Origin of the sequence: Paenibacillus ihbetae, assembly GCF_002741055.1 — a bacterium.
Taxonomy (GTDB): Bacteria; Bacillota; Bacilli; order Paenibacillales; family Paenibacillaceae; genus Paenibacillus_AQ; species Paenibacillus_AQ ihbetae.
This window is the reverse complement of the sequence record NZ_CP016809.1, coordinates 6,545,671-6,593,819: the sequence shown is the minus strand read 5'-3', so window position 1 is coordinate 6,593,819 and position 48,149 is coordinate 6,545,671. Positions and strand designations below refer to the sequence as shown.

The 48,149-nt window shown below is 44.4% G+C and carries 40 protein-coding genes, 1 rRNA gene and 6 pseudogenes (1 of these 47 running past the window's edge); 15 read left to right on the top strand and 32 right to left on the bottom strand.

The genetic code is table 11. The features are described from left to right. Nucleotides 1–27 precede the first annotated feature (27 nt). A pseudogene (locus BBD41_RS30525) lies at nt 28–291 on the bottom strand (beta-galactosidase); the annotation flags it as partial. A 122-nt stretch (nt 292–413) separates the two neighbouring features. Between BBD41_RS30525 and BBD41_RS30755 the strand changes: the two are divergent. Then, nucleotides 414–1,274, top strand: a complete 861-nt coding sequence (locus BBD41_RS30755; RefSeq protein ID WP_099476300.1) for a helix-turn-helix transcriptional regulator — start codon at nt 414–416, stop codon at nt 1,272–1,274. Between the two features lie 311 nt (nt 1,275–1,585). On the opposite strand, the gene BBD41_RS29680 is transcribed toward BBD41_RS30755, so the two are convergent. The 3 genes from BBD41_RS29680 to BBD41_RS29665 all read right to left on the bottom strand — a co-directional run bounded on the left by BBD41_RS29680 (nt 1,586) and on the right by BBD41_RS29665 (nt 5,017). After that, nucleotides 1,586–2,344: a hydroxypyruvate isomerase family protein gene (locus BBD41_RS29680; protein WP_099476299.1), complete on the bottom strand. Its 759-nt coding sequence runs from the start codon at nt 2,342–2,344 to the stop codon at nt 1,586–1,588. Nucleotides 2,345–3,366: 1,022 nt separating this feature from the next. After that, the gene (locus tag BBD41_RS30750) at nt 3,367–3,579 is read right to left on the bottom strand and encodes an NUDIX hydrolase (RefSeq protein WP_418304240.1); all 213 of its coding nucleotides are present in this window, start codon (nt 3,577–3,579) and stop codon (nt 3,367–3,369) included. 361 nt (nt 3,580–3,940) lie between these two features. Beyond that, entirely contained in the window at nt 3,941–5,017 is a 1,077-nt protein-coding gene (locus BBD41_RS29665) for a phosphotransferase family protein (protein WP_099476296.1), read from the bottom strand. Between the two features lie 360 nt (nt 5,018–5,377). Between BBD41_RS29665 and BBD41_RS30590 the strand changes: the two are divergent. Then, a pseudogene (locus BBD41_RS30590) lies at nt 5,378–5,589 on the top strand (group II intron reverse transcriptase/maturase); the annotation flags it as partial. 34 nt (nt 5,590–5,623) lie between these two features. On the opposite strand, the gene BBD41_RS29655 reads toward BBD41_RS30590, so the two are convergent. After that, complete coding sequence (locus tag BBD41_RS29655) at nt 5,624–6,496, bottom strand: aminoglycoside phosphotransferase family protein (protein ID WP_099476295.1); 873 nt, start codon at nt 6,494–6,496, stop codon at nt 5,624–5,626. Between the two features lie 320 nt (nt 6,497–6,816). Continuing rightward, on the bottom strand, nt 6,817–7,266 hold the full coding sequence (locus BBD41_RS29650) for a MerR family transcriptional regulator (RefSeq protein WP_077566332.1): 450 nt from the start codon (nt 7,264–7,266) through the stop codon (nt 6,817–6,819). A gap of 174 nt (nt 7,267–7,440) precedes the next feature. On the opposite strand from BBD41_RS29650, the gene BBD41_RS29645 reads away from it, so the two are divergent. Further along, a complete protein-coding gene (locus BBD41_RS29645; RefSeq protein WP_077566333.1) occupies nt 7,441–8,292 on the top strand; it encodes an aldo/keto reductase in 852 nt (283 codons plus the stop codon). Between the two features lie 351 nt (nt 8,293–8,643). On the opposite strand, the gene BBD41_RS29640 is transcribed toward BBD41_RS29645, so the two are convergent. Genes BBD41_RS29640 through BBD41_RS29635 form a run of 3 tightly spaced genes read right to left on the bottom strand, consistent with a single transcriptional unit; the run spans nt 8,644 to nt 10,813 of the window. Then, a complete protein-coding gene (locus tag BBD41_RS29640; protein WP_237086977.1) occupies nt 8,644–9,234 on the bottom strand; it encodes a sigma factor-like helix-turn-helix DNA-binding protein in 591 nt (196 codons plus the stop codon). A 45-nt stretch (nt 9,235–9,279) separates the two neighbouring features. After that, the gene (locus tag BBD41_RS30435) at nt 9,280–9,456 is read right to left on the bottom strand and encodes a sigma factor (protein WP_237086976.1); all 177 of its coding nucleotides are present in this window, start codon (nt 9,454–9,456) and stop codon (nt 9,280–9,282) included. A 40-nt stretch (nt 9,457–9,496) separates the two neighbouring features. Next, nucleotides 9,497–10,813, bottom strand: coding sequence for a phytoene desaturase family protein (locus BBD41_RS29635; protein WP_099480367.1), 1,317 nt, complete (start codon nt 10,811–10,813; stop codon nt 9,497–9,499). A gap of 569 nt (nt 10,814–11,382) precedes the next feature. Between BBD41_RS29635 and BBD41_RS30430 the strand changes: the two genes are divergently transcribed. Further along, nucleotides 11,383–11,739, top strand: a complete 357-nt coding sequence (locus BBD41_RS30430; protein WP_237086975.1) for a helix-turn-helix transcriptional regulator — start codon at nt 11,383–11,385, stop codon at nt 11,737–11,739. A 535-nt stretch (nt 11,740–12,274) separates the two neighbouring features. Here the strand turns inward: BBD41_RS30430 and BBD41_RS29625 are convergent. Next, on the bottom strand, nt 12,275–12,934 hold the full coding sequence (locus BBD41_RS29625; protein ID WP_077566338.1) for a hypothetical protein: 660 nt from the start codon (nt 12,932–12,934) through the stop codon (nt 12,275–12,277). A 371-nt stretch (nt 12,935–13,305) separates the two neighbouring features. After that, a pseudogene (locus BBD41_RS29620) lies at nt 13,306–13,704 on the bottom strand (carbohydrate ABC transporter permease); the annotation flags it as partial. A gap of 303 nt (nt 13,705–14,007) precedes the next feature. Here BBD41_RS29620 and BBD41_RS29615 point away from each other — a divergent pair. Together BBD41_RS29615 and BBD41_RS29610 are read left to right on the top strand one after the other, a co-directional pair. Then, nucleotides 14,008–15,504, top strand: coding sequence for an NAD(P)/FAD-dependent oxidoreductase (locus BBD41_RS29615; protein ID WP_206098278.1), 1,497 nt, complete (start codon nt 14,008–14,010; stop codon nt 15,502–15,504). Between the two features lie 19 nt (nt 15,505–15,523). Beyond that, the gene (locus tag BBD41_RS29610) at nt 15,524–16,138 is read left to right on the top strand and encodes a TetR/AcrR family transcriptional regulator (RefSeq protein ID WP_099480365.1); all 615 of its coding nucleotides are present in this window, start codon (nt 15,524–15,526) and stop codon (nt 16,136–16,138) included. A 372-nt stretch (nt 16,139–16,510) separates the two neighbouring features. Here the strand turns inward: BBD41_RS29610 and BBD41_RS29605 are convergent. The 4 genes and pseudogenes from BBD41_RS29605 to BBD41_RS29590 form a co-directional block, all read right to left on the bottom strand. Continuing rightward, nucleotides 16,511–16,783, bottom strand: a pseudogene (locus BBD41_RS29605) (histidine kinase); the annotation flags it as partial. Between the two features lie 500 nt (nt 16,784–17,283). Then, a complete protein-coding gene (locus BBD41_RS29600; protein WP_237087138.1) occupies nt 17,284–18,597 on the bottom strand; it encodes an alkaline phosphatase in 1,314 nt (437 codons plus the stop codon). 489 nt (nt 18,598–19,086) lie between these two features. After that, a pseudogene (locus BBD41_RS29595) lies at nt 19,087–19,649 on the bottom strand (GNAT family N-acetyltransferase). A 386-nt stretch (nt 19,650–20,035) separates the two neighbouring features. Beyond that, the gene (locus BBD41_RS29590; RefSeq protein WP_099480363.1) at nt 20,036–20,647 is read right to left on the bottom strand and encodes a class I SAM-dependent methyltransferase; all 612 of its coding nucleotides are present in this window, start codon (nt 20,645–20,647) and stop codon (nt 20,036–20,038) included. A 118-nt stretch (nt 20,648–20,765) separates the two neighbouring features. On the opposite strand from BBD41_RS29590, the pseudogene BBD41_RS30425 reads away from it, so the two are divergent. Then, nucleotides 20,766–20,911 (top strand): annotated as a pseudogene (locus tag BBD41_RS30425) (IS3 family transposase); the annotation flags it as partial. A 190-nt stretch (nt 20,912–21,101) separates the two neighbouring features. Here BBD41_RS30425 and BBD41_RS29585 read toward each other — a convergent pair. Continuing rightward, the gene (locus tag BBD41_RS29585; protein WP_077566343.1) at nt 21,102–21,773 is read right to left on the bottom strand and encodes an O-methyltransferase; all 672 of its coding nucleotides are present in this window, start codon (nt 21,771–21,773) and stop codon (nt 21,102–21,104) included. Nucleotides 21,774–21,900: 127 nt separating this feature from the next. Between BBD41_RS29585 and BBD41_RS29580 the strand changes: the two genes are divergently transcribed. After that, entirely contained in the window at nt 21,901–22,809 is a 909-nt protein-coding gene (locus BBD41_RS29580) for a LysR family transcriptional regulator (protein ID WP_099480361.1), read from the top strand. Between the two features lie 270 nt (nt 22,810–23,079). Here the strand turns inward: BBD41_RS29580 and BBD41_RS29575 are convergent, their stop codons facing one another. The 7 genes from BBD41_RS29575 to ilvB form a co-directional block, all read right to left on the bottom strand. Continuing rightward, nucleotides 23,080–24,237 carry an epoxide hydrolase family protein gene (locus BBD41_RS29575; RefSeq protein WP_099480359.1) on the bottom strand — a complete coding sequence of 386 codons (1,158 nt, stop codon included), beginning with the start codon at nt 24,235–24,237 and terminating at the stop codon, nt 23,080–23,082. 234 nt (nt 24,238–24,471) lie between these two features. After that, nucleotides 24,472–24,792, bottom strand: coding sequence for a luciferase domain-containing protein (locus BBD41_RS29570; RefSeq protein ID WP_099480357.1), 321 nt, complete (start codon nt 24,790–24,792; stop codon nt 24,472–24,474). Between the two features lie 279 nt (nt 24,793–25,071). After that, the gene (locus tag BBD41_RS29565; protein ID WP_189636019.1) at nt 25,072–25,656 is read right to left on the bottom strand and encodes a TetR/AcrR family transcriptional regulator; all 585 of its coding nucleotides are present in this window, start codon (nt 25,654–25,656) and stop codon (nt 25,072–25,074) included. A 704-nt stretch (nt 25,657–26,360) separates the two neighbouring features. Beyond that, on the bottom strand, nt 26,361–26,858 hold the full coding sequence (locus BBD41_RS29555) for an arsinothricin resistance N-acetyltransferase ArsN1 family A (RefSeq protein ID WP_099480863.1): 498 nt from the start codon (nt 26,856–26,858) through the stop codon (nt 26,361–26,363). Nucleotides 26,859–26,938: 80 nt separating this feature from the next. After that, nucleotides 26,939–27,334: a DNA glycosylase AlkZ-like family protein gene (locus BBD41_RS30745; RefSeq protein ID WP_099480353.1), complete on the bottom strand. Its 396-nt coding sequence runs from the start codon at nt 27,332–27,334 to the stop codon at nt 26,939–26,941. Nucleotides 27,335–27,390: 56 nt separating this feature from the next. Further along, nucleotides 27,391–27,780: a tautomerase family protein gene (locus BBD41_RS29545; RefSeq protein ID WP_077566350.1), complete on the bottom strand. Its 390-nt coding sequence runs from the start codon at nt 27,778–27,780 to the stop codon at nt 27,391–27,393. Nucleotides 27,781–28,303: 523 nt separating this feature from the next. Beyond that, nucleotides 28,304–30,034, bottom strand: coding sequence for a biosynthetic-type acetolactate synthase large subunit (gene ilvB / locus BBD41_RS29535; RefSeq protein ID WP_099480349.1), 1,731 nt, complete (start codon nt 30,032–30,034; stop codon nt 28,304–28,306). 1,065 nt (nt 30,035–31,099) lie between these two features. Between ilvB and BBD41_RS29530 the strand changes: the two genes are divergently transcribed. The 4 genes from BBD41_RS29530 (at nt 31,100) to BBD41_RS29515 (ending at nt 37,015) form a co-directional block, all read left to right on the top strand. Next, the gene (locus BBD41_RS29530; RefSeq protein ID WP_099480347.1) at nt 31,100–32,068 is read left to right on the top strand and encodes an ABC transporter permease; all 969 of its coding nucleotides are present in this window, start codon (nt 31,100–31,102) and stop codon (nt 32,066–32,068) included. Continuing rightward, nucleotides 32,062–32,946, top strand: a complete 885-nt coding sequence (locus tag BBD41_RS29525) for a carbohydrate ABC transporter permease (RefSeq protein WP_099480345.1) — start codon at nt 32,062–32,064, stop codon at nt 32,944–32,946. The genes BBD41_RS29530 and BBD41_RS29525 overlap by 7 nt, the downstream gene beginning before the upstream one ends. A 30-nt stretch (nt 32,947–32,976) precedes the next feature. Beyond that, nucleotides 32,977–34,614, top strand: a complete 1,638-nt coding sequence (locus BBD41_RS29520; protein ID WP_099480343.1) for an extracellular solute-binding protein — start codon at nt 32,977–32,979, stop codon at nt 34,612–34,614. A gap of 88 nt (nt 34,615–34,702) precedes the next feature. Next, entirely contained in the window at nt 34,703–37,015 is a 2,313-nt protein-coding gene (locus BBD41_RS29515; RefSeq protein WP_162292797.1) for a helix-turn-helix domain-containing protein, read from the top strand. A 90-nt stretch (nt 37,016–37,105) separates the two neighbouring features. On the opposite strand, the gene rrf is transcribed toward BBD41_RS29515, so the two are convergent. From rrf to gap, 4 genes are all read right to left on the bottom strand, one after another. Continuing rightward, a 5S ribosomal RNA gene (rrf, locus tag BBD41_RS29510) occupies nt 37,106–37,207 on the bottom strand. Between the two features lie 49 nt (nt 37,208–37,256). Continuing rightward, the gene (locus tag BBD41_RS29505) at nt 37,257–37,607 is read right to left on the bottom strand and encodes a dihydrofolate reductase family protein (RefSeq protein WP_223260462.1); all 351 of its coding nucleotides are present in this window, start codon (nt 37,605–37,607) and stop codon (nt 37,257–37,259) included. Nucleotides 37,608–37,655: 48 nt separating this feature from the next. After that, complete coding sequence (locus BBD41_RS29500; protein ID WP_077566354.1) at nt 37,656–39,677, bottom strand: 5'-nucleotidase C-terminal domain-containing protein; 2,022 nt, start codon at nt 39,675–39,677, stop codon at nt 37,656–37,658. A 447-nt stretch (nt 39,678–40,124) separates the two neighbouring features. After that, complete coding sequence (gene gap, locus BBD41_RS29495) at nt 40,125–41,126, bottom strand: type I glyceraldehyde-3-phosphate dehydrogenase (RefSeq protein ID WP_099480339.1); 1,002 nt, start codon at nt 41,124–41,126, stop codon at nt 40,125–40,127. Nucleotides 41,127–41,232: 106 nt separating this feature from the next. On the opposite strand from gap, the gene BBD41_RS29490 reads away from it, so the two are divergent. After that, the gene (locus BBD41_RS29490; RefSeq protein WP_099480337.1) at nt 41,233–42,087 is read left to right on the top strand and encodes a helix-turn-helix domain-containing protein; all 855 of its coding nucleotides are present in this window, start codon (nt 41,233–41,235) and stop codon (nt 42,085–42,087) included. A 227-nt stretch (nt 42,088–42,314) separates the two neighbouring features. Here the strand turns inward: BBD41_RS29490 and BBD41_RS29485 are convergent, their stop codons facing one another. Further along, nucleotides 42,315–42,758, bottom strand: coding sequence for a GNAT family N-acetyltransferase (locus BBD41_RS29485; RefSeq protein ID WP_099480861.1), 444 nt, complete (start codon nt 42,756–42,758; stop codon nt 42,315–42,317). Between the two features lie 728 nt (nt 42,759–43,486). Here BBD41_RS29485 and BBD41_RS29480 point away from each other — a divergent pair. Beyond that, nucleotides 43,487–43,873 carry a VOC family protein gene (locus BBD41_RS29480; RefSeq protein ID WP_007131465.1) on the top strand — a complete coding sequence of 129 codons (387 nt, stop codon included), beginning with the start codon at nt 43,487–43,489 and terminating at the stop codon, nt 43,871–43,873. An 11-nt stretch (nt 43,874–43,884) separates the two neighbouring features. Beyond that, on the top strand, nt 43,885–44,544 hold the full coding sequence (locus BBD41_RS29475; RefSeq protein WP_099480335.1) for an AlkZ-related protein: 660 nt from the start codon (nt 43,885–43,887) through the stop codon (nt 44,542–44,544). A gap of 39 nt (nt 44,545–44,583) precedes the next feature. Here the strand turns inward: BBD41_RS29475 and BBD41_RS29470 are convergent, their stop codons facing one another. The 4 genes from BBD41_RS29470 to BBD41_RS29455 form a co-directional block, all read right to left on the bottom strand. Further along, on the bottom strand, nt 44,584–45,522 hold the full coding sequence (locus tag BBD41_RS29470; protein WP_099480333.1) for a phosphotransferase: 939 nt from the start codon (nt 45,520–45,522) through the stop codon (nt 44,584–44,586). A 272-nt stretch (nt 45,523–45,794) separates the two neighbouring features. Next, the gene (locus BBD41_RS29465) at nt 45,795–47,240 is read right to left on the bottom strand and encodes an erythromycin esterase family protein (protein WP_099480331.1); all 1,446 of its coding nucleotides are present in this window, start codon (nt 47,238–47,240) and stop codon (nt 45,795–45,797) included. Nucleotides 47,241–47,532: 292 nt separating this feature from the next. Continuing rightward, the gene (locus BBD41_RS29460) at nt 47,533–47,805 is read right to left on the bottom strand and encodes a DUF2277 domain-containing protein (protein ID WP_007131469.1); all 273 of its coding nucleotides are present in this window, start codon (nt 47,803–47,805) and stop codon (nt 47,533–47,535) included. 93 nt (nt 47,806–47,898) lie between these two features. After that, nucleotides 47,899–48,149 carry the 3' portion of a hypothetical protein gene (locus BBD41_RS29455; RefSeq protein ID WP_189636021.1) on the bottom strand. 175 nt of this gene lie beyond the right edge of the window, so only the last 251 of its 426 coding nucleotides appear in the window; its start codon lies beyond the right edge, outside the window; its stop codon occupies nt 47,899–47,901.

Here is a 48,149-nt window from a genome sequence, read left to right as displayed (position 1 = left end):
ATAACGTGGATGCAGCTTTTCGTCTTGTGGTAGCACATCGGGATACGCATTCACGAGCCAATTCGGCGGCGTGCAGGTCGGCGTTCCGATGACCACTTGGATACCATGTGTTGCAAACGTATCTATTGCATCATCAAGCCAAGTGAAATCATAGTTGCCTTCAGTCGGTTCAAGTCGTGACCAGGCGAATTCGGCTACCCGAATCAAACTTACGCCTGTCTCTTGCATGAGCTTAGCATCTTCTTCCCACATAGAGCGGTCCCAATGCTCCGGATAGTAATCCACACCCATTCTCATATTTCGATCCTCCACTTTATGTATTATTATTTTGCTTGCGTTTATAACAACAAAATAATTATATTATTTAAAAATGGAGTGATAAATCATTCATTTTTGCTCGGTATATCAAAATTATGCTATTCGGGGTGACATTATTGCGGATAAATCACTTTGTTCCGAACCCGCGATTCGAACGCTTTCTCTGTTATCCAGAATCATTCGGTCACTATATCGATGAGACAGAACACCATGAGAATAGACCCAACGGATTAACAACCTATAACTGGCATCTCGTTCGCGCAGGCAAGGGATACGTGTGGACCGGAGAGGAATTCGTGGAACTTCGAAGCGGCTCTGGGTTTCTTTATGGGCCCGGCGTTCCGCAACGATATTACGCTGACCGTATCGACCCATGGGATATCAGATGGATTCATTTTACAGGGCGCGGACTAGGCTCACTTCTCCAGGGGCGTGGGGAGCGAGACGTTTGGATCTTCTCGTGGGAAGGTGTTGCGCGACTTGACCAGCTTTGGTCAGAATTGCTAGACTGCAGCATGCCACCGTTTCAAGAGGGATCAGCGAGATTATCAGCCATCACTTATGAGATGGTCGCCTTACTCGTCCAGCATGCAGAAGCTATCAAGGGCATCCCTAAACCAGGGATGCGAGACAGGCTAGCCGAGGCGGCGGAGTGGATACTCTCCCACTGCCATGAGTCGCTCACGCTAGAGCAGATGGCGTCGCAGGCGAATTGTAGTCCTTCACATTTCAGCAGACAGTTCCGCCGCTTAAATGGAAAGACTCCGATTGAGTATTTAACAGAATGTCGTATTCTCAAATCCAAAGCCCTACTGGTATCTTCAAATATGACAGTGAAGCAAATTGCGGAGTACAGCGGTTTTTCAAACAGCACGTACTTCATACAGTGCTTCCGAAAGTCTGAGGGGATGACTCCTGAACAATTCAGAATAATGCGAGGTATAGGCAGCAACTAACAACATAAGGCGATTATCATGTTAAATACAACCTCTTCCTCGTCTCCCTCTCGAAGTGGATAGACCAGATAGCCGACTACTCGGTGGTCAGAACTGGTGGCGAGCTCAGCTGCAATGCCTGCGTATCGCAATTAGCTTTCTTGATCACTCGTAGACTGGATGCTGTGCCGACTCAACAAGGTATAGTCGATACGCATACGCTATCGAAATTTTCAATGACGAGCTCCGGATACTTGTCAGCACTTATCTTGTAAATTCAATAAACATGGCCGGGTAGCTAACAGCGCCCGGCCACTATTCTTCTGTCCTTACTATGAATCCATCAAACTCTTGGCGAAGACTAATCCTTGTGCAGGATCAACGGAAGGAAAAAACTCTAAACCGAAATAGTTCGAATACCCCGCACTGCGCAATGCTTGAATTACGTTAGCATAATGGACTTCACCAAATTGCAACTCATTGCGCCCCGGGCAACCGGCAGCATGTAAATGGCCAATACTTTGAAGATTGCCCAGCATAGAACTGATTATATTCCCTTCTGTGATCTGTTGGTGATAAATATCGAACAACACTTTCACATGATCGCTACTGACTTGTTCGATAATGTCGAATGCCTCGCTAGAACTGGTTAAGAGATATCCAGGATGATCCACTGCCGTGTTGAGAGGCTCTAAAAGAAGTGTAATTCCAGCTTCCTCTGCTATCGGAGCTGCCAATCGTAACCCCATTACTACGGATTCGATTTGACGTTCACGCGGAATACCCGTCCGTTCATTGCCAGTTTGGGTTATCAACGTGCTGCAGCCAAGTTTCTTAGCCACACTAATTGATTCCTTGAGACCTTGCAAGAAATCCTTATGCGATTCCCGATCGACCAAGGTGCCGCCATCCGTACAAAAAGTTGAGACCGAAAGATCTAGTCTTTTCATTACGTTCGCCATCAGATTTATGTCTTTTTGTCTCCAATTCCAAAACTCGAATGCGTCAAAACCCGAAGATTTTACGAGTGACAGTGCCTCTTGCATGTCCATATCCCGAAATACGGAATCAATGCAAACTGAGAACTTCATAAGTTTACCGCGTCCTTTATATTCTTATTGTTCAAAGCGGAACCCTTTAAAGTCGAATTGGTTCCCAGCTAGGAAGATGAACGCCACTATCCTTCAAGTCTGTTATCCTCTCTAACTCAAATACTTGTTCTTCATAGCCATCAGTTTTCATGAATTCTACAATTTGTCTGTTCTCACCATTCTCATTACTGAATTGGATGTGATTCGTGTTCTTATCAATAGGTGATCTTCCGCAGATGACCAACCTCGTTGTACCTTCACTTGTAAAATCCATTTGTGAAAATTCAAGCGTGACATACACTCGTTTCCCCTAGGATAATGTTCCAGCCCTTTTGCTCTCAAACGCTAAAAACTTTCTAGCCGATTAATCCTCCTAATCCAATTCATGGCCAATATTGCAGTTGCTCCTTAATAACCCGTTTCCGCAATTTTTTCACAGTTGTAGACCAATCAATCGTACCGTCAAAGGTAACCCGTGTTGGGCATAACTTCAGTTATTATTATATAAATGTGGCACCATCAACCAGGAACCCGTACATGGGCATCACCTGGATAATCGCGATAGGGATGTTCCGTCCTCCTAAGTATCAAACCCGATAATAGGTATTCTATGATGGCATTGAGCAATCCTGCCCGCTAGCTTAATGAAATTGCACGGAAACATAGTTAGAAACTTATCTAATAGGTTATCGGCTCTTGTTCTTGTCCTCGACTAGGGACAAGAACTTGTATCGAAAATATCCTCTTTTAGAATGTGTGGTTGTGCTTCCTATCACCCCTACCGCTTTCCCCACACGTTATCCGTTGACCTCCCTTGATGAATACGTTTCAGTGGTTGGAAAGTTGTTTTATTGTTTTCCGATCGTTTAATCATATATAACGCACTAATTCAATTAACTTCCTATCTATTTCGGCGATATCCCAATCTCTGATGTACCATCCCAAAGGATGATTGAGGAAGCTTCGTCGTTTTCAACAAAATCATCAAGTTGATACAGTTCACCCATAAACAGAGCCCCATATTATGTTCGTTCAGCTCCATGAAAACTTGGCTGAAGTCTAAACTTCATTAGTCCCTTGAACTCAACCGAATCAATATTTAGATTGGTTTCTTCAAATAATTCTCTAATTACACATTGTTGAGCATTCTCTCCCGGTTCAATAATACCTCCTGGCAGTTCCCAGTTCTTTCTCCACTTATTATGCAAGAAAAGGTACTTTCCTTGGTACTTCACAACAATTAGAGCATGCCTTAATGGAGCATCCAGTCAATATTTGTCTCTTATACGATTCCGAAGGTATGGTAGTTGCGCAAAACACTGCCCTTTAGCGTAACGACGACAGCAGATTTTTCTTGCCGGCTGCCGTCGTTGGTTGTTGAGCTATCGTTCCCAGATAGTTCAATCATATTTAGAGTTATCTAAATGTTTCAGAAGCAAGATTCGTGTTTCCTCGAAGTTCCTATACTCCTGTCCAAATTCTTATAATCGTCAATTTTTCCTCAATAAACTGGGTACTGTGGGAACCAATTCAAGAACGACAGTTGTAATTTTTCAATCTGCCTTAATAACCTAAGCTCCCCCTTCTCAGGGGAACCTACAGCACTTCATGACACTGCCAGTCTTGGTAAAACGCACAGGCGCGTTCTAATTGTGAACTCCATAACCAACGCATGTTTGTGCGTTCTTCCGGATTTATGCACCATGAAGCTGCGATATAGAAGCACTGCAAAGCTGATAACCTGTAATCGGACAATGCCATTTCCCACGTGTAGTCCTTTACTCCAAATTCAATTAGCGAATTGTAATATGCGCTCAGCACGTCATGCTCAAGCATTCGACGGTACTCCGGATCCCACCACAAGACCATCATATAAGACAAATCACTCGGTCCGACCCAGTTTTGTAGCGACCATTTGAATGGCTGTCGATCAATTAAATAAATGCCCTTAGACGAGTCGTCCTTCTGAGATAATATGTTACCGGGATTAACATCGCCATGGATCAATGTGAGTGGTCCGCCAGACGAAAGTCGTCTCGCCATCGCATCGGGATGCCTTTTGAATACGTCCGACACGACATCTCTTTGGGGCGCTGTTCCGCTGTCATCTTGAAGTTCTTCGAGCAAAGGCCTTAACCCTACACTCATATGCTCCAAATATCGTGCCAACTGACTTTGGTCGACGGCGTCATACCCTGCACTTTGGAGGCGGTCTGTACCCCAGTAATAACTGTGAAGTTTTGCCAATGCTCTAGCTGCCGTCTTACCATACGCTAACGTAGGAGTAATGCCCCAATTATTTCTATGGGTGTTCGTCAAGTCTTCCAGTAAGAGATGGTAGGAAGAGTGCTCGTAACAAGCATCATAACAAGTCGGAATTGGGACTCCGCACAATCCTAAGTAGTCTTTCGTGTAATAGTCGACTTCCGAACGACCAAATGCGCCTCCGGTGCACAGCTTCAAGAATAAACTTTCTGGAGAGTCACCAACAGCGTCTTCATATACCAAATGAATCCGATACACCATTGAATTGTCAGCACCGAGCCGTTCCAAGCGGTAGTCGGTCAGAAGTGCTTCACGCTCGAGACTGCCAGCGCGATTTAAGCAGGAAATGATATAATCGAGATTTAATTGCAAAGAATCTGTAGGATCGGTAATTACGCAGTTTGTCATTTTCTCACATGCTCCTGGTTCAGATTGGTAGGGGGAGGCGTTTTTTTATTGCCGACGGACGACTAAGCTTAACGCTAGACTACCTCCAGTTTCTTTTAATTATAAAATAAAAGACAGCAGAGTATTTGGTAAATAACGATTATGATTAAACTATCCTGCCCGTTAGTTTTATGAATAATCGGAGAGATTATGACCAATTAGATATATGTCTAATCGGTAATAGGAACATGTTCTTGTCCCCCGGCATGACCTATTTACTTCGGTAATAAATTTATTATAACAGTATTGCCCGCTAGCTTAATAAGCAGAAATTCCTAACTTATAACATAACTACACAATCAGGCTCATGGGCTGGATATGTCTGCCAAGAACCACTGTGAGAGATTCGACCAGTGGAATCACTGGCGCATGAGAATGTGCTTGTGGAGACAATGGAAACGGGTACGCACCCACCTCCTTGAGCTCCGGGCACTGGGTGTGCCCGAGTGGGCAGCGTCCAGTTGGCCAACTCCTGTAGAGGTGATTGGGAAATGTCCCGCAACACGAATAACGCCCTTCCGAACTTCTATTAGGAAGCGAAAGGGCTGAAAAGTTTATTATCAGGCATCATTCTGACAATACTAGGTCGAGCCAGGATTTCGCCTCATGGTACAGAACTGGATTGTTTTCTGGCGTGTAGTAAGCCAGCACTGCCACCGCCTGCGATACGACCCATCCGCGGGCTCTTGCCCATGTAGCGTCATCCGTAGGAAGATATTTGCGGAACGCGTCACGTGCTGCCGGAGAGTGTAACTTCCATGCGACCATGACATCGCAGGCAGGATCGCCAACGCCCATTGTATCCCAATCAATCACACCGGTGATTCGTTTATTTCGCACAAGCCAGTTACGCATGTCAAGGTCGCCGTGATGCCAAACTGGTGGGCCGCTCCACGGAGGCGCGGCAAGTGCCGATTCCCATACATCAGACACCGCAGCAACATCGCCATCGAACTGTGCCAACCAGTAACGGAACCCCTCATCCCTTTGAGCCAAAGGTATGCCGCGTCCCTGCGGCCCACCCGATGAATCGATTTGTTGCAGCGCTGCAACGAACTCCGCAAGATCACGAGCTGCCTGAATCGCGTCAATCTCCTCTATCGGTACCGTCTCGCCCTCAACCCATGTGTGTATATACCAAAACCACGGATATTCGCTATTCGGGTGCCCTAGAGCGACTGGTACAGGAGCTTCCAGCGGAAGCAATGGAGCAAGCTTAGGCAGCCAAGTAAACTCGGGACTTTCTGGTGTCGTAGGCCCTTCCCGCCGCGCGAGCCGGACTGAATATTCGTTGCCTAGCCGAAAGATGGCGTTCACTGTGCCAGCCGGCTCAATCCGTCGCAGGGATAGATCCGCCCAATGGGGAAACTGGGCAACAAGCAGACGAGAAACGAGCGCTTCATCAAGTTCCTTTTCGTCGACGTGCATTTTCTCAACCATGAATCGCTACCCCCTCGGTGTTACCATCACATATTTAACAGGGTATCAAAGAAATAATGAAATAGACAGATAATACCTAATTATAGTTAAAGTATACCGCTAATCAGCGGTATCATTGGCACGTAAAACAGCTAGTTCTACTACTTGAATCAACGTTATAGAAAACATTATTATGTGAGTGGGGAGCGCAACACCGATCTCCCAATATAATACAAGAAGACATATGACAACGGTCTGTCATACATCTTCATTTCAATCGGGTCAGATGGGCACCTGTCCGTTATACAGTTCCTTCTACTCCATCACCCATTGTATTTCCCTCAAACTTTCCGAACAGATGGCGAATAAAATACGTCACTATGCATATGCAGAATTCTGTCCCAGTTGCCGGGATTCGTTGTGTCTGGAGAGCGTTGTTCTAGAATGTCCTGATATAGGGTTGTTTTTTCCTCCAAATGGGCAACGTGCAGTTTCGCTTCCTCGAGCTTAGCAAGCGCCGCCTCTTTATGCTCCATCATGAGTGTGTAGCGCTGAGGAATGGTCGAATCCCCTTCAAGGCATAAATCGACGTACCTTTTAATGAGTTCAATTGGCATTCCGGATTGCTTGAGGCATTTAATGCCATGCAACCAGTTGATCGATTCTTCATCGAACATCCGGATATTATTCTGATTGCGCTGTACGCTTGGCACCAGACCCTTATCTGTGTAAAAGCGCACGGCATGCTCGGTGAGCCCTGTTATCTGGGCGGCTTCTTTAACTGTATGCATGTGAAATCCTCCTAGAAAAACAATTCTTAAAAAGAAGCTTGACTTCGTGTAACACGAAGGTTCTAAGCTGATTGTAATGCAAATCGGCTATAAACGGAATCTCTGTTCTCAAGTACCGTCCCCGGGATTTGCAGCCATTTGCAGTTATTCATTTGAACAATAGGAGGAATCACAATGCAAACCGTAACGTTGAACAACGGAGTGAAAATGCCGATCATCGGCTTTGGTGTCTACCAGGTTCCTGATGCCGAGGAATGCGAGCGCGCAGTATTTGAAGCACTAATGACCGGTTACCGCCTGATCGACACCGCCGCCGGCTATCTGAACGAGGAAGCGGTCGGACGCGCGATTAAGCGCAGCGGTGTACCGCGTGAGGAGCTGTTCATCACGACCAAACTTTGGGTTCAGGATGCCAGCTACGAGAGTGCCAAGCTGGCGTTTGCTAAATCCCTGAAGAAGCTGCAACTCGACTATCTCGATCTGTACCTTATTCATCAGCCGTTCGGCGATTACTATGGTGCTTGGCGTGCAATGGAGGAACTGTACCGCGAAGGCAAAATTAAAGCTATCGGGGTCAGCAACTTCTTGCCCGACCGTCTGATGGACCTCATCGTGCATAATGAAATCGTGCCCGCCGTCAACCAGATTGAAACGCACCCATTCTACCAGCAGATGGAGACCACCGCTTTTATGAAAGAGCAGAGAGTTCAACACCAGTCGTGGGCGCCGTTCGCTGAAGGACGGGGCAACATGTTCGGCAACGAACTGCTGACCTCAATTGCTGTTAAACACAACAAGTCCGTCGCCCAAGTCGTGTTGCGCTGGCTTGTTCAGCGCGAAGTCGTTGTCATTCCAAAATCGGTACACAAAGAGCGGATCGTAGAAAACTTCGATATTTTCGACTTTGAGTTAAGCACGGACGACATGGAACAAATCTCGACCCTCGATACTCGGGAAAGTCTCTTCTTATCGTACCGCGACCCAGAAGTCGCCAAGATGATGGGCAACTGGAGAGTCGATCTGTAAACCTCCGCTGAAACACAATCATTAGGCGAATATCTCCATCTATTAAGAAAGTATAGGGCTGACGCCCTGTACTTTCTTAGATTATATAACGAATTAGCTCTACTAGTTCAATCAGCGATATAGAACATTTTCATCTCGCCTCTCGTCCAGTAGATCTCTGTGGCTTTTCGGACGTAACGTCCAGGAAGCGATGCCGGAGTATAGACAAGCGGAGGAATGATATGGAATCCGTAATCGCCGTCATCATTAGCAAACGCATGAGATCCAATTGAGTAGAATTATACCTTCGTGTTTTTTTCATTCCCAATCGCCGCACGGATTTTCAACATAAACACTCCTTTTTTGATTTGGTCAAATATCTTTATTAAAATGCGTAAGCTTTTCCGGATTCATCACCACATAAACGTTTGAAAGCTGATTCTGCAAATAATCAAATGTAACCACTGCAAAAGTCATTTCACCTATTACTAGCCGTATTCCAGGCATACCGTTGATTTCACAAGTTACACATCGATATCCAGGCGGAAATTCGGGTGCAACGGCGACAAAAAAACGGATAATTAAGTCTGAACCCTTTATTGGCCGGAGTGCAGCTTTTACTTTGCCGCCTCCATCCTGGTATAGTACAGTTTCCGACGATAAAAGTTCAATAAGCAATTCAATATTTGCGGTCATGAGCGCCTCGGCAAATCGTTCAGCTAGTGCCGCTTTTTTCTCAATGACTTCCGGGCTTCGTTCTGGCAAATTGCCGAGGCTCTTCTTCGCTCGGTGAAAAATTTGACGGCAATTCACCGTACTTTTGTCGACGATCTCGGCTATTTCATCAAAACGGTAATGAAACACTTCATGAAGCAGGAATACAATCCGCTCAGTCGCGGAGAGCTGCTGCAGTAATAACAAGCCGGCTGTTGAAAGGGATTCTTTCCATACGATACTCTCCATTGGATCGTACTCTTGAACATAGGTTGTATCAATGGGCTCGGGCAGTCATGGTCCGACGTACGTTTCCCGGTCTCTACGGGGCGATCGAATATAATCAACACAGCGATTATGAACCATCTTGCACAAATAGGCTTTGGGATCGCGTACTTGATGCGGCGGTTTCTCTTCCCACGAGAGGAACACATCGTGAACAATGTCTTCCGCTTCAGCGATGCTTCCCATCGTATGATATGCTAATGACACAAGCAAAGGTTTCAATTCGTTATATAACGTTCCCCTGTCCAACATTCTCCCCCTTAAACGAATATGGCTTGGTTATGATCGCTTGCGCCGCTCGCTTGGCGCTGGCAAATGCAGCATCAGCTAATAATTCGCCATGTCCCGTCCAATCTCCCGCTACATAAAGTCCTTTTATTCCCTGAACCGAGGGGCCGGGGAAATTGCCACTTTTGTCCACCGTGATAAAATCATGTGCGACGGTCAAGTTAGGTAAAAACTGTCTGGCTATTTCCTCTTTCCGCCAGCCAGGTTGAACGAGATCCATTGCTTTTTCCAACTGCAACAGATCCGTCTCGGGGCGACTTTCATTCATCCCTAGGTGTTTGACCAGATGAATGACGACAGAGCCATCTTCACTGAGCTTTGTTACAGTGGACGGTGAGTTATAGAAGATCGGTTGATCCAGCCAAAATCCTGCAATGAAATTGGGGCCGCCATCAGGAAGTCGGCGCAGGATGAGATCAAGGCATGCTGCGTGAATCGGTTTTATGTTATCTTTCCATTTTCCAAGAGATGTGCTATCCAAGTTTTTGACCAGATCGTATGCTTCTTTCGGACCCGCAGCGATCACGGCATTAGGAGCGTCAATAAGCTCGCCATCTTTAAGGCGGATACGTCGAACCGTTCCGTCATGTACGATTTCGACCGCTTTTTTCTGATTCATTATCGTGACGCCTGCGCGGATAGCCTGATCTCTTAAATCGTCGATTAGCCTGCCCCATCCCCCCTCGATGTAGAAGGCCTTTCCGCTAAACGTTCTTTGAAGCTGCCGTACTGCTGGACCCGCAAGATGAAGCTCTGGGTGAGGAACGAAAGAATTCGCTCGGCTCACCGAATATATAACGTGCCTAAGCATCGGATGGCGAATTTCCCGCTCTGCCCACTCCTTTAAACTGATTCGTTCGATTCGATTGGGGTCGATCTTGCCCAGATTGAGCATGAAACGGGTAAGCTCCATCTTTTCCGAAAATGAAAACAGTTTGGATGCGATCAGTTGAAATGGTTTTGTCGGCAGCGTATAAATCCGGTCATTCCATATCACACCTGCCGAGGCAGGCGGGTTAGCGCCTTTCGGCCTCACGCCCAATTCGCGCAAAATTCCCTCTGCTGCCCCGTCTTGATAAAACGCATGTACACCCAGATTGAGTGATACTCCCTTTTTGTTAATGGACTGCGCACGACCGCCAAGTTGATTTGCCTTATCCAGTACAATGACCGATAGGCCTGCTCTTGCCAAATAAATCGATGCGGTTAATCCGGTAAGTCCGCCGCCGATGATGGCGACGTCGTAATGTCCCATGTTAGCCACCTCACCTCATGTTATTTACGAACAAGACGTTTCCGGAGCGTAAAACGTGACACTTTAACCACTATTGAGAAATAAAAAAAGGCGCCCCCATCGGGTGCCTTTCTTTTTGGTGCATCTTTATTCATTTCTCTTAATTACGTAAAGTTGCAACCTCTTTTTACATACACTATACAAAATAATCCAATTAATTGGAAGTAGACTACGACAGATTTATTATGCGCTAATGCATAACGGATTGCATATGGCTGGATTATATAACTTTCGTAAGAGTCAAGAACTTTAAACCAACACTGGTTGTGCTTCTGAGAGATGGCGCTGCTGGACAATTACCTGGAAAGCGGTCAGCAGGAGACCTTCCGTCAGCCTTTGATTTGTCCGAAACAGTTCGGTAAGAAACTTGTTCGCATAGCTTGGTTTTGAAGAAAAATGGTTGGCAATTCTATACAAATAATGAAGGGCCTCTGTTAACAATTCGCGGATTGCGAATTGCCTTCTAAGCAGTATAATGCGTGTGGTATACTTAGCACAAAAAATTAGAGCGCGTGACGAAGGGAGTTAGTATGAACCATCATCGGATAATAGAGCAAGCATTGATTCATATTGAGGAGAATTTAGAACAGCCTTTATCCGTATCATCCGTTGCTCTTACTTTCAATATGTCTAAATATTATTTTCATAGGCTTTTTTCTGCCATGATGGGCTGTTCGTTAAATCAGTACATCCTATCTAGAAGATTGAATGCCACTTTACCACTCATTTATAACAACAACTTGTCGCTAACCGATATTGCTTATCAGTTATCCTTTGGTACGCAAGCCTCATTCACCCGGGCATTCAAACAACATTACGGCGTAGCTCCAAGTTCGCTAAGAGCAGGATTTAAAAATCTCTCCGACTCCAATACCTACTGTGGTTAAAAGACCATTTAAAAATATAAATGGTGATATCGTCACGGATTTCACACTAACAGAGTTCAAAGAGACCCGAATAAGTGGGATTGCCTTTGAAGTAGACCTAGCCACTGATGATTACAAGAAGAAGATTCACTCTCATTCCAAAATGCTGTTGAATCATATTGATGACAACATAAATGGTTCTTATTTTGTCATTTATTCAAACTGCCAACCCAATTCAACCCGGTTCAAAGTTCTGTTCGGAATCCCAAGTGACATTCAAATTCATAAACCCTTTTATTTCACGGTTGATGTACCAACCATTTTTTGTGCGAGGTTCAACTATTTTGGCGACCTGCTTGATATTGGAGAAGTGCTCAAAACAGACTATGCAAGATTCTTAAAGATTTCCAAGCAAGAGTCTGATCAATCGGATATTGAACTTATCCAGGTTTTTAATGACGTCCACAATCTGGATTCAACCTACCATATCTATGCACCCATCAAGAAACTCCCTGACGATCTGGACATTTAATGTTGCACATCATTAATTCGACGCTTACTTACGTTCCGACCAAATAATATATCCGATCCATATTAGAGCAACTCCCATCGGTATCGCCATTGCCCTATCAAACGGATGGGGGATGATTGCAGCAGCAATGGTCACTACAGAAGCGAATGCCAGCAGAATTGCTGCAAGGCGAGGGAAGACTCTTGCACGTAATGTGGCGATGCCTAGCAACAGACCTCCTAGCATATACAATACTCCCGCGAGAGGTGCTATTATTGGGAAGATCCCCAGATGAACCTCGCTAACCGTTCCTCCAAAGAGTCCAACCATTCCTTCCACAAACTTCTCAGCATCACTTGTCAACAACGGCAAGACGAATGCTTCGATGAAACTAAAAATGATTGAGATTAACCAGAACAGATTGAACAAAAGGAACCCGACCAAGCCAAGCCACCCCGCTTCTTTCGCTTGGCTTATATAGAATCCCGTAATTCCGATCAGGTTAAAGAGCGACATAGCTATAGTCAAGCATGCAACCACTACCCAAGAGTTTGTGTGCACAGAAGAGATATCATCTGTCGGGTGGATAAACTGAATGATGATATATAGAATCCCTGCTATTACTGCCATAAATCCTGACCACCGTTTGAGAACATGTGGTGTTATTATTGATTTACTTACCTCTTTATTGTGCTCTATATTCACGATGATTCCTCCACTTCTAGAAATTAATAACAAGATCGCCAAGTCTTTTCTCGACATGACAGGTTTTCGACTCCAACCATCCATTGAGGTTATTTTGCTACGGCCCCTTCCTTATGTTTGTCGAATATAACTTAACAAATAGTAGCCTGCCCTTACTTTTCAAATCTTGCTGTAATTGGTGAAGAGATCATAAGGAATCTTAAAACGAAAAAAAAAGCACCTCTCTAGAGATGCAAACGAATCTACAATATTTTTCTTTGTGAATGTAATAACAATAGGTGATACCAAAACCAGGCTATAACACCCATGACAAATGGTAATACACCTTTTTTAAATATATAGACAACTCGCACGAATCTTCCCTTCATCTCCTATTCCATGTACTGCCGATGCCGCCGCTTAATCGCAAACAGCACTAGTACAATCAGTAAAATACAGAGAAACATCTGGGTTGCCGCTGCAGTCAGCTTCTGAATGTCGAGTGACACAAACATATTGTTTTATATAATGCTGCATCATATAAATGCTGTCATGGGGTAATCACCTGCGATCAGATCCGTTTCACGGAACAATTTGAATGAATTGATAATGGACATGATCACAACAAAAAACCTCGTGAAAGTCAGATAGACTAGAGTAATACTTCGGAATTGTCGTAAACGACCAGCCCCCTCAATCCGGGCCGTTTCGTAGTAATCCTTCGGAATTTGCTGTAGTCCCGCCAGAAATAAAATGACGTTGTAACCCATGTTCTTCCATAGGTACAAGAACATCAATGCGACTATGTTATTGTCCCTCGACACCAATCAAGCTTTTCATAAATCAAAATGTTGAACTCCAAAATTCTCGAAGGGATTGACAAACCGCAATAAATGCCATATTTTAAGAATGAATCATTCATTCTCAAAATTTCAACTTACTTTTTTCAGGATTACTTATACTCATTTTTGAAAGGAGGTAATTTCATGAAATTAATACTAACGCCGTCCATTACTTTGTTCGATAGGACCCTTGGGCTATTTTAACAATTCTTTAAAATATCAGTCGTAATTTAAAATAGGAGGAATGAATTTATGATCGCGGAACGCGCTATTATTATTGGTGGAGGCATCGCCGGACTGCTGGCAGCCAAAGTCCTGTCCGAATTTTATCGTGAGGTAGTTATAGTGGATCGTGACGCTTTTCCTGAGGAGCCTGAGAATCGTCCCGGCACACCTCAGGCCTTCCAGCCCCACCGGTTTACACCCCGCAGCAGGATCATTCTAAACCGATTATTTCCTGGATTTATTGATGAATTAATCAACAACGGAGCTCACCCCACGCATGGGAAGACCACGCATCTTTTCAGCCCTTACGGCCAGATGATCGCAGTCGAACAAAGTCACGATGCGTCATTCAGCAGGGCCCTGTTCGAATGGGTATTGCGCAGGTATATCCAAGGTATCGAGAATGTCCGAATGCTTGGTTTGAACGATGTGATTCAATTCCAAACCACAGAAGATCGTTCACGGGTAACAGGCATTGTTATCAGGGAGCGTGCCTCGGGTGAACGTCAGCTGTTCACAATGTCGTCAGACCTTGTCATTGATACAAGCGGCCGTTTCTCCAAAACCGTTCAATGGCTAACCGAAATCGGGTATGAAGTGCCGCAGGCTGAGCGATTAAAAGTATCTCTGGGGTACAGCACACGACGTTATCGCATCCCTGTAGGGCGAAAGGAAGAGCTGGATGGGATTCGCATGGAAGGCAATCCTCTCGCAACGTCACATGCAGGCGCTTTTTCGATCATTGAAAACGATATAGCAGAAATGGTACTCTGGAATTTGAACGGTCGATATCCCTCCACCGATCCGGCATTATTCGAACAAGAAATTCGGCAACTAGGGAATCCACTATTGAATGAAGCGTTGCAAGGGCTGGAACCGATCGGGCAACCACGTGGTTTTCGGGTTCCGGAACTGACCAGGCAGCGATTTGAACAGATGGACCGATGGCCTTCCGGATTGCTGGTCATGGGAGACGCCTTCTGTCAACTTGATCCTGTTTATGGACAAGGAATGACGCTTGCGGCGATTGAAGCAGAGATTCTAGAAGCATGTCTTCACCAACAGTTGAGTCACCCCAAATCTGACTTCGAACTCGAAGTCCTTAATCGGATACAAGAAATCATCGAGCCGGCCTGGTGGTTAAATGTCGTGTCTGACCTTCGCTGGGAAGGCGTGGAACACATCGGTGCACAGCCGATTCAAGGATTGACGTTCGCCCAGCACTTTTTCGAACATATCCTGAAATGGTCCACGGAGCATGTCAATTATGACATTTTCGGCTTATATTGGCTCGTCAACTCCTTGTTCTTATCCCCGCGGGAATTGTTTAATGCGGATATCGTTACATCCTTGCTTGCTGTGGGCGGTTCCGGTGAAGCTAAGCAATGGTTAGACCGATGGATCGAGGATTCGGATCGACCGCTGCACGAACGACTGGAACAAACGATTCCTTCATTTGAGCGAGCTCCCTTCGCAACCATAGAGCAACTTATGCCATCATCATCATATACAACAAATAAGTAGTAAAAGGAGTGCCTAACCAGTGACACCATTAACCGAAGAACAGTTGATTAAACGGCGTGAAACGCGAAGACAGCAAATCTTAGAAGCTGCCTTAAAAGTATTTGCCCAACGTGGCTTGCATGGAGCCAAGATGAGCATGATCGCTAAAGAAGCCGATCTTAGTGCCGGGCAGCTCTACCGTTTTTTTGAATCGAAGGAAGAGCTGTTCGTCACCCTGATCCGGCAAGTTGCCGAGGAAACTGTTCAGGAAATGGAGAGAATCTACGAGATCCCTGGTTCCCCTTTTGACAAACTTCGTACCTTTACTGCGAGCATTCTGGAGGACGAAAGCACACAATATCCTTTCAAGCTGATCCAGCACGCCAATACTGCTGAAGATGTACCGGCTGAAGCTATACAACTGCTGCAGCATTTTTCCGTGAAGAACTATATTGAGCAGCTGCTACCTTTATTCGAGGAAGGGCAGCAGATTGGGGATTTTGCACAGGGCAATGCCCGCCAGCTCATCTCCGCATTTTTGACCATATTGTCCGCATTGATTACACTCAACATGCCAATCGATGACGATCATCAGCTGCCGGACGCGGATATTCTCATGCGGATTGTAGCGGGTCCGCGCGTCCAAGCGCGCTAAACCATGCTCAGGAATTAAAAAGGTGATGAATCAAGTTCCGTTTGGATCCTGATCAATCACCGAAATCTTTCCGGTCCAAGTGCCATCTTAGACTAATCGGTTACTAACGGATTGCCATTTCTCGCTCCAGTGTCGTTCTTCTCTTTCGTCATAGTCTCCGCAGGCGACAAGTTATAAGTTCCATTTAAAGGGTTTCACTTCTTGGCGAGAAATTGTAGCAGCCAGCTGTTTTTTCAAAAAGCTCAACACTCGACAATGTTCTTGTTACTAGCCTGTAACTATGGCCTTTACAATTTGAAATGGCGGGTGTCGATCATACGAAGTAATTACACCGTATGATCGACGCCCGCCACCAGGATACATAACTTGGGGTTATTCCAGAAGCTCAGCCTCCCTGGCTTTTTGCACCGCTTCCTCCCGGTCGCGGACCCCCAGCTTCTTATAAGCCGAGGACGCTTTGATTAACGAAGGATCATCTCCGCCATTATCCGTCTCCAGTTGGGCAACCAATTTGTGCGACATGCCCCGGTCGATTAGCGTGCCCCCACGATGGACGGTGCGAATCGTTTCAACCAGCTCTAACGGCTGCATGGACTTCAACAGGTATTTATCCACCCCGCTTCGCATTGCCTCCAGAGCCTGTTTGGGGGATGATAGCTAACATAACTCCTTTCATGACTTTCCCATGACCCCATCAATCCTGCTGCTTGTAAGTTCAACGATAACATCATGCTAGAGCGGATAAGAAGATACGTTAATCATATCGCTGATGTTCTTAAATAACATGTACCAAAATGCGTGATCGTCAAATTGATCGAACTTCCTGTTCCTTTACCTTTTATTTGCTAAAAACCTAAATAAACAGGGAAACCCCTTGCTGACCAAACCGCTTTTAAATATCAAAAAATAAACGATTCCGGTTTCGTGGAAACCAAGAATCGTTCATTTAAAGTTATGGCTCGTGTACAATTCCAATCTCGGTAGATTAATCCGATAATTACCGTTTGATTTTAGGAGTCCGTCACAAAACGGTTTGGCTTCCGCAGTCCCGCAAACCTTAAGGCAGGAAATTTACCCGAGCTTGCGGATTTCGTAAAGGCGGTAGAACATTTAGCGCTAATTATTTTGATGTCACACGATCGACTTTAGTTTCCCGGCGTGAAGTTAATTTTCATAGCTTGTGCCATTAACACCGGTAAATCTGTATTTTGATGCAGACCTCTAAAGAGATCAGCACCTGGACCAAATGCGTAGAGCGGAATATCAACACCTGTGTGATTATAGCTTGTCCATCCTATATTAGCCCGTTCCGAGATCACTTCATTGATGGCGATATCCGGTTTATCTGCGGATTTAATTTTTTGAACCTCTGCATCGGTAAGATCTAAAGTTGTATATTGTTTCACTACCTCTTTTACATTACTGCGGGTTGCATTCAACTTCGTTACCATAAAATCGCCGGTAGCCGTTACATTACGAAGGACTTCAAGTTTCACATCACCCTGACCATAGCCACCAACTGCCATACCGCCAGTATCATGGTCGCCTGCTACAACAATCAAGGTGTTTTTATCCTTCTTTGCAAATTCCAATGCTGCTTCCAATGCCTGCTCGAATGCTTCCGAATCTTTCATTGCCCACGCTGCATCATGATCATGGCCTGCCCAATCAATTTGGCTTCCTTCAACCATTAGGAAGAAACCGTCTTTATCCTTGTTAAGAACCTCCAATGCCGTTTCCGTCATTTCTCTAAGACTTGGCTGATTGGTCGTGTCACGATCCAATTCCGGTGCCATGGCATCTTCAGCAAACAAACCAATTACTTTATCAGACTTTTTAGCTTTACTTAAGTCTTTTTTGTTCGATATATACTGGTAGCCCTTTTCTCCCGCCTGATTTAGAAGTGATTCAGGGAAATACTTTTTACCTCCGCCCAGGATGACATCCACATCATTATCAATAAGTTGGGGTGCGATCCCCGCCTCATCCGCACGGGTGGCCACGTGTGATGCGAACACAGCTGGTGTCGCATGTGTAATCGTTGATGTTGCAACTAATCCAGACGCTTTACCTTCTTCTTCAGCGGTTTCAAGAATCGTTTTCAGCTCTTTACCTTCAGGAGAAGTACTGATCATTCCATTATTTGTTTTTACACCGGCCGCAAATGCTGTTCCGGCAGCGGCTGAATCGGTGATCTCAGAGTTTGCAGAATAGGTACGGTGCATACCAACCAGTATGGAGTCCAAAAGGGTTTCTTCACCCTTAAACCAACGGTAATTGGTTGCATAAGAAGCGGAAAAACCATCGGGAACCATGAAGATGACATTTTTAGCTTTTCCTTTATCATTTGGGTTCGCTTTCGCATGGGATAGCGGCAAATGGGTCCCGGCAAAAGTCCCTACCGCTATTACAGAAGCTGCAGCGATCATTGCTACATTTTTTTTGAGTTTGTTCACTATTTACCCTCCTTATAAATTAAGTCCAATTTAATATAACTCTTAAATATAAACTCAGTATTTTTGAAGTGTAAATTATTTTGACTGAACAATATTCAATTACAACTGGACACTTCCTCCAGGGAGACGAATATAATTTCTGTACCCTCAGTGTCACACTTAAGATCTGTAGACTTCTAGAAACCAAGAAGTCTACAGATCTTACAGTTGAATACGTCCGTCTTCCTTCCTCCATTCATTTAATTAAAAGAAATTCTAGGTTCTGCTGATTTTCACTGAATTTCCTGTTTCTTTTTCGTGTAATGGAACTCAATGACTGTACTCCCTTATTCCGTAAAAAAAGCACGCACCTATCGAAGATAATAGATGCGCGCTTCGCATTTAAGCCTCCCCGAATCCTCGTCCCACTCCGGCCGGACCGAGGGGCGAATGCCCCGAAGTGTGAATATGGGGTTATAGGATGTCAACGCCTTCTCGAGCCATTAGCACTAATTATTTAACTAGAGCGTATATATGAGTATCTCTTATCTGACTCTTATCTGCTGATAAATCATTACATCTTAAGGTTCCTTCTAATTGAAAGCCTAATCGTTCTGGAATCGCCTTACTCTTATAATTTAAAGTATCACAACGAATTTCTACTCTTCTTGCCTTCAACTCTGTAAAGGCAAAATTGGTAATTCCTGAACTGCTTCAGTCATATACCCTTTTCCGCTCATACGTGTATCAATCCAGTATCCGATTTCAAATTTACGTATCTCCCAATCTGGCTTATACAATCCAGATAAACCAATGAATTGTTCAGTTTCTTTATCAAATATCAAAAGTCTAAGATATTCTCTCTTAATAAACTTTACATGTTCTTCTCGTAGAATTTCTTCGATTGATTGTTCAGAATGTTCGTTCTGTGCAAAAAGCGAAAACCACTCCTTGAGCTCATTGATCGAGGATAATATACTCTCATACACTACCTTGCCATCACCAGGTAGAGGTGCTCTAATCAATAACCTTTCAGTGGTAAATTGGTTTGGAAAATCTATTAGTATTGGATTCATCCTATAGTCCCCTCTAATTTTATAAATATTTTTTTATCCGATATTGCGTTGATTTCTATAACGTCTTATCTACGAACTTCGTAAATAACTTCTTATGTAGAGTATTCGCGAAATCAACAAACTCCCCTGCCTGTTAGCTTAATAAAAGTTCAATGCTTATCTAATCGGTAATCGGCTTATATTTTTGTCCATTTCAGCAATCGGTACAAGTTCTTGTCCTTGGCTCTGGACTAGAACTTGTACCGATAAAACAAAAAAGCCGCTATTTTAGCGACTTTCAATGGGACCATGGTCTTGTCCCTCGACAATTTGGCGCACAACCATAAACTCTTTTCTTTCGAAACGGTTCTCTTCGTTGTTAGTAACTACACATTTTAGGACATCCTTTACCGATGGACCTTTTTTGAGTCAAGAATAAACATAGACGCATCGTGTCCCATGAATATTTTACTTCCTGTATAAAAAGTTTTGAATTGAATATCTCTGTAGCCGATTTCAGTCATTATGTTAGATAGCTCTTCTGGATTAAATCCGTTATGAACAATATCCGAAACTATTTTTTCATTTTTATTGAAATCTACGATTAGCAAATGTCCTCCTTCATTCAGAGCATCAAATAATCTTGATAAAACTAACTTAACATCATGAATGTGGAGTAGAACCTGAGCCATAAAAATATAGTCGGCATGTATATCCGATAAACTGTCCTTTTCAATATCAAAGCATAATGTATCTACATTTTGAATATTATAATTTGTTATTTTTTGCTTTATTTGATTAATCATATTTTGTGATGTATCCAGAAAAAGCATAGACTTAAACTCGTTTAACAAGTTCATTCCGACAAGACCAGTACCACACCCAAAATCAATCGCATTCTTGCTTTTAGTCTCAACCAAAAAATTACGGATGGCATCGGATGATACTTTTGCAATTTGGATTCGTTCAGGGGTGTCATACATATTAGCTATCATTTCAAACTTATCAGTATTTCCCATTGTATCTCTCCAATCAGCATGTAGTAAACAACCCTTAACCTTATAAAAACTTATTGAGGATACGATTCAATACCGTTTGAAAGTTGAAGATGCGTTTTACCCCGAAGGTTCACCCTAAACGACGACGGTCATCGTCGAGCAGACCGTTCGAGACTACATCACTTACTATAACTTAATTCGCATTCAAACGAAACTAAATCACCAGTCTCCGATTGATTCCGGCGACTGGCAGTTGTCCATTGTGAACAAGGACGGACTGAATGAAGCTAATGTCGAGCAGCACCGGCCACCCTTCCTTCTGCCCTAGGACCAGCGGATACACGAGGAGCAGCAGTCTTGCCAGCGACACGGGCCGCACCAAACCAGTCCATCCGCAAGCGGTCCGTATCCCTCGATTCCGGAACGAACGGGACCAGGCCAGTATCATCAATCCGTCATACCTTCGCAGGTTCACTCAACAAACGACAACTCCGATTACGAATCCATCATATCCCTTGCTGCCAACTGTTTGAATTGCAGTAGCGGTAATTCTAGGCTCTTCAGCCAAAAGATCATAAAACTCCCGTACTCCCTTAACACGCGCATCTTGATTGTTATCATTGACGACTTCACCGTCACGTATAACATTATCTCCGATTATGATGGTCCCACGACGTGAGAATTGAAGAGCCCACTTAAGATAACTGGGATTATTAGGCTTGTCGGCATCAATAAAAATGAAGTCAAAGGGCTCCACTCCCTCGTCTTTCATCTGCCCCAATTGCTCTAAAGCATCTCCTACCCGAAGCTCTACCATATCTTGGACGTTGGCCAGAGTAAGATTATCCCTAGCTACCTTCGCATGATGCGGGTCAAGCTCCAATGTGACGAGCTTCCCTTCTGGTGGCAACGCTCTCGCCATCCAGATGGTGCTATATCCCCCCAACGTACCGATCTCGAGAATCCGCTTAGCCCCTTGAATTTGTACAAGAATATTTAAGAATTTACCTTGAGTCGGACTAACATCAAAAGCCGGTAATCCCTCCTTTTGGTTCGTTTGCAAGACCTGATCGAGAACCTTATCCTGTTGATGCAGACGTTCCGTTATATACTGATCCACGTTCCCCCAGACGGTTGATTGATTCATATTAATCACGTCTCCTCTTCATTATCTAACCTTCTAAACACAGTGTATTTGATTTATAATCATAAGTATAATATATGTTATTTGATTACTCATAAATAAAATATATATATTAAAGGGAGCATTTTAGATGAATCTACATGCGCTGCGCTTGTTTCATGCTATCGCCAGTACTGGAAGTGTGACTCGTGCTTCAGAATTACTAAATATTAGTCAACCAGCTATAACCTCACAAATTAAAAAATTTGAAAAAGAATTGCATCTCACCTTGATCAAACCTCAAGGAAGAGGAGTAACACTAACAGATGCGGGTCAAGAAATCGCTTTGCTTGCAAAAAGGCTCTTTGCTGTAGAACAACAAATTGAACAATTTGCTTATGAGTATCGAAACGGTACAACCGGATGTGTCCGTTTAGCGGCTACATACTTACCCGCAAATTTCCTTATACCTACGTGGATAGCAAAATTCAAGCAACAGTTCGAACAAGTGGAAATGATGATAACTACAACGAATTCGAATGATGCTCTAAATAAGCTGCTGAATGTTGAAGTTGATGTCGCCATTTATGGGGGATTAGCGGAGGAGCACCCGGATTCAATACAGACAGAGGAGTTATTTCAGGACGAACTATGGTTTGTCGTAGCACCGAACCACCGATATGCAAATCAACATATCTCATTGTCAGACATGATGAAGGTACCCTTCGTCATGCGTGAAGAGGGAAGTTCAACAAGAGAGAGATTGCTATCCCTATGTCGCACATACAGTACCTCTGCACCTACTATTTCATTACAGTTCAATGGACTGCATGAAGCAATTACTGCAGTGATTGCAGGATATGGAGCTACCTTTGTCTCTTCATTAGTAGTACGCGATTTTGTAAAAAGAGGCGAACTATGTCGTGTTTTTGTCCAAGGAGTTCTTTTAAAAAATAAAATAGCAATCTGTTCCCGCAAAAATGAGCAATTATCTGCATCTACCATGAATTTTATTAACATGATCCGAGAATATCCGATTAGAAACGTACTCTCACCATGATTCAATTAGTCTAAGAAGCTCGACTCGTGACAAGAACTTGTACCGATAAAATAAAAAGCCGCTAAATTAGCGACTTTCAATGGGACTATGTTCTTGTCCCCCATCAACAATTAATTGAGCTAACGAGCAACAACCGACCTTTCAAAGAAAATATCCTATGATGCATGGATAGCCCCCCTTCTTGCCCCATAATGAAGATTCTCCTGAAAAAAGCTAGGGAGAGAAAACATCCCTAGCAAGTTAGGCTATAGGAATTTTTTCCATGCTTTATCAACGAAAACGACTAAAGAAATTTCGTATGTCGTTTGTCAACAAATCAGGAACCTCCATTGCGGCGAAGTGCCCTCCATGTTCAAACTCGGTCCAGTGTACGATATCATACTGTTGCTCGGCAAGACGGCGTACGGGCAAAGCCAAATCGTATGGAAAAACCGCTACGCCTAATGGTACTGGGCAGCTCACAGGACGCCCCTTTGATTGGGCACTTTCATAATAAAGACGGGCTGATGATCCAGCCGTGCCTGTGATCCAATAAAGCATTACGTTAGTAAGTAGCCGATCGATTCCTATGGGACATGCCGGATCAACCCATTCCATAAACTTCTCTGTGATCCAAGCTAGTTGACCAACAGGCGAGTCGCTCAATGCATAAGAAATAGTTTGCGGTCGGGTTGATTGAAGCACCATATAACCAGCAGGAGAAGTTACGTAACGTTTCAAATGTGCAATTCTATCCTGATCTTCCTTCGACAGATCACTAAGCTGATCATCTGGTTTTGGCATAACAAAAAGGTAGTTTAGATGTACACCACGGACATGATCTTTGTCTACCGCAGCTAAGATACGGGAGATGGCGGAACCAAAATCCCCTCCCTGTGCCCCATAATGGTCATAACCTAATCGTCGCATCAACTCTGCCCAGGCATGAGCGATCCGTTGTCCATTCCAACCACTATCAGGAGTGGGACCGGAAAAGCCGAAACCAGGAATCGATGGAATTACCACATGAAAAGCCTTAGCAGGGTCTTCACCATAAGATCGCGGATCGGTTAATGGGCCAATGATATCAAGAAATTCAACGATAGAACCCGGCCAACCATGGGTAAGAATAAGGGGAAATGCGTCCTTTTCGGGAGATCGAACATGCAGGAAATGTATATTGGTACCATCAATCCTTGTAGTGAATTGAGGATATTCATTTAACTGAGCTTCATGTTTACGCCAATCATATGAAGTACGCCAGTATTCCACTAACTCCTTCATATATCCAAGCGGAACACCGTCATTCCCTTCAACATCAGGTAGCTCAACTGGCCAACGTGTGCGACTTAGTCGTTCTTTCAGATCGTCAAGTTTTTGTTGGGGTATTGCAATCCGAAACGTTTGGATCGAATGATCAGAGTTTGTGCGGTTATGTTTTGAACTCATATCTGAAGAGCCTCCTAATACTAAGAAAATTATTTTATTGTTCACTGGGATAAACCCATACAGCGGCCATGCTTACAAAGACAAGAATTAAGTTGTACAAAAGAAAGGAAGATGTTTTAGAGTGCGATATAGGAAGAAGATTGGTTCACCCACCTGCCTCCACATACTCCATCTCTTACGAAAAGTTGAATTCGCTATTTTCATGGGGGAATGCGGTTAATTTTAATCATTTTGTCACTCACCTTTCGATTTTAGTTGATCATATTTCGCACGGGCGATCTCAATGGCATATGCAATATCTTCCTCGGTATTCAAGTAAATGGATACCCATCCTGAATCGGGATACATATGATGCGGGCTTGCTCTACCTTCTTTAATCCACCGATCACGTTCAGATTTTGACAGAAGAATGTCAAACAAGTGGTTGCCATGAAGATGGCCAATTTCCGTTTCGTTTAATCGAAATTCCACCCCTCCAAACCGATGGGGATGCTTTGTAACACCAGCCCAATTCAACAATTCTTCAGTCAAGTTAGTTCTCCCAAGCTTGTTCATCTCTCGTCCCCTCCTGCTCGTTCTCACTATTAATAAGGCTAACAAGTCACATCATTATCCGTGATACCTTTCCGTATTTTGTTCTTAAACTGTCATGACGTTTTTACCTCAAATTGACTAATAACCGTAGCTCACCCAACCGGCCCCGGCGGAACAACATCAGTAATCTGGCCAGGTAAAAACTAATGAAACACTTGCGAGCTGCTCTTTGCTTAGCAATGGGGAAACACACTTGACAAATGAATGCAAGTACTTACTTTCATATGATGCAAGAAAAAACTAGGGAGCCAGCGCCCTAGCAAAAAGATCAACGCTCCGCTCGATAAACATGTCGAGTGTAACGCCCGAGTTTGACGACTCTACCAAGTTGCTGCTGAACGCCCCCAAATTCATCCACATAAACGACATGGCCGTAATTTCCGGATCAATATGAGTAATCTTTCCATTTTTATGGAGCTTGGAGAAATAGTTCGTCAGCAGTCTCTTCAGGTGGGCCGGATGCTGCGAAGAATGCTTGTGTACTTCCTCGGGCAGCCGGCTGCCCCCCTTCTGAACGATAGCGAGCAGCTTCCGATTCCGGTTCATGATCGCATGGTATGTCCGAGCGATCATCAGCAGATCGGTACGTACGTCCCACGTCAGCCGCTCATTAAATAACTTCGTCATTTCGCCCGCGTAGTGGTAACGTTCGAACGCGGCGACGAGCAGCGCCTGTTTGCTGCCGAAGTGCCGAAAGAGCGTCACTTCATTGACTCCGGCCGCCGCGGCGATCTCCTTAGTCGTCGTCCCGTCATACCCCTGTTCAGCGATAAGGTCGATCGCCGCCAATATTAACTTGTCGCTGGTGCTCGCTGCTTGGTTCATCAATCAATCCAGTCCTTTTCATATGCAAGTACTTACTTGCATATATTATTTATCAATCGAATCGCGCTGTCAAGTCTTTAACGATCTTGCCTGTTGTCTTAATGAATTGCTGTAAACTTAGTTGGATATTTATCTAATCGCCATCGGTACAAGACCTTGTACCGATAAAACAAAAAAGCCGCTAAATTAACGACTTCCAATGGGCCAATGTTTTTGTCCTACCGACATGTAATTGTTTCACCAATTTGGATCATTGCCTCTACAGTCAGCACTAATAACGAGAATGTTACTAATAGCTTCCGGAACAAACGGGACCAGGCCAGTATCATCAATCCCTCCAAGATCGTCACCAAACGATTCAAGGTGGTTGATCACCTGATAACTAGATGTTGTTATACACTTTTTTAGGAATGAAAAGGCTAACGATAGCTAGTACAAGAGAAATTATGCTTAATATCAGTAACATCGACTTATCGCTTTCCATGGATGAAGGAGAGATTCCTGATGCTATTGCGTTAAGAAGAAAATAGAACTTGTGAGCGATAAACAACGCGCACGCAACTACAATAAAACAACAAAAAAGTTTAAATTTTATAGTGTTCAAAGTAGTCACCTCCCTATTAGAAATTCTACCTTCATCCCCTGCATTTTTAATTGGAATAGTTGACCCCGAATGTACTGGGTATGATGTAAACCTGAGCTAATTAAAAAAGAAGTTTTTCCATGATCATTACATCGATGAATTGACCATCCATTATACCCTGCTTCTCATAAACACCGACTTCCCGATACCCTGTTTTTCGATATAGACCTTGACCCTTTTCATTAAACGGAAAAGTGAACAGTACAATTTTATAAAAGTCATTCTCCCTAGCCACTTCTTCAACTGACTGCAAAAGAGTGCTTCCTACACCTTTTCCTCTAAACTGACGATCAATATATATCGATAAATCGGCTACCCCTTTATATGCACAGCGGTGTGAATATGGATTCAATGCTGCCCAGCCGATAACATTGTTATCTGCTTCAGCTACCAAAACAGCATATCTACCTTGATGATCGGAAAACCAATGTTCTATATAAGACCAATTCTTTGTCTCCGTTTCAAGTGTCGCGATCCGATCCTCGATTCCTTGATTGTAGATTTCTAAAATACGTGGAAGATCATCTGATGTTGCTATTCTGGTGATAAATGAACGCATAACACCCTCCGCTTTAGGGATTGATTGTGTACCCATGCCGTATCTCCATCAACATCAAACTCTTGAAGCTCATCAGCCATTTAGCTGAATAGCTTCGCAACCCATTTGGGCGGTGCATTCAACCACTTTGCGAACTGTTGTGAGGTGGCAGGACCGTAAGCATATAAGTAGTGTTTTACGACCTGGTTGAGTGCTGTGTGTCCATCCATGGGCTGAAATCCGAGCAGATGACGGTGCGGACTAATGTACGTGAATTTGCGGCCCCGGTTAGGTCCATAACACAGTGTTCCTCGAATACCAGCTATCGGCAAAGCTATACGCCATCTAGGCCACATCTCGCCAAACGCTGGCACAACCCGGTTGGCTGCCCAAGATCCTGCGGCGCCGATGACCGCTTCATCCAACTCGTCAGTAGTCATCTCTGTGTGGACTGCCGAGAGGACTTCGACAATCTCATCAATCTGTTCAAGTGTCAAATACTTACCCGGCCAAGTGTCTGCAAAATCCCTGCACTTCGAGCTTCCTTGATGTTCTAAATATTTACCTTATACCCTAAAGCCAGTTCATCTCCGGGAACCCCTCGGATTCCCCAATTGTGCTGCGGCGTTTCGAATATCGTAATCTCCACTTCCTGCGGAGCAATATGTAGCGTAAGCTCAATCCGTTCGAACAACAATCGAATCAGCTGTTTCTTGGCTTCCACGGTCCGCCCTTCAAATATGCTGATCTCGATCACCGTGTAATGATCCGTTCTCCCGTCAGGGAAGAAGAAATCCTCGCGACTCAAGGGGAAAAAACGATGGAATTTCTTATCCGCCGGAAGTTGAAAAACATCTACCACGCATGAATGTATCACCTCCGACAGCTGCTCCTTTATCGGGTTCAACCGCTCCCGTACGCCATAAATTTTGATCTGCGCCATTGCTCTGCTTATCTCCTCTCCTCTACTCTCCACCCTACCTCATCTATGCCAAGGTTACGCTACCTAATTATTTTTATTCGACCTTAGGCGAAACTAAACCTCTTATCCTCATTACAGATGTTGAACTAGGTATGCGAAACATTGTGCCGATCCCTGTTGTTTCCGGGTTCAATCCTCTTGTGCCCCCTATTAGATCAATGAACTTCGTAATACTACTGGTTGTCAATTCTTTTGATCAAATATCCGCTCACTTATGGCACTCAGAAAATGAGTCCATTGTTCCTGAAACTCCGGATCCTCGGGCAGCTTACCTGTCAGCATCTTCGTGACATCACCGAAAATCAGCGGATAAATGGTCAAAGACGATATGGCAAGTGTAAGAAATGCAGGGTCTAGATCTTTCGGGACATGACCCATCTCTTGCTTGCTTCTCATGTCGGCATTGTAGGATTGCAAAATTTGCTTTCTCTTTTGCTCTCCCATCAGGTTTCCAGGTCCAGGGAGTAACGACACTTCAGCGCAATTATTCGTCGAACCCTAGAATCATTTTGTCCAGAGGCGTGCCGGCAAGCACCATGGGGTACACGTTCTCATTGGTCGGGATAACGAACTCGACGAGCACAGGTCCTGTCGTCTGCAGCGCCTCAAGCCAGACCTCGGAGGCTTCAGCCTTGTTCGTTACCCTTAACCCCTTGATTCCGTAGGCTTCCGCAAGCTTCACGAAGTCCGGACTGCCGGACAGATCAATCTGGCTGTAGCGTCGTTCGTACATCAATTCTTGCTGCTGCTTAACCATGCCTAGTACCTGGTTGTTCAAGACCACGATCTTGACCGGAATCTGATGAATCGCGCAGATCGCCATCTCCTGCGCACACATTTGTATGCCCCCGTCGCCGTTGATCGAGATGACGAGACGATCTGGATTTCCAACTTTAGCGCCGATCGCGGCCGGTAAGCCAAAGCCCATCGTGCCAAGACCGCCCGACGTGATGAGCGAGCGAGGATGCTTGAAGCGGTAAAACTGCGCGGTCCACATTTGGTGCTGGCCTACATCGGTGGTGATGATCGCATCTCCTTGTGTCGTCTCGTTAATCATCTCGAGGACATATTGCGGTTTAATCGCGGTAACCGAATCGGTATATCGAAGCGGGTGCTGTATCTTATACTCTTGAAGCTGCTCGAGCCAGGTGTCCGTCCGGGCTGCTTTCGCCTTCGTGTTCGCATAAGCCAGCACGTTTTTAATATCGCCGATGCACGCGAGATCGGTCTTGACGTTCTTGCCGATTTCCGCCGGATCAATATCGATATGGGCGATACGTTTGGCCTGAGGCGCAAATCCGTCCAGTTTCATCGTAACCCGGTCATCGAAACGCGAGCCGATCGAAATAATGAGATCCGCATTCTGCACCGCCATGTTCGCCGCATATACGCCATGATGGCCGAGCATGCCCAGCCACATCTCGTCATTGCTCGGAAACCCGCCGAGGCCGAGCAGGGTCGTCGCGACCGGAATCCGGGTAGCGTGCACGAATTTGAGCAGCTCCTTCGAGGCGTTCGAATAGACTACGCCGCCGCCCGCGATAATAACCGGCTTGCGCGCTTCTGCAATCGCCTGAAGCAGCGCATCCATTTCGGCCGGGTTCGGTTCCGGGGCACCATGGTATCCGCGCAACTGAATCGTATCCGCTGGTCGATACACCATCCGCTGGTTGGTCACGTCTTTTGGAATATCGATCAAGACAGGACCTTTGCGGCCCGTATTTGCGATGTAGAACGCTTCATGAATGATGCGAGGAAGGTCTTGTACATCGCGAATCATGTAGCTGTGCTTCGTAATCGGCATCGTGATGCTATGAATGTCCGCTTCCTGAAAAGCATCCGTGCCCATTACTGTCGTAGATACATTCCCCGTTATAATAACAATCGGCACCGAATCCATATAAGCGGTTGCGATGCCGGTCACCAGATTTGTTGCTCCTGGACCAGATGTCGCGATGCATACCCCAACCTTCCCCGTCGACCTAGCATAGCCGTCCGCTGCATGGATTGCGCCTTGCTCGTGCCGGGTCAAGATATGCTTGAATTCTGGCTGATGTACCATCGCGTCGTAAATATAGAGCACATTTCCTCCCGGATAGCCGAATACGCACTCTACGCCTTCCTGCAGCAAGCCGCGTAAGAGTACCTCCGAACCGGTGATATATTCCTCTGATGACGTCGTTGTTTCATTTATCATTCCTAATTTCTGTTCCATTGGGCAGCCTCCTTAGTTAAAATAAAATCCCCTCTCCTCCTAATCAAGCTGACAACGGTCAGCTCTTACAGGGACGAAAGGGGATTTTTTCGCGGTACCACCCAAGTTCGCTGCATTCTCGCGAATGCAGCCTCATGAGGTAAGGCCGATGCCTTACCTGCGGCGCGTTAACGAGCACCATTCGGTTAAGCCTACTTTCGGGCACGGAATGAGACCAGCCGCTTTCGGTTAACAGCTCCGAGACGACACCATACAAAGGGTTAAGGCAAAGGTTTCAGCGTTTCCTCTGCTCTCTGGGCATAAGCGCCATTGTCGGCTTTCTCTTCATCGCCTGCTGGTATGAAATAAAATAACCCCTTCCATCCCAAGGCTCGAAGCAGCTGCTTGAAGCCTTGGGACGAAAGGGGAATGTTCGCGGTACCACCCAGGTTTACTGCAATCTCGCAATTGCAGTCTCATGCGGTAAAGCCGATGCTTTACCTGCAGCATGTTAACGGATACCAGGCCGGTTGATCCTACTTGCGGGCGTGATGTAACGCCTTCTACGTTCAGTCAACAGCTCCGAGACGACACTATACATGCGTTACGGCGGAGGTTTCAGCAATCCCTCTGCTCTCTGGACATAAACGCTATTGCATAGCCTTCTCTTCTTCGCTTTATTTGGATTTTTTTGATAATAACACAGACTCGATTTTTTTTCAAACCGAGTTGATACTAAGCTGCTTCATGTTTCAAATCAAAACGAAGGCACCATCACTAAATAGATACTTAGCTAATCGGTAATCGGATCTCCACAACCAAATAGTTATATCCTTTATTTTATTCCCCGTATATCAGCAGGAATCCTTCAACCTATCACGCCAGTCAAACCAAGGTCAATAATTTTTTTTTGAAAATGATCATTTTCATTCAATATGACCTTATTTTATTGTTTTCCACCATATTTTCATGTCCGTTGTAAAGAAAAGCCGATGCCGAAATTACTGCAGATGTACAAAAAAAACAATCTCCGTTACATTAATTTTCAATAACTCGACACATTTTGAAACCAAGGAGAAGGAGGTGATGAGGTTTTTGATTAAAACTGAAGTTCAACAACCACTGCAAGAAAAGCCGACAGCCGCCCGCTCCCTCTCCCGTGCCAGAACGCTCTGGAAGAACTGGGAGCTGTATCTGCTCATCCTCCCTGTTGTGGTATATTACATTATTTTTCATTATGTACCCATGTATGGAGTGCAGATCGCTTTTAAAGACTTCATCGCATCAAAAGGGATTACCGACAGTCCTTGGGTTGGCTTAAAGCATTTTGAACGCTTTTTTGACAGCTACTATTTTGAAAGACTGATTATGAATACCCTGGAGATTGGTCTTTATGAGCTAGCGGTAGGCTTTCCAGTGCCTATTCTGTTGGCACTCATGATCAACGAGGTGAGAAGTAAGCGTTTTAAAAAGACCATACAAACCGTCACCTATGCACCCCACTTTTTGTCTACCGTCGTGCTTGTCGGTATGTTGTTTATCTTCCTGGATCCGAATTCCGGGATGATTAATACGATGATCCGACTGTTCGGCGGTGACCCGGTTGCCTTTATGACTCAACCCGGATGGTTCAAGACCATTTATGTCTTTTCAGGCGTCTGGCAGTCCATGGGCTGGAGTTCCATCATTTATTTAGCCGCATTGACCAGCATCGATCCCCAGCTTCATGAAGCTGCCAAGGTAGACGGCGCCTCACGGTTAAAACGAGTCTGGCACATCAACCTGCCCGGCATTATGCCTACTATTATCATTTTGCTTATTATGAACGTCGGCTCCATTATGGCTGTAGGGTTTGAGAAAGTCTTTCTTATGCAAAATGATCTTAACCGGGACAGCTCCGATGTTATTGCGACATATGTATACCGAAGCGGAATTTTAGGCGCCCAGTACAGCTTCTCTGCTGCCATCGGACTATTTAATTCGATTATTAATTTCATTTTGCTCGTTACGGTCAACTTCATATCCAAAAAGGTGGGACAAACAAGCCTATGGTAAAGGAATCTGCGGGCGACCGCCTCTTTGACATCATCAACTATATTCTCCTGGCCATCGTACTGACCATTGTCCTGTACCCTCTCATCTTTGTGGCTGTGGCGTCTATCAGCAATCCGGCTGCCGTGGTCAAAGGAGAAGTATGGCTTCTTCCAAAGGAAATAAACTTCACCGGTTATGAAAAAGTATTTGCGAACAAGGAAATTCTGAATGGTTATATGAACACCATTCTCTATACCGTTGCAGGCACGATCGTGAATGTTGGAATGACCATTTTGGCTGCCTATCCCCTGTCGCGAAAAGATTTTCGCGGGCGGAATATCTTCACTGCGCTTTTTGTTTTCACCATGTTCTTTAGCGGCGGTTTAATTCCAACTTATCTGATCGTTAAGGACCTTGGGATGACCAACACGATGTGGGCACTGATCATCCCTAATGCGGTGGCTGTCTGGAATATCATTATTATGCGCACCTTCTTCCAGCAGAGCATTCCATTTGAAATCCAGGAATCGGCCCAAATGGACGGCTGCGGTAACCTCAAAATTTTGCTGAAAATCATCCTACCTCTCTCGATGCCGATTTTGGCTGTCATGACCCTTTTTTACAGTGTTGCTCACTGGAACTCCTTCTTCAGTGCATTAATCTATTTGACTGAGAGGGACAAATACCCGCTCCAGCTTTTTCTTAGAGAAATTCTAATACAGAGCAACATGCAGGATATGATTCAGACAAGTGAGGAGTCGCTTGCCAAAACGATTATGGAGGCGGAGTCAATCAAATACGCGCTCGTTATTGTAGCCAATCTGCCCATATTGATGCTGTATCCATTTCTTCAGCGCTATTTTGTTAAAGGCATGGTCATCGGAGCGATCAAAGGCTAAACCTATATTCATATATTAAGGGGGCGTATTATGAGAAAGTCCATTAATCTGTTTCAATCCGGTCTCAAAGTATCGCTGGCAGCCATCATGTCTTTTTCCATCCTGGCGGGCTGCAGCGGCGGAGGTTCTGATGGACCTGCGGAGGGAGAAACGCCAGAGGCTTCAAGCAACTTTAACCCAACAGGTCTGCCGATTGTTAAGGAGCCCATCACGTTAAAAATGATTGCCGGCAAGGCTCCGACCACGGCACCCGATTGGAACACGACCATGCTATGGCAGGAATATGAAAAAATGACCAACATCAAAGTCGAATGGGAAATGGTTCCGAATGACACGATGACGGAAAAGCGTAACATATTGCTGGCCGGTGGCGATTACCCGCACGCCTTTTTCACGGCAGGCATTCCGCTGGCTGATCTTCAGAAATACGGTCAACAGGGCATTTTCATCAAACTTAATGATTTAATCGATCAACACGCGCCAAATTTGAAAGCACTTTTAGAAAAATACCCTGACGTAAAAAAAGGCCTGACGATGCCGGACGGCAACATCTACTCCTTCCCTGGCGTGTACGACCCCGAATTTAAATCGGTACTCTCTTCTGCTAAAATGTGGGTCAAACAAAGCTGGCTGGATGAACTGGGCCTGAAGGAACCTCAAACGACGGATGATTTTTACAACATGCTGAAAGCTTTTAAAGAAAAGGATCCGAACAAAAACGGACAACCGGACGAAATTCCTTACATGGGTGTCGGCGTCGATAGCCTGATGAACTATTTAAAGGGCTCTTGGGGCCTCAGCAATCGCGGAATCCGTAATGCCAATGTGGATCTCCAGCCGGGCACCGAAGAACTCCGCTTTATTCCAACCGACCCGAAATATAAGGAAATGTTGGAGTACATGCACAAGCTGTATAAGGAAAAATTAATCGGCGAGGACGTTTTTACTGTCCAGGCGAATCAATATTATGCTAAGGGTGCGGAAGGTGTTTATGGAGCAACCATAACGACAAGTCCTTATACTTTGATGAACCAGGATGATTATATTGGAGCCACCGCATTAAAAGGGCCGCATGGCGACCAAATCTGGGCTGCAATCGGTTCACCACTTGCTACACCTGGTGCTTTTGTCATTACCGACAAAAATCCAAACCCGATTGAAACGGTTCGCTGGATTGACTACCTGTACGGTGAAGAAGGCAGCAAAATGTTCTTCATGGGCTTTGAAGGAAAATCTTACAATGTCACGGCAGACGGAGAGTTTGAATACACGGATGAAATCACCAAGAACCCGAGCGGACTTACATTCGAGCAAGCATTGATTAAGTATGTTGTATGGCCGGGCGGCGGTTATCCGAATGTTGTCCAAGAGAAATTTTTCAAGGGTGCAGAGAGCCGGCCGGAAGCAGTAGAAACCGCTGAAAAATACGATCCATATGTTCCTGAAGAAGTGTGGCCCGCCTTCTCTTTTACAGCCGAGGAAAATGAGGATATGGGCACGCTGGGAGCCGACATCAACAGCTACGTAACGGAGATGAGAGCCAAATTTGTTTCCGGCAGCGCCTCCTTTGATGAGTGGGATAACTACGTAAGCACTATCAATCAAATGGGCCTAGAGCGCTATATGGAAATTTACAAAAATGCGTATAATCGTTATAAACAGGATTAATTATACGGTACAGCTGACGATCGGGATGCCTCTCTCTTCCCGATCGTTGCCATATCCTCATCCATTATGACGGGAGGCTGTGATGCGCATGATCAAAAGCCAGCGATTCTACCGATATTTTTTGTCATACATATTAATAACGGTAATTTCTCTGTCGATCATGAGCGGTGTAGTATACAACCTGGTATTAAGTTCTATGCGTGACGAAGTCCGCCACGCCATGATGAATTCACTCGATCAGTTCCGAAATGCCCTGGATCAGAGGATCCAAGAAATGGACCGGATGGCGCATCAGATTTCGAAGCATACAGATCTCACACCTTTTAAAACAACGTCAACGGGCTACGGCGCCTACCTGGCGATCGATGAATTGAAACAGTTCCTCACCACCAACCGTTTTATTTCGGATATTGTCATCCATTATAACAGCCGCAAAGCAGACACCCTCTATGCCGCCAGCGGGACCTATGATATTAACCATTTTTTCAACGATATCTTTCGTTTTAAAAATTGGGACCAACATCAATTCCTTATTGATAGCGCTTCCATAACATCACCAGTCATGCGTCCGATGGATGCGGTGATCGTGAATCAGGTTGCAGAACAAAACTATGTCGTTTATTCGGTCCCATTGGTAGCCAGTGCCGATACTCCTTACGGTACAGTCATGTTTCTTATCCCTGAAAAATCCTTCAACCAGCTTGCTGCCAATGTCCTTGGCGATTATAACGGTTCCGTGTATATTTTGGGTGACCAGGGCCAGAATCTCTATGCCTATAACCGCGGCACAGCTGAAGTCGGCCTGATGCATACTTTAACCGGAATGATGCTCGGAACCCAAAACCCCTGGAGCATTAATCAGATACATTACCGGAATCAGGAGTACACGGTTACCAAAAAGGATTCCACAGCAAGGAACTTCCGCTACCTCGCAGCCCTTCCATCGGATCAGATTATGTACAAAGTGGATCAAGTAAAAGACATTTATAACCTGACGGTATTTGGCATCTTTATTTTCGGTGTGGCTTTAGCCACTGCCCTATCGGTTCGGAATTATAAACCACTTCAGAAGCTAATGCGTGTGATTGCTGCCCAAAATCCGGCTTCACAGCTGCCTGCCCCATCAGGCAAAAAGGACGAACTGGATGTTATCTCAACCGCTGTCGCAAATATGATCCGCGATAATGAAGGAATGATCCACCAGCTGCATCATCAAGCTATCGCACTCCGGGAACAATTCGTCCTCTCTTTGATCCGGGGAAAATACAAGACGAGAGAAGAAATTAACAGCTACCTGCATTCCGCAAACCTGCCGATGTATGATCCGTTCTTTGCCGTCTTTTTGTTATATATCGATGATTATGAATCATTCCGTGCAGCATATTCAGACACGATGCAAAGCCATCTTAAAGACAGCCTCATAAAGGTCCTTGAGGAAGGAGCGGACGGTATCGGTCAAGGCTGCGGCGCAGAGCTCTTAGACGGACGCAGCATGGTCTTCGTACTGAATTTGAAAGACGGCGAGGATCCAGAAGCCATTCTGCGTCAATACGCTGAACAAGTGATGTCACTCATCCGGCATTATTTCCGATTTACCGTCACAATTGGTGTTGGACGCACTTATCCGGAGGTTAATCAGATTTCACAATCCTTTATCGAAGCAAGCCATGCTGCGCGCTATCGGCTGATGCATGGCGGCTGCCGGATCATTTATTACCCTGACATCGATCAAAACCAAGTATCCAAGCGGTCTTATCCTGTTGAGATTTTGGATCAGCTGGTAAAATCCATTCGACAGGGCGATCAACTGGCAGTGACAGACGCGGTTCAAAAAGCCATGACGTATATCCGTGATCAGAACATGAGTGTGGAAGTCGCTTTGTTTATCTGCTTTGATATCGTTAATCATGTGGCCAAAACGCTCATGGAGCTGGAGCTCGAACTTGATGAAGCAACCAATGAGACTTTAGGTAAATTATTCGTTCCCCATCTGGAAACGATTGAGGAGCTGGAGCGATTAATCACTGACATCTGCCTTCGCGTCTGCATTACCACCAGCAGCAAGAAAGAAAGCGGGAATACAGAACTGCTTGATGAGATCAAAGCATATATCGAGGAAAACTACAAAGACCACTCACTCTCTCTAAAATGCATTGCTGACCATTTCGGCATATCGGCTTCCTATGCTACTCGATTCTTCAAAAACCAGACCGGTGAATCCCTAATGCGTTATATTGATTGCTTGCGAATGCAGGAGGCTAAGCAGCTGTTGAAAACAACTGAGCTTACGCTGAAAGATATTCTCTACGAGGTTGGTTATATTGATTCCACTAACTTTATTCGTAAATTCAAACGAAATGAAGGCCTGACGCCGATCCAGTACCGCAATCTTATGAATTAAGGATGGTCTGCGATTTTAAGCAGGCAGCGGCGCCCAGGTAACAACAAAGATACCACGATCGTAAATGATCGTGGTTTCTTTGGGTTGTTCGCTTGGCGACGTCCTACTCTTCAGGACCCTTCAGTCCAAGTACCATCGCGCTGGAAGGCTTAACGGTCGTACGCGTGGAACCCTTCCGCTATCGCCACCAAATGTATGCTGGGTTAACCGCAAAACTATGCTGGAACGTAGGTCAACCTGATCACCTGCTTGCATTTCGATCGCTTGCCACGAGGCGTAGCGGCGGCCGCGGACCGGCGAAGAACGGCTTGCCGTGACCCAGTACGACTGGATGGAGATAGAGTCGATACTCATCAACGAGACCGAGCTCGGTTAGACTGTGAGCCAACTCTGGCCCGGCAACTTCAATTTCCCCTTCATGCTGAACCTTCAGCCCACGTATGGCCTCTGAGAGGTCGCCCTCGATCAGAGAAGCGTTCGGACCGACGGACACTAACGTCCTCGACACAACCCACTTCGGTTTGTTTTGCCACGCAGCTGCGTATTCCCGTTCCGGCGCATCCCATTCAAAATGGTCTCCGTCCCCGTCCATACTATAGTATCCACTAGTGTGGGTTTGTTTTTGGGAACATGTATTTAGCTACGGTAGCACAATAACTTGTTTCGGATAAATCATGTTGGGGGTTGTAATTTTGTCTTTATTCAATTCATAAATTTCTCTCCAGCGCCCCCCGTCGTTCAATGTTTTCTTAGCAATTCTAAAGAGATTATCCCCTTCAACTACAGTGTATGATTTTACTGCTCTATTTTCTTTGATGGATTCATTAACAGGTGCTTCGTCTGCCTTTGACGATTCTGCCCGCCACTCTTTGACCGACTTTATGGAATAACTATCGACGCCCGGTTTCACGACTTCCCCACTATTCAGCTGCTCTGTAAATAACTCGACAAGCGGTACCGCATATTGAATGTAAGTTTCCACCTTTACTTCAGGATCCCTCTGAATGGCCTTTTCAAAAGTCGTATACCCGTCTTTACCAAGGGCTGTGAACGAATTTGTCACTACAACATAGGTTTTGTCCATGTCGAGGGGGGACCATTTGCCTGTCTTCCTATCTTTCACTTCGATATTGTACGCGCTCTTAACATCCTGGCCTGCGTTTAAGTAAACGTCGTATCTCAAATGCGACGAATAAGGAAACGCGCCTGTCGACTGCGTAATTCCTTGCGAATACCGAATGGCATCATCTAGTACATCGCGTATTTCTCCGCCGGTTATTTTTAGCGTAGTAATCGTATTGGAAAACGGCAGCATCGTATACGCATCTGCCATTGTAAAATCGCCTTGCACAAAGTTTGCTCTTACGCCGCCTGCATTTTGGATGGCCACATCGGCATGGGGCAGTCCGTATAAGAAAGAGTCGGCAACTACTTGCGCCGCAAAGCTGCCATTCGCGTCTTTAGCATCCGTGAAAGGCTTCGGAATCCGCTCGTTAGACAGCGTTTCCGTAATCGAGCCGATTACGGTATCCATTTCGGCTTTGACTTCCTCCCGGTAAGGCGTGATGATTTCTTCAATAGCTTGATCAATCTGGCCTTCTACCAAAACGCTGTTATTATTAATTGCTTCTTTAATTTTGGCTAATGTAGTCTTATTCGCATCGACCCATTGTCCATTTTCATTTATTTGGTATGGTTCGCCGACAGGGATGAATGGCTTTCCTGTTGCACTGATGATTTCGCCTTGCGCATCAAATTTCAAATCGATTTTGCCCAAAGCTTTTGCATATTCCCACGCTTGGACAATGTAGGTGTCTTTGCCGTCAGCGTTATGAACAATCGTCGGATATTCGCCGGTTACCGGCAAACCTAAAGCTGTCGCTTCTCCGGAAGAATCGAGCAGGTTATGCGTATCTCCGCCAACGATCAGATCGACGTCGCTCGATTCCGCTGCCAGCAATTGGTCGAAATCGTATCCTAAGTGGCTCAGCACGATGATTTTATTAATGCCCTGCTTTTTAACTTCTTCCACCGTTGACTTAACGAATTCGATCTCATCAATAAATTCTACATTATCGCTAATCAGTGAGGATTCCTTCGTTTTTTCGATTTTGATCACTCCGATGATGGCAATTTGCTCCCCGTTTACTTCTTTGATCACATACGGCTTTTCCAGATGTCCGTAGAGAGGCGACTGTTCGGTCGGCGTTATATTCCCTGCCAGGATCGGGAAGGTCGCGGTCTTATATAAATCAACAAAGTGTTGGTCGCCCTCGTCAAACTCGTGATTGCCAACCATGTAAGCATCCGGCTGCAAAGCGTTGACTACCTTCATGTCGGTTTCGCCCTTATACAAACTGTAATAGAGCGTTCCGTTCAACTCCCCGCTCTGCAGTAGCAAGGAGTGATCGTTTCTATGTTCATGAATTAAAGAGGATATGTATGACATTCCACCCAATTGGAGGCGTACCTTCTCTCCTTCTTGCGTGTCGTCATAGTTTAAGCTCAGATCAAACGGTTGGGGATCCAGATGCGAATGATGGTCATTTATGTGCAAAATCGTCAAATCCATTGATTCTGATGCACGAGCAGCTGTCGGGCTGCCTAATGAAGCGACCAACACTGCAGCCAAACCAATCCCAAGCAAGTTTTTTTTCAACATGCCTCTCTCCTTTTAGCTGTCTTATACAAAGAGAGTTTACCTGTATAGGATTATGCAAATATTAAATATACGTTTAGATTATGTAAACAAAGAAGTTCGGGAAGCATGCTGGGGTATAATTAATGAGAGACTCTCATCTCTTCGATGGGTTCTCGGTGATGAGTTGGATCGGTTAGATACATAGAAATATGATATTTGCATTGATTTCATCCATTTCATTGTTCTTTTATTCCAAACAGAAATGCCCAAACACCGTGGCGTGGGCATTTCTTAGGCAAATGTGGCTCTATCTCAGCTTTTTCTTAACAAGCGACACTCGGCACTCTTATGTCCCCATGCCATGCGAACAAGGACAGCCCCTTTTCCCGTGTGATATGTCCTGTTTCACTGTTTATGGCAGCCCTTGTGGTTTTCGCTCATTTTTAGTATCCTTTAGCCCGCTAAACATTATAATTGGGCTAAGTATTTTGCGGTGCGTACTAACTGGCTGGTAAAGGAGTTCTCGTTATCATACCACGCAGCTATTTTCACCAATGTGTCTGTTCCTAGCTCTGTTACCTTTGTCTGTGTTGCGTCGAACAAACTGCCGTAAGTCATGCCGATAATATCAGACGAAACAAGCTGTTCATCTGTATATCCATACTCATCCGATTGAGACTGTTCCATCTTCTTATTGACCTGCTCTGCTGTCACGGAGCCGCCTACCACTGCGGTTAATTCTGTCAATGAGCCCGCCATGACCGGCACCCTTTGCGATGTTCCATCCAGCTTGCCATCCAAGGACGGGATCACTAGCCCGATTGCCTTTGCTGCTCCGGTTGAGGTCGGAATGATGTTACCCGCCGCAGAACGCGCCCGCCGCAGGTCGACTTTGGCATGGGGTCCATCCAAGGTATTCTGGTCATTTGTGTAGGCGTGGATGGTTGTCATAAAGCCCTTTTTGATTGGTGCAAGCTCGTTCAAGAAATACGCCATTGGCGCAAGGCAGTTCGTCGTACAGGAAGCAGCCGAAACAATGGTATCGTTCTTAGTCAACGTATGTTCATTAATACCGAAAACAATCGTAGGAACATCCTTCCCGGCAGTGGTGGAGATCAGCACCTTTTTTGCGCCTGCTTCAATATGTGCTGCTGACGCTTTTTTCGATGCGAAGAAGCCGGTGCATTCCAGTACAACATCAATTTGCAGTTCTTTCCAGGGGAGCTTGCCGGGGTCTTTTTCGGTATAAATCGGAATATCCACACCATTCACGTTCAAGCTGTTTTCGCTATAACCAATCTTGGCTTCATAACGTCCTTGCGTGGTGTCGTGCTTCAGCAGGTGCGCAAGCATCTGCGGACTTGTAAGATCATTGATGGCTGCAACTCTATATCCATCAGTATCAAAAAGCTGCCGAAATGCAAGTCTGCCAATTCTGCCAAAACCGTTAATTGCGATGTTGATTGCCATCATCATAACCACCTTTCTGTCAGATATCCAAATTATATCCTTTGAATTTTTGTGATACACTGTCATAAGTGAAGCATTTAACTATACTATCTGTCAGGTGAGAACCATGCCACAAATTGACCGCCATAAAAATAGAACGGTACATATCGAATTTGTAGCTGCCGAGGATTTTACACATTTCCCCTATCCGGAGCGGTTTACTCTGGTTTTTATTACGAATGGAAGTATAAAAGGGATATTGAACGAACGCCCGGTCACCATTTCAGCACCCGCTATTCTTTGTTTGTCTGCAGAGGATACGATACAGGTTTTAGATAAGCACAACGTTTCTGCATCCTCATTTTGTTTTCATCCGGATTTTCTTAAATCAACCCCCCATTCTGAAACACAAAATTACTTTCCGACCGATTTGAAAATACAAACAGGTCTTTCGCTGTTTCGTAAGTCTCCTGAACGAACGGGCATACCTCGCATAACTGAGAAGGCATATCCACAATTATTGGAGTGGTTTTTTGTGCTTGGCACGGAAGTGTATGCGCAAAGCGATGCACTCTGGGCATGTAGAATCAAAAAATATTTTATTCAAATCATGGGAGTGCTTGAAGATTTAAACCGTCACAGTGAACAATCACCTGTGGATTTGGTTCTGGAATATATACACACCAATTATTCGAACAAAATCACCCTGGATGATTTAACAAAGTGCGCGTACTTGAACCGCGTTTCGCTCAATAAGATGTTTCAGGAAAGATGCGGGTCCACAGCGATGGGCTACTTAATGTCGCACCGCTTGAAGGTTGCGGGGAATCTTCTGACTCATACCGACATGAGCTTAAATGAAATTGCACGAGCTACCGGATTTGAGTATGACACTTACTTCATTAAACAATTTACGGCTAAAAAAGGCATGTCACCAACAGCATATAGGGAAATTTCCCGCAAGTTCTCTGCTGCCCAATGATGAAGGAAGATTCTCTTCTTCATAATCTAATGTTACTTCAACGAACAACGGCAGCCGGTCACGTGGCCAGCTGCCGTAATGAATTGTTGCGCTATAGTTCTTCGTTAGTGCAATAACAAGTTGCTATGACTCATTCAAGATGGAGACATCAGACAAAGCTTCAGTTTCTAGCCGAAAGGGAGCCAGTATGTCCTGAAACTATCGTTATCCGTCATGAAAAATGAACCCTACGAGTCTACTACCGTGGACATAAAAATATCAACGGGATCCTCACGATCCACTGCAAACCCGAAGCGTTCATATAGACGAATAGCCGCGCTTCCTTGAAGAACATTCAAAGTAACCCGTTTTCCTGCGACATGATCTTGTTTCAGGAAATAAGTTAATACTTGGCTGCCGATTCCTTTGCCTTGGAAATCAGGATGGATGTAAAAATGCTCTAATAAATACCCGTCAGATAGCGTTTTGAAAGCAATGCATCCAATAAACCTAGGCCCTGCTTTTATGATCCATGTATGATTTGGATCAAATGAATCCCTTAAACGTTGGCGAACCCTCTCTTCATTAAATCTTCCTAACCTTGTTAAATCATCATGTAGTACTATTGCCCGTAAATTTGCTATTGTCTCAACATCAGAGCAATCGGACCGGTGAAGAGTAATCTGATCCACCAAGCTGACCCCCCTCCCTTTATTCAATGAATTCTTGGGCTATCCTGCCTATCCCTGCGTTTAGCTCGTAACCATTTATAGCATTGTGGGTACAGAACCCATATCATCAAAACACTTGCCGTTACTTGTGGTACGGTCACCCGCTGTCTGTAACGGCAGGCTTTAGAGCTACCCTCAGGGAGAGGACTTAACATTATTGAACTAGCTTGAAATAGATAAGCTACCACCTGTGAATAGCGCATATAAATGAAATAAGTGCCCCGGTTTCGCATAACATCCTATCTATGCTCTTCGTAAATAGCCACATATGTAGAGAATTCGAGAAATTATTGAACTACCCTGCTCGTTAGCTAAATAATTTCCTTTCTTTCCGCTTTGTATCTTAGAGTCACGTATTACTTCTAAAATTTGACGGTCTTCATCAATTCCATGACCCATTTGAATTTATAAATGCGATCAGCTCCGTATCTTTATGACTATGACAGAAGTTGTCACTATCCTAATCTATACTAAGTTTTAGATTCTCGTTAACTTTCGTTAAGTAATGAAGTGAACAGGAAACATGAATCACTTGAAGTGCCAGCCCACCTATTTTCTTATCACTTAAATAAAGTACTAGGAGGTGATATGTGAGTGTTAGAACATGTATTAGCACTTAAGCCCAGTTAATGTTATATTTATAAGGATTCATTACCGAATTATTCCAAAATAGTCTGGAGGCCATTGGCATGGAACTAACTCACACTCGCTTGCTTGTAGATTGCTTTAAGGAATGTTTTATTTTTTACCGAGATGTAATGGGGTTGGAACCCATTTGGGGAACAGAGGAAGGAAGATATGCTGATTTCAATGCAGGTAACACTACTCTGGCCCTTTTTGACCGAAAATCCATGGCCGAAGCGATCAACGAATCTTACTCTGTAGACGATCACTTTAATGATAGGACAGTCATCGTCTTTCAAGTGAATGACGTAGATAAGTCATTTCTCGAATTGAAGGGAAAGGTAAACTTTATATCTGAGCCGGTTTCAAGGCAATATGGGATTAGAAGCTTAAATTTCAGAGATCCAGCAGGAAACTTGATCGAGTTGTATCATGAAATTCCTATGGAGTAGGGGTGTATTGAATGAGTACTATAAGTTATGAAGAATTTGTCCAATTAGTAGAAAAAAATAAGATTCTTCCGTTCGCAGCGTTTATCCCAGATTATCCATCGTTGACAGCTGCGGCGGATCATAACGACTGGCATTCAGGATCCGGTACGGATCCATGGTTGTGGCGTATTCGGATTGTCCAAGACGGTGTTGCTGCATATGGAAAGTTTTTTAGTGATAAGGCCTGCTTCATTCAAACCGATTATTTTCCCATAGTCAGGTCCCTCCTATCATCCGGCAAAACCATTGAAGTACGTTATAATGACGGTCTGATATCAAGAACTGCGTATCATATCTATAAAGTCTTGTGCGAGCATGGAAATATCGATTCGCGAAACTTGCGGAAATTGACCGGTTTGGATAAAAAAGAGAACAAAAAAGAATATGAAACGTCACTGGTTGAACTACAGAATTATGGTGATGTCGTTATCACTGGAGCAGCAAAACAAAATGAAGATAATTCAGGCTGGAACAGTATGTGCTACCAACCTTCGGAATTATGGTTGAGCTCGATTCAGGCAAGAAGTGAAGATGTACTCGTCGATGATGCGAGGATTCGGTTGAAATCGGAATTATCCGAAATTTGCTCTGAGAAATCTTTTAGATTCTTTGCAAAGAAACTAGCTCTCTGACTCCGCCTCTATGACGCATCATCAACCGATCATTTTTTGCTAATCCATAATCATGTTGATGACTTGTTTTGCAAACGCAGCATAGGGATCGATCAGATCAGGGCTTCGATCAATAGCCCACCTTAGGTTATCGAAAGCCCTTAATAGTAGCAAATGCCTCGTTTCAGGTAGGTCTTTTTCACTTATTCCGTACCCGTCCATAAACGCTTTAAATTCCTCAACACTTGCACTTTCTTCTAGTCCTAAAATTTGATAATGTATCAATTGAGCAACAGTTGCATGCGGTACCACGCTTACTTCTGGATTCCAGTCCAGTAATATAACTTGCTTTGCCTGATTGACAATTGTATTCTTCAAAGACATGTCTCCATGGTTTAAGCCGAAGTGAAACGATGTATTCTTCAAATTTTCAAACAGTTTTTTTACTCTCTGCGATTCCTTCGGAGTAATTACTCCAAGCTCAATCAAACGATCATGCTCATTCAAACAATTGATATTATATTGCACATACCCTTGCCAACTGCCGTCTGATCCGGCATGAGTAGGTGACTGAAACTCACCGTGGACTGGATCAATCAGATCCCCTCCATATCCTCTCACTTGAATAGAATGAATACGCTTGGCATATTCGCCTAGTTTTCTCCAAATATCAGACTTGGGAACAGTACTGTCTACCCCGTTGTCTCCCTCAATAAAGGCTTGAATCATAAATGCGGTTTCATCAACTATACCAATGGACAACACCTTAGGTCCTGGAACGCCAACTGCGGCTGCCTGCTCGATGCACCACTTTTCTGTGATAAAGCTCTGAAATGTATCTTTATCGTTCATCCGGACAACAACTTTATGACTCTCCGTTTCGACTACGAAAATTTGATTTATGATGCCTTTACCTATAATTTGATATGAACTTTTTACTTGTTCCTGAAGAAAATCGCATGCTATTCGCTCTGCTTGTATAACTGCAGATTTTTCCATTGTGTCCTTTATCCCCCCAAGCGTCGTGCTTCTAATAGTTTATCACACACTATTTTGGATAGTACGTTTATAATGAAACTCTACTTCCCGTAACTTTAATAAAATGAGCAGGCAACTGTAGCCTGCTCATTTTTAAGCCTTATTCAACTTACGTTTCTGTTAGCTTAATTGCTAATATATCGACGCATAGAAGGATAATGACAGCGCCCCAATTCATTGTCAGCTGCCTTCTTTTCTTTATTTAATTATCGTTTCCCGTTAGTTTCCCGGTATCATCTATAAGGTGTAAACAGGTTGGCATGTCTAAAATTAATCAAAGCATCATATGCTTCATCTAAATTCATTTCAAATTGATAATCGTCCGAGTTGCGAGAATTAGGATCATTCAAATCAACACCATTAAGGCTTCCGATATGAGGCATCTTCAACATCTCTTTCGTGAGTATTCGCTTTAATTGCTTATCTTGCTTTGCACGATCAAAGTCCAAGAAATAAGCATCCTCTGGCAACTTCATGAATGAATTCAGTAATATGTTGTCGATACGAACGGTTAATGAAGGCGGATTCTTATCCGATCGTATCATTGAGTCTGCTGCTAATACCCCCTCATTAAAGGATGTTCCAATTGTATAATATGCCTCACCATAACTTTTCTTTAATTGTTCTCCGATATATGTAATTTCTAGCATTTCGTTATCTACACTAATCCCTTTATCTTCTGCAATTTTAACAAAATAGTCTCCTGACGCTTTAATCTTTTTAGCGATATGTCCATTATGCCCTGCGATTAGTATCGGCCCGTTTGCTTGATTTATAATCCAATCCACTTTTTCCTTCATGGCTGTATCGCGATTCTGCGAATGTGAAATAAAGTGTAAGAAACCATAACCTTTACTATAATCTCGTATTAAAGAATCATTTATCGACGAATAGTAGGCATATATAGACAGCATATTCTGCATCGCGATCTCGTACAATTGCTTGCTGGACTTGGATATAAGATGATCAGCTTTCATATTCATTTTGTGTATCAATTGTTCAATAAGACGAACATCCTTCTGTAACAGTGGACTCCATTGATGTTGTATCCGTTTATACATACTTGCAGTTAATGCTCTATCTCTATCAGAATCTAATTCATCACCGACTAAGAGATAAAATAATCCCATAAGGTCATCAACACTTACATTAATGCTGCTGAACTCTCTGTAAAGATCACAATCCACATCTTTTAAATACTTGTCAAGTATGGGTTGTATTAGGTTTGGTCGCTGAACATCCATGCCCCAATATTGCAACTGTTCTTCACTAGATGCGGATCGATTATATTCGCGCATCCAATGGAATAACGCAGCCATCTCTTGTGTGTGGTACATCGGAATCCAGTCTTCCCACACATCTTTCAACTCTATGTCCTCGCCAGAAAGATATCGATTCATTAATTCAGAACCCGCAAATTCCTCCTCCAATACCAATGTGCGAACTCCATACTTTTCGACAAGCACCTTAAATACATCAAGCCGCACAGACTGAAATTCAGCATTGTTATGGGTCGCTTCGCCTAAACCAATAATCTGGACACCATCGGGTATCGTCAATTGCTTAACGGGTACAGCATATTTTTCTAGTTTATTCGTTAGATCATTTGGTTGACTAGAACAAGCAGTAAGTAATATCAATATAACGGTTATCCATGCTAAATATAATCGCCGCCTCATTGTTGCAACTCTCCTCTCTATAGGGGATTTATCTTCCTAACATCAAATCCCATATTAGGTATTCTATGATTTTATTGAGTAATCCTGCCTTTCAGCTTAATGATCTAGAGAAGTGAAATGTAGTTTATGCATATCTAATCGGCAATCGGGTAATGTTCTTATTCATTACGGCAATCGGGACAAGAACTTGTACCGATAAAACAAAAAAAGCCGCTAAATTAGCGACTTTCAATGGGACCATGATCTTGTTCCCGACACGAAGAATCTCCAATGAGATTCCGTCTATTTTCGCTCAAGATTCCCCGAATCGCTTAGCGGCTCGTGCCCGGGCCCGAGCGATCTCAACCTCTCGATTGCGGGGTTCAGCTTGAGTCACCAAAGAATCCAGCAGCTGCCTTGCAACGATGGTAATCTCTTGCACCCCTTGGTTAAATGCTGCTTCGTTCGCTTTGGAAGGACGGTTAAAGCCCGAGAGCTTCCTTACGAATTGCAGCGCTGCAGCCTGAATTTCTTCATCCGTCGCAGGCGGGTCGAAATTAAATAAGGTCTTGATATTTCGGCACATGGCATACTAAACCCCTTTCTTGTAATGAACGCACTTTGATGTATCCAGCATAACATAGTTTGCTCATTCAAATAGTTCCTCAACCCTTTCATATTAAAAAAGAAGCAAAACGCGGACTTTGTAAAGGAACGAACCCGAGTAACATTCGCCCCATTTTTCGTAAAGCGATTCATTCCAATCTTCATCCGACACTTCTTTTCCAAGAGCCATTTCGTATGAAATGGCTAGGAACGAACCATTTTCTGCAGCAATTTCTTCAACCATATTACCTCTGGTCGATGGAAATGCATTTGAAACTGCCAGTCCTTTTTTCGACAAAAAATTTAAAAATTCAATTTCCCCCC

Bases quoted from the DNA above. Each gene is read 5' to 3' on its own strand.
- BBD41_RS29490 (WP_099480337.1), top strand. From the start codon at position 41,233: ATGCCACAAATTGACCGCCATAAAAATAGAACGGTACATATCGAATTT.
- BBD41_RS29520 (WP_099480343.1), top strand. From the start codon at position 32,977: ATGAGAAAGTCCATTAATCTGTTTCAATCCGGTCTCAAAGTATCGCTG.
- BBD41_RS30430 (WP_237086975.1), top strand. From the start codon at position 11,383: ATGAACCATCATCGGATAATAGAGCAAGCATTGATTCATATTGAGGAG.
- BBD41_RS29640 (WP_237086977.1), bottom strand. From the start codon at position 9,234: ATGGAGAGTATCGTATGGAAAGAATCCCTTTCAACAGCCGGCTTGTTA.
- BBD41_RS29545 (WP_077566350.1), bottom strand. From the start codon at position 27,780: ATGGCGCAGATCAAAATTTATGGCGTACGGGAGCGGTTGAACCCGATA.
- BBD41_RS29680 (WP_099476299.1), bottom strand. From the start codon at position 2,344: ATGAAGTTCTCAGTTTGCATTGATTCCGTATTTCGGGATATGGACATG.
- BBD41_RS29665 (WP_099476296.1), bottom strand. From the start codon at position 5,017: ATGACAAACTGCGTAATTACCGATCCTACAGATTCTTTGCAATTAAAT.
- ilvB (WP_099480349.1), bottom strand. From the start codon at position 30,034: ATGGAACAGAAATTAGGAATGATAAATGAAACAACGACGTCATCAGAG.
- BBD41_RS29470 (WP_099480333.1), bottom strand. From the start codon at position 45,522: ATGGAAAAATCTGCAGTTATACAAGCAGAGCGAATAGCATGCGATTTT.
- BBD41_RS29515 (WP_162292797.1), top strand. From the start codon at position 34,703: ATGATCAAAAGCCAGCGATTCTACCGATATTTTTTGTCATACATATTA.
- BBD41_RS29635 (WP_099480367.1), bottom strand. From the start codon at position 10,813: ATGGGACATTACGACGTCGCCATCATCGGCGGCGGACTTACCGGATTA.
- BBD41_RS29505 (WP_223260462.1), bottom strand. From the start codon at position 37,607: ATGGACGGGGACGGAGACCATTTTGAATGGGATGCGCCGGAACGGGAA.
- BBD41_RS29655 (WP_099476295.1), bottom strand. From the start codon at position 6,496: ATGGTTGAGAAAATGCACGTCGACGAAAAGGAACTTGATGAAGCGCTC.
- BBD41_RS29460 (WP_007131469.1), bottom strand. From the start codon at position 47,805: ATGTGCCGAAATATCAAGACCTTATTTAATTTCGACCCGCCTGCGACG.
- gap (WP_099480339.1), bottom strand. From the start codon at position 41,126: ATGGCAATCAACATCGCAATTAACGGTTTTGGCAGAATTGGCAGACTT.
- BBD41_RS29645 (WP_077566333.1), top strand. From the start codon at position 7,441: ATGCAAACCGTAACGTTGAACAACGGAGTGAAAATGCCGATCATCGGC.
- BBD41_RS30755 (WP_099476300.1), top strand. From the start codon at position 414: ATGCTATTCGGGGTGACATTATTGCGGATAAATCACTTTGTTCCGAAC.
- BBD41_RS29585 (WP_077566343.1), bottom strand. From the start codon at position 21,773: ATGAATCAATCAACCGTCTGGGGGAACGTGGATCAGTATATAACGGAA.
- BBD41_RS29565 (WP_189636019.1), bottom strand. From the start codon at position 25,656: ATGAACCAAGCAGCGAGCACCAGCGACAAGTTAATATTGGCGGCGATC.
- BBD41_RS29555 (WP_099480863.1), bottom strand. From the start codon at position 26,858: ATGCGTTCATTTATCACCAGAATAGCAACATCAGATGATCTTCCACGT.
- BBD41_RS29500 (WP_077566354.1), bottom strand. From the start codon at position 39,677: ATGTTGAAAAAAAACTTGCTTGGGATTGGTTTGGCTGCAGTGTTGGTC.
- BBD41_RS29590 (WP_099480363.1), bottom strand. From the start codon at position 20,647: ATGGGAAATACTGATAAGTTTGAAATGATAGCTAATATGTATGACACC.
- BBD41_RS29465 (WP_099480331.1), bottom strand. From the start codon at position 47,240: ATGAGGCGGCGATTATATTTAGCATGGATAACCGTTATATTGATATTA.
- BBD41_RS29650 (WP_077566332.1), bottom strand. From the start codon at position 7,266: ATGCATACAGTTAAAGAAGCCGCCCAGATAACAGGGCTCACCGAGCAT.
- BBD41_RS29580 (WP_099480361.1), top strand. From the start codon at position 21,901: ATGAATCTACATGCGCTGCGCTTGTTTCATGCTATCGCCAGTACTGGA.
- BBD41_RS30435 (WP_237086976.1), bottom strand. From the start codon at position 9,456: ATGGGAAGCATCGCTGAAGCGGAAGACATTGTTCACGATGTGTTCCTC.
- BBD41_RS29475 (WP_099480335.1), top strand. From the start codon at position 43,885: ATGAGTACTATAAGTTATGAAGAATTTGTCCAATTAGTAGAAAAAAAT.
- BBD41_RS29480 (WP_007131465.1), top strand. From the start codon at position 43,487: ATGGAACTAACTCACACTCGCTTGCTTGTAGATTGCTTTAAGGAATGT.
- BBD41_RS29570 (WP_099480357.1), bottom strand. From the start codon at position 24,792: ATGAACAAGCTTGGGAGAACTAACTTGACTGAAGAATTGTTGAATTGG.
- BBD41_RS29615 (WP_206098278.1), top strand. From the start codon at position 14,008: ATGATCGCGGAACGCGCTATTATTATTGGTGGAGGCATCGCCGGACTG.
- BBD41_RS29575 (WP_099480359.1), bottom strand. From the start codon at position 24,237: ATGAGTTCAAAACATAACCGCACAAACTCTGATCATTCGATCCAAACG.
- BBD41_RS29530 (WP_099480347.1), top strand. From the start codon at position 31,100: ATGAGGTTTTTGATTAAAACTGAAGTTCAACAACCACTGCAAGAAAAG.
- BBD41_RS29525 (WP_099480345.1), top strand. From the start codon at position 32,062: ATGGTAAAGGAATCTGCGGGCGACCGCCTCTTTGACATCATCAACTAT.